51 protein-coding genes and 1 tRNA gene (1 of these 52 cut by a window edge) are annotated in these 56968 nt (G+C 66.6%); 24 read left to right on the top strand and 28 right to left on the bottom strand.

Annotated elements, in window-relative coordinates:
- A protein-coding gene (locus tag DBV10_RS20130; RefSeq protein WP_124515340.1) for a hypothetical protein crosses the window boundary here: on the top strand, window positions 1-377 show its 3' portion. Its footprint begins 349 nt before the window's first position; the window shows 377 of its 726 coding nt (coding positions 350-726); its start codon lies beyond the left edge, outside the window; the stop codon is at window positions 375-377.
- Between the two features lie 203 nt (window positions 378-580).
- Window positions 581-1558, top strand: coding sequence for a GMP reductase (locus DBV10_RS20125; RefSeq protein ID WP_124515339.1), 978 nt, complete (start codon window positions 581-583; stop codon window positions 1556-1558).
- 26 nt (window positions 1559-1584) lie between these two features.
- Here the strand turns inward: DBV10_RS20125 and DBV10_RS20120 are convergent, their stop codons facing one another.
- Window positions 1585-2466, bottom strand: coding sequence for an alpha/beta hydrolase (locus DBV10_RS20120; protein WP_124515338.1), 882 nt, complete (start codon window positions 2464-2466; stop codon window positions 1585-1587).
- A gap of 153 nt (window positions 2467-2619) precedes the next feature.
- Here DBV10_RS20120 and DBV10_RS20115 point away from each other — a divergent pair, with 153 nt between their 5' ends.
- The 11 genes from DBV10_RS20115 to DBV10_RS20065 all read left to right on the top strand — a co-directional run bounded on the left by DBV10_RS20115 (window position 2620) and on the right by DBV10_RS20065 (window position 19830).
- Window positions 2620-3504 (top strand): NAD(P)-dependent oxidoreductase, encoded by an 885-nt coding sequence (locus DBV10_RS20115; RefSeq protein ID WP_124515337.1) that lies wholly within the window; start codon window positions 2620-2622, stop codon window positions 3502-3504.
- Between the two features lie 85 nt (window positions 3505-3589).
- Window positions 3590-3665: transfer RNA gene (locus DBV10_RS20110), tRNA-Lys, on the top strand.
- A 520-nt stretch (window positions 3666-4185) separates the two neighbouring features.
- The gene (gene bcsB, locus DBV10_RS20105; protein WP_233590001.1) at window positions 4186-6534 is read left to right on the top strand and encodes a cellulose biosynthesis cyclic di-GMP-binding regulatory protein BcsB; all 2349 of its coding nucleotides are present in this window, start codon (window positions 4186-4188) and stop codon (window positions 6532-6534) included.
- The gene (gene bcsZ / locus DBV10_RS20100; protein ID WP_124515336.1) at window positions 6527-7684 is read left to right on the top strand and encodes a cellulose synthase complex periplasmic endoglucanase BcsZ; all 1158 of its coding nucleotides are present in this window, start codon (window positions 6527-6529) and stop codon (window positions 7682-7684) included. Before bcsB ends, bcsZ begins: the two co-directional genes overlap by 8 nt.
- On the top strand, window positions 7681-11592 hold the full coding sequence (locus DBV10_RS20095; protein ID WP_158616838.1) for a cellulose synthase subunit BcsC-related outer membrane protein: 3912 nt from the start codon (window positions 7681-7683) through the stop codon (window positions 11590-11592). Before bcsZ ends, DBV10_RS20095 begins: the two co-directional genes overlap by 4 nt.
- A gap of 1 nt (window position 11593) precedes the next feature.
- A complete protein-coding gene (locus DBV10_RS20090) occupies window positions 11594-13405 on the top strand; it encodes a BcsE family c-di-GMP-binding protein (RefSeq protein ID WP_124515334.1) in 1812 nt (603 codons plus the stop codon).
- Window positions 13402-13584 carry a hypothetical protein gene (locus tag DBV10_RS20085; RefSeq protein WP_124515333.1) on the top strand — a complete coding sequence of 61 codons (183 nt, stop codon included), beginning with the start codon at window positions 13402-13404 and terminating at the stop codon, window positions 13582-13584. The genes DBV10_RS20090 and DBV10_RS20085 overlap by 4 nt, the downstream gene beginning before the upstream one ends.
- Window positions 13585-13609: 25 nt before the next feature.
- On the top strand, window positions 13610-14398 hold the full coding sequence (gene bcsQ, locus DBV10_RS20080) for a cellulose biosynthesis protein BcsQ (protein ID WP_158616837.1): 789 nt from the start codon (window positions 13610-13612) through the stop codon (window positions 14396-14398).
- Window positions 14395-16866, top strand: coding sequence for a UDP-forming cellulose synthase catalytic subunit (gene bcsA, locus DBV10_RS20075; RefSeq protein WP_124515331.1), 2472 nt, complete (start codon window positions 14395-14397; stop codon window positions 16864-16866). The genes bcsQ and bcsA overlap by 4 nt, the downstream gene beginning before the upstream one ends.
- Window positions 16866-18443 (top strand): cellulose biosynthesis protein BcsG, encoded by a 1578-nt coding sequence (bcsG, locus tag DBV10_RS20070; RefSeq protein ID WP_124515330.1) that lies wholly within the window; start codon window positions 16866-16868, stop codon window positions 18441-18443. Before bcsA ends, bcsG begins: the two co-directional genes overlap by 1 nt.
- Window positions 18444-18597: 154 nt before the next feature.
- Entirely contained in the window at window positions 18598-19830 is a 1233-nt protein-coding gene (locus DBV10_RS20065; protein WP_124515329.1) for a multidrug effflux MFS transporter, read from the top strand.
- Window positions 19831-19864: 34 nt separating this feature from the next.
- Here DBV10_RS20065 and DBV10_RS20060 read toward each other — a convergent pair whose 3' ends face one another.
- The 3 genes from DBV10_RS20060 to orn all read right to left on the bottom strand — a co-directional run bounded on the left by DBV10_RS20060 (window position 19865) and on the right by orn (window position 24339).
- Window positions 19865-21337, bottom strand: a complete 1473-nt coding sequence (locus DBV10_RS20060) for a GGDEF domain-containing protein (RefSeq protein ID WP_124515328.1) — start codon at window positions 21335-21337, stop codon at window positions 19865-19867.
- A 146-nt stretch (window positions 21338-21483) separates the two neighbouring features.
- Complete coding sequence (locus DBV10_RS20055) at window positions 21484-23349, bottom strand: DEAD/DEAH box helicase (RefSeq protein WP_124515327.1); 1866 nt, start codon at window positions 23347-23349, stop codon at window positions 21484-21486.
- 396 nt (window positions 23350-23745) lie between these two features.
- Window positions 23746-24339, bottom strand: coding sequence for an oligoribonuclease (gene orn, locus DBV10_RS20050; RefSeq protein ID WP_124515326.1), 594 nt, complete (start codon window positions 24337-24339; stop codon window positions 23746-23748).
- A 37-nt stretch (window positions 24340-24376) separates the two neighbouring features.
- On the opposite strand from orn, the gene DBV10_RS20045 reads away from it, so the two are divergent.
- Genes DBV10_RS20045 through rsgA form a run of 3 tightly spaced genes read left to right on the top strand, consistent with a single transcriptional unit; the run spans window position 24377 to window position 27005 of the window.
- Entirely contained in the window at window positions 24377-25687 is a 1311-nt protein-coding gene (locus tag DBV10_RS20045; RefSeq protein WP_124515325.1) for a M48 family metallopeptidase, read from the top strand.
- Window positions 25684-26022, top strand: a complete 339-nt coding sequence (locus tag DBV10_RS20040; protein WP_124515324.1) for a 4a-hydroxytetrahydrobiopterin dehydratase — start codon at window positions 25684-25686, stop codon at window positions 26020-26022. Before DBV10_RS20045 ends, DBV10_RS20040 begins: the two co-directional genes overlap by 4 nt.
- Window positions 26023-26060: 38 nt before the next feature.
- Window positions 26061-27005, top strand: a complete 945-nt coding sequence (gene rsgA, locus DBV10_RS20035; RefSeq protein WP_124515323.1) for a ribosome small subunit-dependent GTPase A — start codon at window positions 26061-26063, stop codon at window positions 27003-27005.
- A gap of 31 nt (window positions 27006-27036) precedes the next feature.
- Here rsgA and DBV10_RS20030 read toward each other — a convergent pair whose 3' ends face one another.
- The 6 genes from DBV10_RS20030 to rpsP all read right to left on the bottom strand — a co-directional run bounded on the left by DBV10_RS20030 (window position 27037) and on the right by rpsP (window position 31116).
- Window positions 27037-28023, bottom strand: a complete 987-nt coding sequence (locus DBV10_RS20030; protein ID WP_124515322.1) for a CobD/CbiB family protein — start codon at window positions 28021-28023, stop codon at window positions 27037-27039.
- Between the two features lie 55 nt (window positions 28024-28078).
- A complete protein-coding gene (locus DBV10_RS20025; RefSeq protein ID WP_233590000.1) occupies window positions 28079-28801 on the bottom strand; it encodes a CoA pyrophosphatase in 723 nt (240 codons plus the stop codon).
- Between the two features lie 111 nt (window positions 28802-28912).
- Window positions 28913-29299, bottom strand: coding sequence for a 50S ribosomal protein L19 (gene rplS / locus DBV10_RS20020; RefSeq protein WP_099729610.1), 387 nt, complete (start codon window positions 29297-29299; stop codon window positions 28913-28915).
- A gap of 128 nt (window positions 29300-29427) precedes the next feature.
- Window positions 29428-30186: a tRNA (guanosine(37)-N1)-methyltransferase TrmD gene (gene trmD, locus DBV10_RS20015; protein WP_124515321.1), complete on the bottom strand. Its 759-nt coding sequence runs from the start codon at window positions 30184-30186 to the stop codon at window positions 29428-29430.
- 29 nt (window positions 30187-30215) lie between these two features.
- The gene (gene rimM / locus DBV10_RS20010; protein ID WP_124515320.1) at window positions 30216-30788 is read right to left on the bottom strand and encodes a ribosome maturation factor RimM; all 573 of its coding nucleotides are present in this window, start codon (window positions 30786-30788) and stop codon (window positions 30216-30218) included.
- 76 nt (window positions 30789-30864) lie between these two features.
- Entirely contained in the window at window positions 30865-31116 is a 252-nt protein-coding gene (gene rpsP / locus DBV10_RS20005) for a 30S ribosomal protein S16 (protein ID WP_063461301.1), read from the bottom strand.
- 144 nt (window positions 31117-31260) lie between these two features.
- On the opposite strand from rpsP, the gene DBV10_RS20000 reads away from it, so the two are divergent.
- Together DBV10_RS20000 and DBV10_RS19995 are read left to right on the top strand one after the other, a co-directional pair.
- Complete coding sequence (locus DBV10_RS20000; RefSeq protein ID WP_124515319.1) at window positions 31261-31782, top strand: GNAT family N-acetyltransferase; 522 nt, start codon at window positions 31261-31263, stop codon at window positions 31780-31782.
- 8 nt (window positions 31783-31790) lie between these two features.
- Complete coding sequence (locus DBV10_RS19995) at window positions 31791-32237, top strand: TM2 domain-containing protein (RefSeq protein ID WP_124515318.1); 447 nt, start codon at window positions 31791-31793, stop codon at window positions 32235-32237.
- 125 nt (window positions 32238-32362) lie between these two features.
- On the opposite strand, the gene DBV10_RS19990 is transcribed toward DBV10_RS19995, so the two are convergent.
- The 11 genes from DBV10_RS19990 to DBV10_RS19940 all read right to left on the bottom strand — a co-directional run bounded on the left by DBV10_RS19990 (window position 32363) and on the right by DBV10_RS19940 (window position 44133).
- A complete protein-coding gene (locus DBV10_RS19990) occupies window positions 32363-33373 on the bottom strand; it encodes an inorganic phosphate transporter (RefSeq protein ID WP_124515317.1) in 1011 nt (336 codons plus the stop codon).
- A 19-nt stretch (window positions 33374-33392) separates the two neighbouring features.
- A complete protein-coding gene (locus DBV10_RS19985; RefSeq protein WP_015013100.1) occupies window positions 33393-34040 on the bottom strand; it encodes a DUF47 domain-containing protein in 648 nt (215 codons plus the stop codon).
- Between the two features lie 162 nt (window positions 34041-34202).
- A complete protein-coding gene (locus tag DBV10_RS19980) occupies window positions 34203-34565 on the bottom strand; it encodes a DMT family protein (protein ID WP_124515316.1) in 363 nt (120 codons plus the stop codon).
- Window positions 34566-34793: 228 nt separating this feature from the next.
- Window positions 34794-35522 (bottom strand): ABC transporter ATP-binding protein, encoded by a 729-nt coding sequence (locus DBV10_RS19975; RefSeq protein WP_124515315.1) that lies wholly within the window; start codon window positions 35520-35522, stop codon window positions 34794-34796.
- A gap of 2 nt (window positions 35523-35524) precedes the next feature.
- Entirely contained in the window at window positions 35525-36307 is a 783-nt protein-coding gene (locus tag DBV10_RS19970; protein ID WP_124515314.1) for an ABC transporter ATP-binding protein, read from the bottom strand.
- A 25-nt stretch (window positions 36308-36332) separates the two neighbouring features.
- Window positions 36333-37409 carry an ABC transporter ATP-binding protein gene (locus DBV10_RS19965; protein ID WP_124515313.1) on the bottom strand — a complete coding sequence of 359 codons (1077 nt, stop codon included), beginning with the start codon at window positions 37407-37409 and terminating at the stop codon, window positions 36333-36335.
- A gap of 13 nt (window positions 37410-37422) precedes the next feature.
- Window positions 37423-38352: a branched-chain amino acid ABC transporter permease gene (locus tag DBV10_RS19960; RefSeq protein ID WP_124515312.1), complete on the bottom strand. Its 930-nt coding sequence runs from the start codon at window positions 38350-38352 to the stop codon at window positions 37423-37425.
- Window positions 38353-38656: 304 nt separating this feature from the next.
- The gene (locus tag DBV10_RS19955) at window positions 38657-39994 is read right to left on the bottom strand and encodes a replication-associated recombination protein A (RefSeq protein WP_124515311.1); all 1338 of its coding nucleotides are present in this window, start codon (window positions 39992-39994) and stop codon (window positions 38657-38659) included.
- 106 nt (window positions 39995-40100) lie between these two features.
- A complete protein-coding gene (gene lolA, locus DBV10_RS19950; RefSeq protein WP_124515310.1) occupies window positions 40101-40733 on the bottom strand; it encodes an outer membrane lipoprotein chaperone LolA in 633 nt (210 codons plus the stop codon).
- A gap of 43 nt (window positions 40734-40776) precedes the next feature.
- The gene (locus tag DBV10_RS19945) at window positions 40777-43113 is read right to left on the bottom strand and encodes a DNA translocase FtsK (protein WP_124515309.1); all 2337 of its coding nucleotides are present in this window, start codon (window positions 43111-43113) and stop codon (window positions 40777-40779) included.
- Between the two features lie 342 nt (window positions 43114-43455).
- On the bottom strand, window positions 43456-44133 hold the full coding sequence (locus tag DBV10_RS19940) for a Crp/Fnr family transcriptional regulator (RefSeq protein WP_124515308.1): 678 nt from the start codon (window positions 44131-44133) through the stop codon (window positions 43456-43458).
- A gap of 186 nt (window positions 44134-44319) precedes the next feature.
- Here DBV10_RS19940 and trxB point away from each other — a divergent pair, with 186 nt between their 5' ends.
- The 3 genes from trxB (at window position 44320) to rpmG (ending at window position 45952) form a co-directional block, all read left to right on the top strand.
- Entirely contained in the window at window positions 44320-45273 is a 954-nt protein-coding gene (gene trxB / locus DBV10_RS19935) for a thioredoxin-disulfide reductase (protein WP_124515307.1), read from the top strand.
- Window positions 45274-45536: 263 nt separating this feature from the next.
- A complete protein-coding gene (gene rpmB / locus DBV10_RS19930) occupies window positions 45537-45770 on the top strand; it encodes a 50S ribosomal protein L28 (protein WP_015013086.1) in 234 nt (77 codons plus the stop codon).
- An 11-nt stretch (window positions 45771-45781) separates the two neighbouring features.
- A complete protein-coding gene (gene rpmG / locus DBV10_RS19925) occupies window positions 45782-45952 on the top strand; it encodes a 50S ribosomal protein L33 (protein WP_008904999.1) in 171 nt (56 codons plus the stop codon).
- A gap of 88 nt (window positions 45953-46040) precedes the next feature.
- Here the strand turns inward: rpmG and DBV10_RS19920 are convergent, their stop codons facing one another.
- Window positions 46041-47546 (bottom strand): PLP-dependent aminotransferase family protein, encoded by a 1506-nt coding sequence (locus DBV10_RS19920; protein WP_124515306.1) that lies wholly within the window; start codon window positions 47544-47546, stop codon window positions 46041-46043.
- Window positions 47547-47781: 235 nt separating this feature from the next.
- Here DBV10_RS19920 and DBV10_RS19915 point away from each other — a divergent pair, with 235 nt between their 5' ends.
- Window positions 47782-48192 (top strand): hypothetical protein, encoded by a 411-nt coding sequence (locus tag DBV10_RS19915; protein ID WP_124515305.1) that lies wholly within the window; start codon window positions 47782-47784, stop codon window positions 48190-48192.
- 68 nt (window positions 48193-48260) lie between these two features.
- On the opposite strand, the gene DBV10_RS19910 is transcribed toward DBV10_RS19915, so the two are convergent.
- From DBV10_RS19910 to DBV10_RS19900, 3 genes are all read right to left on the bottom strand, one after another.
- Window positions 48261-49475, bottom strand: a complete 1215-nt coding sequence (locus DBV10_RS19910) for a fatty acid desaturase (RefSeq protein ID WP_124515304.1) — start codon at window positions 49473-49475, stop codon at window positions 48261-48263.
- A 185-nt stretch (window positions 49476-49660) separates the two neighbouring features.
- The gene (locus tag DBV10_RS19905) at window positions 49661-50935 is read right to left on the bottom strand and encodes an RsmB/NOP family class I SAM-dependent RNA methyltransferase (RefSeq protein WP_124515303.1); all 1275 of its coding nucleotides are present in this window, start codon (window positions 50933-50935) and stop codon (window positions 49661-49663) included.
- Window positions 50936-51039: 104 nt separating this feature from the next.
- Window positions 51040-52893 (bottom strand): M48 family metallopeptidase, encoded by a 1854-nt coding sequence (locus DBV10_RS19900; protein WP_124515302.1) that lies wholly within the window; start codon window positions 52891-52893, stop codon window positions 51040-51042.
- A gap of 71 nt (window positions 52894-52964) precedes the next feature.
- Here DBV10_RS19900 and DBV10_RS19895 point away from each other — a divergent pair, with 71 nt between their 5' ends.
- Window positions 52965-53219: a DUF1653 domain-containing protein gene (locus DBV10_RS19895; RefSeq protein ID WP_124515301.1), complete on the top strand. Its 255-nt coding sequence runs from the start codon at window positions 52965-52967 to the stop codon at window positions 53217-53219.
- 22 nt (window positions 53220-53241) lie between these two features.
- On the opposite strand, the gene DBV10_RS19890 is transcribed toward DBV10_RS19895, so the two are convergent.
- Window positions 53242-54381 carry an ATP-binding protein gene (locus DBV10_RS19890; RefSeq protein WP_233589999.1) on the bottom strand — a complete coding sequence of 380 codons (1140 nt, stop codon included), beginning with the start codon at window positions 54379-54381 and terminating at the stop codon, window positions 53242-53244.
- Window positions 54369-55097, bottom strand: coding sequence for a response regulator (locus tag DBV10_RS19885; RefSeq protein WP_124515300.1), 729 nt, complete (start codon window positions 55095-55097; stop codon window positions 54369-54371). Before DBV10_RS19885 ends, DBV10_RS19890 begins: the two co-directional genes overlap by 13 nt.
- 243 nt (window positions 55098-55340) lie before the next feature.
- On the opposite strand from DBV10_RS19885, the gene xopAW reads away from it, so the two are divergent.
- Window positions 55341-56372, top strand: coding sequence for a XopAW family type III secretion system calcium-binding effector (gene xopAW / locus DBV10_RS19880; protein ID WP_124515299.1), 1032 nt, complete (start codon window positions 55341-55343; stop codon window positions 56370-56372).
- 249 nt (window positions 56373-56621) lie between these two features.
- On the opposite strand, the gene purN is transcribed toward xopAW, so the two are convergent.
- Window positions 56622-56968 (bottom strand): phosphoribosylglycinamide formyltransferase (gene purN / locus DBV10_RS23210; RefSeq protein WP_233589998.1); only part of this gene is annotated, 347 nt, incomplete at its 5' end.

Genomic DNA, 56968 nt, shown 5'->3' with positions numbered 1-56968 from the left:
CGGCCCGGCTGCGGGTGGCCCATGGCCTGGCATTCAACGACTACCTGGGAACGGCCATCGCCTTCACGCCGCCTGGCCCGCCCCACGGGCAGAACCCCCTGAATGCGCGCTGGACCTACCACCTCCTCCTGGTCGAAACCGTCGCCCCGAACACCGAAGGCACGGCCGTGCCGCGCCAGATCGTGAGAAACATGCTGCAAGGCACATGGGAGCCCCAAGGCAGCCGCCCCCTAGGCAAGGCCCCGGCCGCCTGGAGGGAGACGCGCCCCATGCGCGTTGCCGATGGCGCCAAGACAGAGCACCTGCGGGTGGTGGGCTGGGTGCAGGACGACACCTCGGGCCGCATCGTGGCGGCCGCCCAATCCGTATGCCGGTAATACCTCCACCGTTATAGGGTGGTTTTGGCAGGCGGGTAGAATCAATCACCGGGCCCAAGTTTCTTGTCGCCCGGTTTTTTGTGCCTGTGCAACCAGGGCCCGGTGTTGGCTGTCACGCCCCCACCCACAAAACCGGTCCCAAGCCAAGCGCCCACCGCAGCAAAAATCCCTTTGCTGCGTCCTTTGATGGAGCTTGGAATCTCATGGAAATCTTCGACTACGACAACATTCTCTTGCTGCCGCGCAAATGCCGGGTGGAAAGCCGCTCGGAATGCGATGCCAGCGTGGAGCTGGGCGGCCGCTCGTTCCGGCTGCCGGTGGTGCCGTCCAACATGAAGACGGTGGTGGACGAGAAAATCTGCACCTGGATGGCGAAGAACGGCTACTTCTACGTGATGCACCGCTTCGACCTGGACAACGTCCAGTTCGTGAAGGACATGCACGCGCAAGGCTGCTACGCCTCCATCTCGCTGGGTGTGAAGCAGCCCGACTACGACACCGTGGACCAGCTGGTGGCCCTGGGCCTCACGCCCGAATACATCACCATCGACATTGCCCACGGCCATGCCGACAGCGTGAAGAACATGATCGGCTACCTGAAGGAAAAACTGCCCAAATCCTTCGTGATCGCCGGCAACGTGGCCACGCCCGAGGCCGTGATCGACCTGGAGAACTGGGGTGCAGACGCCACCAAGGTAGGCGTGGGCCCGGGCAAGGTGTGCATCACCAAGCTCAAGACCGGTTTCGGCACGGGTGGCTGGCAGCTGTCGGCCCTGAAGTGGTGCGCGCGCGTGGCCACCAAGCCCATCATTGCCGATGGCGGCATCCGCAGCCATGGCGACATTGCCAAGAGCATCCGCTTTGGCGCGAGCATGGTGATGATCGGATCGCTGTTTGCAGGCCACGAGGAATCGCCCGGCCAGACGGTCGAGGTCGATGGCGAGCTGTTCAAGGAATACTACGGCTCCGCCAGTGACTTCAACAAGGGCGAGTACAAGCATGTCGAGGGCAAGCGCATTCTGGAACCCATCAAGGGCCAACTCGCCAACACCCTGGTGGAGATGGAGCAGGACGTGCAAAGCTCCATCAGCTATGCCGGCGGCAAGAAGCTCATGGACATCCGCAAGGTGAACTACGTGATCCTAGGCGGAGACAACGCGGGCGAGCACCTGCTGATGTGAGCCCGGCGCCTGTTGCGCGCCGCAGGTCAGGCGCGCAGCAGGTTTTGCGCCATGTGGTGCAGGTCATGCCCCGGCCGGGCCAAGGCATCCACGATGCTGAAGTGGTGCAGCCCTGGCAGCATCTGGCTGCGGGGCACGAAATGGCTGCCCCAGGCCGCCTGCATCAGGTGGTTTTGGCGCACGAATTCCGGGCTCTCATCACCGCCAACGGCACAGAAAAGCACGCCTTGCTCGGGCGCCGGCAGCCGCGCCGGGCTGAACTGCAGCACCTGCTGGTCCGTCAGGTGCAGCACCGACTGGTACATGGGCGTGTGCATGATGGGCTCCAGGTCATGCAGCCCCGAGATCGACAGCGCGTTGCGCACCAACCCATCCGGCAGACCCGCACCGATCAACGGCCACACACTGGTCAGCAGCATCGCCGCCAGGTGCCCGCCTGCCGAATGCCCGGCCACCGTGATGCGCCGCGCGTCTCCGCCATGGGCGGCAATGTGGTGCGCCACCCAGGCGAGTGCCTTTTCCATCTGCCGCACGATGTGGGGAATGGCGACCGGCGCCTCGGGTGTACCCGGGCACAACGCATAGTTCACCACCACCACGCAAAAACCGGCCTGGGTAAAGGGAGGAGCGATGAAGGAGTGGTCGGATTTGTCCAGCGAACGCCAATAGCCGCCATGGATGAACACCAGCACCGGGGCCGGCGTCCGCGCTGCCTGCGCCGGAGGGAAAACGTCCAGGGCCTCTCCCACCCCGGCCCCATAGGCCACATCCAGCACACAGGGCACGCGGGCACGGACCTGCGCAGAGTCCTGCGCCCAGCGCTGCAGGTAGTCCATGTGCTCGGGCACCAGTGCGCGGTTGTTGTACATGCGCTCCAGCCAGGCGGGGTCGTTCAAGGGCACGGTCATGGGCAATGTCTCCTGGGGCAGGAAGGCGCCCCTTGGGCATCATCTTTCCATTCGCTCCATGCTGCAAGCTCCGTGACAGACTGGCGCACCAAAAAGGCACATGATGGCAGCAGAGACAGCCCGCTTCCGCATCCCAGCAAAAAGAACCACGCCATGACCACACCACCGCTACGCATCGCCGTTCTCGGCATTGGCATGATGGGGTTGCCCATGGCCCGCCGCCTGAGCGAAGCGGGCCACCAGGTGAGGGCCTGGAACCGCACCCGCGCCAAAGCCGAGCCCCTGGTCCGCTGCGGCATCACCGTGGCCCCCACCCCGGCCGAAGCCGTCCAGGACGCCGACATCGTGATCAGCCTGCTCGAAAACGGCCCCGTGGTCGGCCAGGTGCTGTTCGACCTGGGCACCGCGCGCTCGATGCGCAAAGGCAGCCTGTTCATCGACATGGCCTCCATCCAACCCAGCGAGGCCCGCGACCACGCCGCGCGCCTGGGGGAGCTGGGCGTGGCGCACTTGGATGCCCCCGTATCCGGCGGCACCGTGGGCGCCGAAGCAGGCACCCTGGCCATCATGGTGGGCGGGCGCCCGGAGGATTTCCTGCGGGCCCAGCCCGTGTTTGCCCCCCTGGGCCGCGCCACGCATGTCGGCCCCCATGGCGCCGGGCAGTTGGCCAAGCTGGCCAACCAGATGATTGTCGGCATCACCATCGGCGCCGTGGCCGAAGCACTGCTGTTCGCCGCCAAAGGCGGGGCCGACATGGCCAAGGTCCGCGAGGCCATCAGCGGCGGCTTTGCCGACAGCCGCATCCTGCAACTGCACGGCCAGCGCATGGTGGAACGCGACTTCGCCCCCCGTGGCCGCATGGCCGTACAACTCAAGGACTTGCGCAACGCCATGGCCACGGCCCAGGAGACCGGTTTTGATGCCCCCATCACCGCGCTGTTCGAGGTCCTGTATGCCGACGGCGTCGAGCATGGCCTGGGCGAACTGGACCACAGCGGCCTCTTTGTGGAACTGGCCAGCCGCAACGCAATGCAATAATTTTTTGACGCGACTTGCGCACCGTGTAAAAACTAGTGCATAATTCGAGGCTCTGCAGCAACGCAGACAAATTTTAAAAAGATTTGGGTTCTTAGCTCAGTTGGTAGAGCAGCGGACTCTTAATCCGTAGGTCGAGTGTTCGAGTCACTCAGGACCCACCAAATCTAAGCCGCAAGGCACAGAAAGCCTGCTACCCACAAGTAGCAGGCTTTTTTGTTTTCAGAACGACAGCCCCACTCTCGCAGCCCGCGCACGCATCGCCCTAAAGTCTGCCGATGCAAGCGCTGGCCACCAGGCCCTGCCGTCCTGGCGTCCACCCCGCAAGGTGGCAACGTATCTTGACCGATGCAGCCCCCAACGCCATGCCACCCGGTTGGTTGCCCACGGCCCTTGGCCAAGGCTGCCCCCCCCAGAGGACAGGCTGACGGACTGACAGGTCTTTTGCCAACCCTTGACCCCGCACGCCATCTGGCCGCGACTGCACAGCGGACATGGCGAAAACAAACGCTTGGCAATTGCAAACAAATGTCTTCCTGAGATTTGCCGCACGGGCACATGGCTACACTTTGTCATGTTCATGACGCGCGCGTAACACAGGCCGGAAAGACGGCAATCCCCCAGGCACGAGACACCAAGAACACTGTGAGACTCACAAGAAAAACAATCTGCACGGCTCCCGCTGTGGTCGCATTGATCGCCGCCGGCCTGATCTCCCTGCCCCACCCCACGGCCAACGCACAATCCTCCAAACCGCGCGACGCAACCGCCAGGGAACGGGCCCAGGCCCGGCAGGAGCGCGATGCCGCGCGCAAGCTGGCGGCAGAGGGTTCGGCTGCCAGCGGGCCGGCATCCGAGCCCATCGCTCCACTCCCGCTCCCTTCCCGCCAATGGAAGGTGAGCCTCAAGGACCTGGGCGTGGGACGCCCCCTGTCCCTGCGCGGCGTGGACAGCGAAGCCAGCGTGGGCGTGAGCGTGCGGCGCGACGAGATGGTGGAGGCAGCCAAGCTGCGCCTGACCTTCACGCTCTCGCCCGCCCTGATCCCCACGCTGTCGCACCTCAAGGTGATGCTCAACGACGAGACGCTGCAGACCCTCGTGCTCGACAAAGAGCGCCTGGGCCAGCCGCAGACGGTCGAGCTCAACATCGACCCACGCTACTTCACCGACTACAACCGCTTCCGCTTCCAGTTCATCGGCCACTACGCGATGGAATGTGAGGCGCCCAACCATTCGAGCCTGTGGGCCACCGTCAGCAACGAAAGCCGGCTGGAGCTGTCGCTGCGCCAGATCCCGCTGCGCGACGACCTGGCCTTGCTGCCCGCGCCGTTCTTCGACCCGCGCGACAACCGGCCGGTGACCCTGCCCTTTGTGTTCGGCGACCAGCCCAGCACGGGCACGCTCAAGGCCTCGGGCTCCATTGCCAGCTGGATCGGCATGCTCGCCGGCTACCGGGGCAACCAGTTCCCTGCGTTCGAGAACCAGCTGCCACGCCAGCACGCCGTGGTGCTGGCCACCAACGGCCACCGCCCCAGTTTCCTGAAGGCCCTGCCACCCGCCACAGAGCCCACGCTCTCCATCATTCCCCACCCCGAAGTCCCCGGGGCCAAGCTGCTGCTGGTGCTGGGCCAGGATGACGCCCAGCTGCAGATGGCGGCCGACGCGCTCGCATTGGGCAAGGCCGTGCTGTCGGGCCAGACCATCACCGTCAAGTCGCTCGAATACCCCGCTCTGGCCAAGCCCTATGACGCTCCCCGCTGGATCACCACCCAGCGCCCCGTGAAGCTCGCCGAACTGGTCTCCAGCCCTTCAGAGTTGCAGCTGCGCGGCTCGGTGCTCAACGACACGGTGAACATCTACACGCGCATGGCGCCCGACCTGTTCACCTGGAACGCCAAGGGTGTGCCGCTGGACCTGATCTACCGCTACACCCCCAACAGCGTGTCCGACCACGGCGCACTGAACATCTCGATCAACAACCAGTTCATCCAGTCCTACCCCCTGCAATCGCGCGAAGACCGCACCGTGGGCAAGAGCACGGTGATGCTGCCGCTGTTCGATGATGGCAGCGCCCAGACCCGTTCCGACCTCAAGATCCCAGCCTTCATGATCGGCGGCGACAACCAGCTGCAGTTCGCGTTCCAGATCCCGCCCAACGACCTGGGCCGCTGCAAATCAGCTCCTCCGACGGAGCTGTTTGCCGCCATCGACCCACAGTCCACCATCGACCTCACAGCCTTCCGGCACTACCTGGCCATGCCCAACCTGGCGGCCTATGCCAACAGCGGCTTCCCCTTCACGCGAGTGCCCGACCTGGCGCAAACCTCCATCATCCTGCCCAACCGGCCTACCCCCTCGGACGTGGAAGTGTTCCTCACGGCCGTGGGCCGCATGAGCGCCTCCACCGGCTACCCCGCCACGCGCTTCAAGCTGCTGAGCGCCGCAGAGGCCGACAAGGCGGCCGACACCGACATCCTCGTGATCTCCCAGGGCGACAGCGACGGCCTGCTGCAGAAGTGGCAAAGCCACCTGCCGGCCCTGCTGGCCGCAGGCGCGCGCTCGGTGCAGCCGCTGGAGCGTGCCATGGGCTCGTTCATCGACCTGTTCAACCTCGAGCCCCACCAGCGCCTGTCGGCGTCGGGCGGCCAGGCCGTGCTGCAAGGCAAAGGCCCGCTGGCCGCCGTGACGGGCTTCGAATCCCCCCTGACCGCCGGGCGCAGCGTGGTGGCCCTCACGGCCACCGACGGGGACGCCATGTCCCTGCTGAGCCAGGGCCTGAACGACGCGGGCAAAATCAAGAACCTGCGTGGCGATCTGGGCCTGATGCGCGGCGATGCCATCGAGAGCTTCCGCATCAAGCCCGTGTACTACGTGGGCGACCTGCCCTGGTGGCAGCGCCTGTGGTTCCACCTGCACAGCCATCCGCTGCTGCTGGCCCTGGTGGGCATTGGCACCGGCCTGCTGCTGACCTTCATCATCTACGCCGCGCTGCGCAGCATGGCGCGGCGCCGACTGGCTGCACACCATGACTGAACCCGTTCACCGCCGCACCGCCTTGCAGGCCTGTGCAGGAACCGCCCTGCTGGCTTGCCTGCCAGGTGCACTGGCCCAGCAGGCCGCTGCCGGCGCGGGCCGCGCCGCCTGGCCAGCCTGGGAGGCTTTCAAGGCCCAGTTCATCAACGAAGGCGGCCGCGTGGTCTCCGATGACGATGGGGGCGGCCAGACCTACTCCGAGGGCCAGGCCTACGCACTGTTCTTTGCGCTGGTGGCCAACGACCGGCCCATGTTCGACAAGCTGCTGCGCTGGACCGAAAACAACCTCTGCGACGGCGACATGACGGCGCGCCTGCCCGCGTGGCTCTGGGGCCGCCGCCCCGACGGCAGCTGGGGTGTGATCGACAGCAACGCCGCCTCGGACTCCGACCTGTGGATCGCCTATGCCCTGGGCGAGGCCGGCCGCCTGTGGAACGAGCGCAGCTACCGCGCCCTGTCGGCCCTGCTGGCCGCGCGCGTGCTGCGCGAGGAAACCGCCGACATCCCGGGCCTGGGCCCCACGCTGCTGCCAGCGCCCAAGGGCTTTGTGCAGCCCAATGGCCGCTGGCGCCTGAACCCCAGCTACATGCCCATGCACCTGATGCACTGGCTGGCCGCCAGTGACTACGACCCGCAATGGAAAAAGCTGGTGGACAGCTCGCTCAAGGTCATCCGTGGCGCATCACCCAAGGGCTTCACCCCCGACTGGACGGTGTATGACGCCAAGCAGGGCTTTCTGGTCGATACGGAAGGCAAGGAAAAAGGCCAGGGCACCTACAACGCCATCCGTGTCTACCTGTGGGCCGGCGTGATGCATGCCGACGCGCCCGGGCGCAAGGCGCTGCTCGACACCCTCGCGCCCATGGCCCGCTATGTGCGCGAGCAAGGTTACCCACCCGAATCCATCGACATCCTGACTGCGCAGGCCTCGGGCCCTGCGCCCTCGGGGTTCTCAGCCGCCATGCTGCCCTTCCTGCGTGCAGTGGGGGACGAAAAGGCATTGCAATCGCAGCGCATGCGCCTCGAAGCACGCCCCCTGCGCCCCAAGGCCTATTATGAGCAGGTACTGGCCCTGTTCGGCCAGGGCGCCTTCGACGGGCTGTACCGCTTCACGGCGGCAGGCCAGCTCCTGGTGCGATGGAAGCCGTGAACCGAGCCCCCTGCCGACCTCGCCACTGGCTGCCCTCGCTCACCCTGCTGGCCGCCGCCTGCCTTCCCTCGGCCCAGGGTGTGCACGCCAGCACGCCGGCGGCCGTCGAAGCCGAACTGCTCAGCGGCGCCCGCATGTGGGCCGCCAAGAACCGGCCCGACATGGCCCGCCAGTTGGTAGACAAGGTGCTGGCCATGGACCCGTACTCCCCGCAGGGCCTGGGTGCCATGGGCGACCTGGCGCTGCGCGAAAAGAAGACGGACGAGGCCCGGCGCATTCTCGACACCCTGCGCGCGCGCCATCCCGGCCACCCCGTGACCCAGGAGCTGGAAACCCTGGTGAGGGTGTACGGTAGCGACCGCGAAAAGCTCTCGCAGATGCGCCTCATGGCACGCGCCGGCCGCAAGGCCGAGGCCGCCGATCTGGCGCGCGAGCTGTTTCCACAGGGCCCGCCCACCCTGGGAGGACTCGCGCTCGAATACCACCAGATCGTCGGCTCCAGCACCAAGAGCAACACCGACTCCCAGCGCCAGTTGGCCCGGCTGTACCAGGAAACCGGCGAATCCAGGTACCGGCTGGCGCAGCTCGAAATGCGCATGTACGGCGGAGAGAACCCCACCACGGTGGTCCAGGAGATCGAGGCGCTGTCCAGGCAACCCGACGTGAACGCCCAGCAGTTGCAAGACCTGTGGCGCCGCGCCCTGGACCGGCTGCCCAACACACCTGCCCACCTGCCCCGGGTGCGCGCCTTCCTGCTGCGCTATCCCGGCGACCAGGCCATGGTGGACCGCCTGGCCGCCATGCAGCAGGCCGTGGAACGCGCCGCCCGCGCCGCGCGCGACCCGGCCAACATCGCACGCCATGCCGCGCGCGCCGCGCTGGACCAGGGCCACACCGAACTGGCCGAAGAGCAGCTCCAGGCGGTACTGGCCCTGCGCCCCAGCGATGGCGACAGCCTGGGCAACCTCGGGCTCATCCGCCTGCGCCAGGGCGAGCATGCCCAGGCCCAGGACCTGTTCAGCCAGGCCTACGCCCTGACCCGCCAGGGCAAATGGAAAGAGCTGCAAGAGACCGCCCGGTTCTGGGGTTTCCTGCGCCAGGCAGAAAAGGCCGTCGAGAAGAATGAGTTGTCCACGGCCGCGAACCTGGCCGAGCGGGCGCTGGCCCTGCAACCCACCAGCGCGGAGGCGCTGACCACGCTGGCCAGCATCCGCGACCTGCAGGGCGACCAGGCCCTGGCTGAAAACCTGTACCAAAAGGCGCTGCAGCACGAGGCCAACAGCAGCGCTGCCGTCAAGGGGCTGGCGGGGCTGTATGCCCGCACGGGCCGCTCGGCCAAGGCGCTGGCCCTGCTGACCGAGGCAGCCGCCCGCGACGCGGCCCTGGGCAAAAAACTCGCCGGCACGCAGGCCGACATCCTGCTCGCCCAGGCCGACGAGCACATCGAGGCCCAGCGCCTCAGTGCCGCCCTGCGAACCCTCGAATCCGCCGTGGTGCTGGCCCCCGATGACGCCTGGGTGCGCCATCGCCTGGCACGGTTGTACCTGCGGCTGAACCTGCCCAAGGAGGCCCTGAATGTCATGGACGAAGGCATGGCACGCGCCCCAGCCGCCCCGTCGGGGGCAGCCAGCAGCCCCATGCGGTATGCACGGGCGCTGATCCGCTCGGCCGTGGATGACGACCAAGGGGCTCTGGCCGATCTGGCGCAGATCCCGCCCGGCGAGCGCACCGACGCCATGCAGACGCTGACCCAGCGTGCCACCGTCAAATCGCTGCTGGCGCAGGCCACCACGAGCCGCCTGCCCACCGAGGCACAGGCCTTGCTCGCCCAGGCAGAACAGACCGCAGGCAACGACGCCGAACTGCTCTATGCCGTGGCCAATGCCTGGTTCCGCCGGGCCCAGCCCGCACAGAGCGTGGCCGTCTTCAACCGGCTGGCAGCCCGCAACCCCCACCTCACGCCCGAGGCCCGGCTCGACCACGCCCAGTTGCTCCACCGGGCGCAGGACGATGGCGCACTGGCCGAGCACCTGCCGCGCCTGCTGCAATCGCCGGGCTGGAGCATCGAGCAAGAGACGCGCCTCGTGGCCCTGTATGCTGCCCACCGCGAGCGGCTCATTGAGCAGCAACGCCAGGCCGGCAACACGGGCGAGGCCGCGCGCATGGCACGCCAGCCGCTGCCCTTGCCGGCCACCCCCACAGCAACCCAGCAGCGTGCCCAGACGCAGGCCCGCCTGCTCATGGCCGCAGGCGAATATGCCGACGCCGCCCGGTTGCTCGCGCCGCTGGTCCGGGCCCAGCCCGACAGCCTGGAAGCCCGCATGCTCCTGGCAGACGCGCTGTCGCGCCTGGGCGACGCCCACGGCACCACCGAGCACGCCCTGTGGCTGCAAGACCACCTGCCACCCGCAGACAGTGCCCAGCAGCTCGCGCTGCTGCGCATCTGGCAGCGTGCAGGCCGCATGGAAGAAGCACGCGCCCTGTCGGCGCGGCTGCTGCACACCTTTCCACAGGACAGCGACGTGCTGCTGCATGCCGCCCGGCTGGAGCGCGCCAACCGCAACTACGCGCAAGCGCTGGTGTTCTTCCGTAGCGCACTGATGCTGGAGACCCACGGCGCTGCCCCCGCCACGGCCGAGTCCGCCCCCGCCGAGGCCACGGAGGCCGAGCCCCCGCTGGCGCTGCACAAGAGCTACGCGCTCTCGCTGCCCGTGGACCCGGCCGTGGTCGCCAAGATCCAGGGCGAGATCGACGCCATCGAGGCCCGCCGCCAGGTCTGGATCGAGGCCGCCCACACGGGGCTGCGCAAGCGCGCCACCGACGGCATCTCCAGCCTGCGCGGCTGGGAGCGCCCCCTGGTCGCCTGGATGCCACGCGGCTACGACGGGCATTACTTTCTGCATGTGGACCGCGTCCAGCTCGATGCGGGCGAGTTGCCGGCCGACGGCCCGGACCTGCTGGACTTCGGCCAGATCGCCGCCCTGCCCCCGGGCTCGCCCCTGCCCTACCGCCGCCAGCGCGGCGCGGGCACCAACCTGGGCTTTGGTTTCGTGGGCGACGACATCCAGTGGGACATCGGCGCCACGGGCGTGGGCTTTCCGGTGACCAACCTGGTGGGTGGCGTGGCCAAGACCGGCAACCTGGGCCGCTATGGCTACAAACTCGAAGCCTTCCGCCGGCCCATCACGGGCAGCCTGCTGTCGTATGCCGGCGCGCACGATCCCGCCACCGGCGCGGTCTGGGGCGGCGTGGTGGCCACGGGCGCCGGCGGGCGCCTGTCCACCGACTTCGGCCCCTACAGCAGTTCCGTGAGCCTGAACCTGGCCGCCCTCACCGGCAAGAACGTGGAGGCCAACACCCGCGCCCAGCTGCGCGTGGCCGTGGACCGCGATGTCTGGCGCAGCAACCACAGCGTGGTCAACCTGGGCCTGACGTTCTCGGCCTGGCACTACGGCAAGGACCTGTCGGAATACAGCTTCGGCCATGGCGGCTACTACAGCCCGCGCAGCTACGCGTCCGTGGCGCTGCCCATCGAATGGACGGGCCGCAAGGGCGCGTTCACCTGGCTGGCGCGCGGCTCGGTCTCGGTCTCGCGCAGCAGCAGTGGCGACACCGACTACTTCCCGCAGAGCGCCCTGCTGCAGGCGCTGGCGCGCGCGCGCCTGGCCGAAAGCGGCAACGTGCCGGTGTACCCGGGCAGCTCGGGCTCGGGCTTCGGCCGCTCGTTCCGGGGCGTGCTGGAGTACCAGGTCACGCCCAACCTGTCGCTCGGTGCCCAGCTGGAGTTGGACCGCTCCGCCTACTACGCGCCCACCAACCTCATGGTCTACGGCCGCTACCGCTTCGACCCCGTGCTGGCGCCGCTGGAAAACCGGCCCCGCCCGGTACAGCCCTATTCGAGTTTCTGACATGCCGTCCGCCGCATCCTCCACGCGCAAGGCAACCCCGCCCCCGGGGTTCCTGCACGCCCTTGCCCGGCTCCTGCGGTCTGTGGGCCGCAAGCACGCCACTGCCAACGCCGCGCCCACGCGCATCGGCATCGACGGCCTGCCCGATGGCGTGGGCCAACTGCCCCCGCATGTGCCCGTGTCCCTGGTGGCCGCCGACGACAGCAGCGCGGCGCTGTGGTTTCCCGCCCTGCTGGAGGATGCCCTGGCCGCCGGCCCGGTGGGCCTGGTCGCGTCCAGCACGCTGTGGGTCGATGGCCTGGTGCGCCGCCCCGCGCTGCAGGCGGCCTGCCGCAGCGGCCGCCTGCAGCTGTGGGTGCTCTCGCCCGGCCTGCAGGCCCAGATGCAGCGCCATGGCCTGGATGCCCTGCTGGAAGAGCTGGAGCGCACCGGCCTGCGGGACGAGCACGCGCTCTTCGTTTGCGATGCCCAAGGCCTGCTCAGCGGCCTGGGCGTGGCCGAGCTGGCACGTATGAGCCGCCAGCTCAGCGCCTTGTGCCGCGAGCGCCAGCGCCCCGTGGTGCTGGGCTTCTTCCCGCCGCTGGAGCCGGCAGTGCTGCTGCCCATGCTGCGCAACCTGTGCCAGATGTCCATGCACATCGCCACCTTGCGCACCGATGCCGACCGATGGAGCCTGGGCCTGGAGCGCTGGAACACGGATGCGGGTGCGCTCTTCCAGACCGCCTTCGGCCTGCTGCCCGACGGCGCATCGGGGCGCCTGGCGGCGGATGGCACACGCACCCGCGGCGCGGTGCGCGAACTGGTCGAGGCAGCGGACCAGTCCGAGGTGATCGCCACGCGCGCATCGGTCGACGGCCAGCGCGGCGTGCCCGGCCACTGGCGCATCGTCGAGGGCCTGGCCGACATGGAAGTGGCCGCTACCGCCAGCGTGGCCGCCACGGTGCTCATTGACGCGGGCCAGGCGTCGGACTTCGAGGCGCGCGCGCGCCTGGTGCACCACCTGCGCCTGGCGCGCCCGCGCACCCTCAAGATCGTGGTGCGCGAAAACCTGGGCAAGCTGCGCACGCACAGCGAACAGGCGCTGCTGCAACTGGGCGCGAGCGCCGTGGTCTACAAGGAGGTCGGCTTCTCGCGCCTGCTGCAGCTGCTGCAGGACATCAACGCCCAGAGCCACACCCGCGAGGTCCAGCCCGACTATGCAGCGGCGCTGGACAGCTTCATGCCGGCGCGCGAGCGCGGCTACCAGCCGCCCGCCCAGTTCTGCGCCCTGGTGCGCAACATGCTGGACCGCACCCAAGGCATCGGCCTGCCGCACAGCCTGGTGCGGCTGACCGTGCTGGCGCAGATCCCCCACCTCGACGCCCTACGCGCCTGCCACACGGCGCGCGACGGCGACCTGTTCACGGCCGACCACGAGAGCGTCTACATCTTCCTGTTCGCCTGCCGCGAGCCCGACGTGGGCCTGGCCCTGAACCGCCTGTTTGCCCTGCCACTGACCCAGCTGTTCGCCACCGAAGCCACCGATTGCTCGGACACCGGCATCCGCGCCATGACGGGCCACCTGCAGGAAGCCCTGCGCAAGGGCTTGCCCGACTACAGTGCCTTGCTGGACCAGCGCCCGCCATCCGCTCCTGCAGCCACCAACGCGGCGGCGCCCCTTTTGCCCTTGCAGCCGCCACTGCCCGCGCAACCCGAACAGCCCGCCCTGTCCGCAGATGCCGCCGCAGCGCACATCGCGGCAGGCCCCAGCGTGCAGCACCGCCCGATTGCACGGCGGGCCGTGCCGCACCCTTCCATGAGGTCTGTGGCATGACGCTGCTGCTGTTGCTGCTGCTCTACATCGCGCTGGGCGCCCTGCTGGCCTGGCCCTGCTGGCTGCTGCTGCGCCGCGCGTTGCGCGCCCGCCAGCCGCTGCGCTGCGTGCAGCCCTACCGCCCCCACCTGCCGCAGGCGGATGCCACCGACGCGGCCACGCCGCCCTCCGTGCCATGAACGAACGAATGAACAGAGGCCTTGCATGCGCGTGATTGCCATCGCGTCGCCGCTGGGCGGAACGGGGCGAACCACCCTCACCGCCCACCTGGCCACCCTCCTGGCCCGCCAGGGCCAGCGCAGCCTGGCCGTGGAACTGTGCGCCCAGAACCTGCTGGGTCGGCACCTGGGCATGCAGGAGCCCAGCGCAAAGGGTTGGGCTTCTCTCGCGGCGGCTGGCCAATGGTGGGCCGATGGCAGTTTTGACAACTCGGACGGCGTGGCGGTGCTGCCCTTTGGCGCGGCGTCGATGGACACCCTCGACGCCCTGCACCGGCAACTGCAGGCGCAACCACGCTGGCTGCTCGACCAGATCGAACTGCTGGACATCCCCGCTGACTGCACCGTGCTGCTGGACACGCCCCTGTGGCCCTCGCCGCTGGCACAGGCGGCCCTGCGCTGCGCCGATGCCGTGCTGGTGACGCTGGAGGCCTCGGCCCGCGCATGCGCCGCCCTCGGCAGCGTGCAGGCCCTGCTGCAGACGGCCATGGCAGCCCCCACCGAGCAGGGCGTGCTGGTGACGCGCTTCGACCCGCGCCGCATCTCGCACCGCGAAGCCTTGCAGACCCTGCGCGAGCAATGGGGTGGCCAGCTGGTTCCCTATACCCTGCACGAGGATGAGAACATTGCGCGCGCGCTGGCCCGCGCGATGTGCGTGGGCAGCTTCGCGCCCCAGGCACAGTCCGCCCACGACCTGCAGGGCGTGTGCAATTGGCTCGCAGGCCAGCGCGCTGCGCCCCCATCGATGCTCCTGGCCGGAGCCGCCCCGCAATGAGCGGCCAGCCCGATACCGGGATGGGGCCACACCGGGCTGTCCGTTGGCTGGCGTGCCAGCTGGAAGTAGAGCCCGGTGCCGCATGGTGGATGTGGCTGTGGCGCTGCTTCGTGCTGCCCGCCACGCCAGAACGCGCCTTGCTGCCCTGGCTGCTGCGGCCTCTGCCCTGGCTGTCTGCCGGGCTGGGCCTGCTGCTGCGCGGGGGCTGGAAGGGTCTGGCGCTGCTGCTGAACGCCGTGTTCTGGCCCATTCGCCTGTTCCTGCGCGCCATGGACCGGCTGGCCACCCACGTCAACGTGGAAAAAGGCATGCGCCTGGCCGACCAGGTGCTCACCCCCATCATGGAAATCCCCGGCCTGCGCTGGGCCGTGCTCGCCGTCGGCCTGCTGGCCGGGCTGGTGGTGGTGACCACGCCCTTCAACTGGCTGGGGCAGACCCTGTTCATGCTGCTGTGCTGGGGCTTGTCGCTGGTGCTGCGCCGCCTGCCAGGCCGCTACCCTTCGCTGGCGCTGGCGGCCATCAGCCTGCTGGCCATGGGGCGCTATGCCTGGTGGCGCGTGACCTCGTCCATCGAGTTCGACTCGGTGATCGAGTCCTTCCTGGGCTATGGCCTGCTGGCGGCCGAGGCCTACACCTGGCTGGTGGTGGTGCTGGGCTTCATCCAGACCGCCTGGCCGCTGCACCGCCGGCCGGCCGATCTGCAGGGCACGCCGGCCTCATGGCCCACCGTGGATGTCTACATCCCAACCTACAACGAGCCCCTGAGCGTGGTGCGCACCACCGTCCTGGCCTCGATGGCGCTAGACTGGCCCGAGGGCAAGGTGAAGGTCTACATCCTGGACGACGGCCGGCGCGAGGAGTTCCGCGAGTTCGCCGAATCCATGGGCGTGGGCTACATCGTGCGGCCCGACAACAACCACGCCAAGGCCGGCAACCTGAACCATGCCCTCACCAAGACGGATGGCGAGCTGATCGCCATCTTCGACTGCGACCACATCCCCACGCGCTCCTTCCTGACCACGGCCGTGGGCTGGTTCCAGCGCGACCCGAAGTGCGCGATGCTGCAGACGCCGCACCACTTCTTCTCGCCCGACCCGTTCGAGCGCAACCTGGGCACCTTCCGCCGCGTGCCCAACGAGGGCGCGCTGTTCTACGGCCTGATCCAGGACGGCAACGATTTCTGGAACGCCACCTTCTTCTGTGGCTCCTGCGCCGTGATCCGGCGCGGCCCCTTGCTGGAGGTGGGCGGCATTGCCGTGGAGACGGTGACCGAGGACGCGCACACCGCCCTCAAGCTGCACCGGCGCGGCTACACCACGGCCTACATCAACGAGACCCAGGCTGCGGGCCTGGCCACCGAAAGCCTGTCGGCCCACGTGGGCCAGCGCATCCGCTGGGCGCGCGGCATGGCGCAGATCTTCCGCGTGGACAACCCCTTCCTGGGCAAGGGCCTCACGCTGTGGCAGCGCATCTGCTATGCCAACGCCATGGTGCACTTCTTCTTCGGCCTGCCCCGGCTGGTGTTCCTCACCGCGCCCATGGCTTTCCTGTTCTTCAACTGGCACATCATCAACGCAGGCGCCATCATGATCGCGCTGTACGTGCTGCCCTACATCCTGCAGTCCAACATCGCCAACGCCCATGTGCAGGGCGAGCACCGGCACACCTTCTGGGCCGAGGTCTACGAAACGGTGCTGGCCTGGTACGTGGCCCTGCCCACCACCGTGGCGCTGATCAACCCGCGCCTGGGCAAATTCAACGTGACGGCCAAGGGCGGCCTGGTGGACGAGCCCTACTTCGACTGGGCCATCTCGCGCCCCTACACCGTGCTGGTGCTGCTGAACATCGCAGCCTTCGGCTGCGGGCTGATGCGCCTGTTCTTCTGGAACACGGACGAAACGGCCACCGTGCTGCTGAACCTGGTGTGGACGGTCTACAGCATTCTGATGCTGGGCGCCGCTTTGGGCGTGGCCTCCGAGGCACGCCAGGTGCGCCGCATGCACCGCGTGGCCACCCGGCTGCAGGCCACGCTGTACCAGGACGACGGCAGCGTGCTGCAGGCGGCGTGCATCGATTTCTCGATGACAGGCCTGGGCCTGGAGCTGCCCGAAGGCACGCGGCTTGCCGTGGGCGAGAGGGTGCAGGTGGGCCTGTGGCGTGGCCCCACCGAGTGCACCTTTCCTGCCACCATCATGCTGCACCGGGGCCAGGGCGCCACGGGCCTGCAGTTCGATCCCATGACCCGCGAACAACAGATCGACCTGGTGCAGTGCACCTTCGCCCGCCCGGACACCTGGCGGCAATGGAACGACAGCCACGACATCGACCGCCCCCTGCACGGCCTGCAAGAGATCGCCCAGCTGGGCGTGGCGGGGTACCGCAAGTTCTGGGGTTCGCTGCGGGAGGCTGCCCGCAGCCGCTGGCCCCGGAGCCGCCCCCACGGACAGCAAGGGCTGGGCGCCCGATGATGAGCTACTGGAACCTGTACTTCCTGGCCAAGGTCGGACTGACCTTCACCGGCTACATCGGCTTCAGCTGGTGGCTGAACCTGCTGCTGTGGCTGGCGCTGCAGCCCCCCATTGGCCACCGGCTGCTGCGGCACACCCGTGCGGTGCTGGCCTGGCCGGCCGCCATTGCGCTGCTCTACGCCGACTCCTACCTGCCCACGCTGGGGCGCGTGCTGTCTCAGCTCAAGGCGCTGGCGGGCTTCAGCGCCGACTACTGGCTGGAGCTGGCCCAGCGGCTGGTGAACCCGGCGGCCCTGGCCATGGCGGTGGCCGGCATCGTCCTGTATGCAGCGCTGGCGCGGCGCGTGCGCTTTGCCACCTTCGCCCTCGCCGGCATCCTGAGTGTGCCGCTGGTGGCGGCGATCCAGGACCACCAGGCCCAGGAGGAAGCCGCCGGGGCGGCATTGGCAGGCCAGGGCGATGGCAGCCCGGCCGGCGGCGCCGATGCGGCGGACCCCGATGCCCTGCTGCAGAAGTTCTACGCCAGCGAAAGCCAGAAGCGCACCCAGTTCACCACGGCCGGCAGCACGCCGCCCTTTGACATCATCCTGCTGCATGTGTGCTCGCTGGCCTGGGACGACATGGAGTTCGTGGGCCAGCGCGACAACCCGCTGCTCAAGCGCTTTGACGTGCTGTTCACCAATTTCAACAGCGCGGCCAGCTACAGCGGCCCCGCCTCGCTGCGCGTACTGCATGGCTCCTGCGGGCAGACGCCGCACACCAAGCTGTACGAGGGCATCGACCCGCAGTGCTATGTGTTCCCCAACCTCGAAAAACTGGGCTACCAGACAGCGGCGCTGCTCAACCATGACGGCCTGTACGAAGAATTCGCCCATGCACTCGAGCAGCGCGGCGGCCTGGCGGGCAAGCTGCAACCCAACCAGAGCGCGCCGGTCCACATGCAGAACTTCGACGGTTCACCCATCTACAACGACCACGCCCTGCTGTCGCAGTGGTGGAAGAAGCGCAGCGCCCAGGGCGGCGCACCCACGGCCCTGTACTACAACACCATCTCGCTGCACGACGGCAACCGCGTGCCGGGCATGAGCTCGCGCAGCAGCCTCGACACCTACAAGCCGCGCCTCGTGCAGCTGATGGCCGACTTCGACCGGTTCATCACCGAGCTGGAAAACGCCGGCCGGCCCGTGGTGGTGGTGCTGGTGCCCGAACATGGCGCATCGCTGCGCGGCGACAAGATCCAGATCTCGGGTATGCGCGAAATCCCGGGCCCGCGCATCACGCTCGTGCCCGCCGGCGTAAAGCTCGTGGGCATGAAGAAGAAAGACCCTGCGGCCGAGCCCGCCGCGCCCCTGGTGATGAACCAGCCCATGAGCTACCTGGGCCTGTTCACCCTGCTGGGCGACCTGCTGAGCGACAGCCCCTATGCCGAATCGGCGCGCCCCCTGGCCGATCGCCTGCAGGCGCCCGAGACGACGCCCTTTGTCTCGGAAAACGCCGACGTGATCGTGATGCGCAACGCGGCTGGCAAGTACCTGATGAAGTCGGGCAATGGGGAATGGATTCCCTACGCCTACTGACCCACCGGGGTAGCCCCATGCCCGTGCAAGGATTGCTCCTGCGCAGCACCTGAGCGGATGGGTTCCCGCATAATGCAGCGAAGCACACCAGCCTGCCTGGTGCGCCTCTCCTGCCCCTTGCGGCGCCCCCACGAACCCCGGCCTCTCTCCCCACATGCACCCACAAGCCCACCTGCTCTGGAAAGCGCCCCGCTGGGCTTTGGCGGTGCTGCTGGCGGTGCTGGGGATGTTGGGGCCGTTCTCCATCGACACCTACATCCCCGCCTTCTCGGGCATTGCCGCGGCGCTGGGCGCCACGCCGGTGGAGATGCAGCAGACGCTGTCGGCCTACCTGTTCGGCTTTGCGTTCATGAGCCTGTTCCACGGCGCGCTGGCCGACAGCTTTGGCCGCAGGCCCGTGATTCTGTGGGGCATCGCGGTGTTCACGCTGGCCTCGGCCGGCTGCGCGCTGTCGCAGACCATCGGGCAGCTGGTGGTGTTCCGTGCGCTGCAGGGCCTGTCCACGGGCGCAGGCATCGTGGTCTCGCGCGCGGTGATCCGCGACATGTTTCCGCCCGCCCAGGCGCAGAAGGTGATGAGCCAGGTCACGATCTACTTCGGCGTGGCCCCGGCGATCGCGCCCATCGTGGGAGGCTGGCTGTTCGTGCACATGGGCTGGCACAGCATCTTCTGGTTCCTGGCCCTGGTCGGTGTGGCGCTGTGGACGGCCAACTACCGCCTGCTGCCGGAGACGCTGCACATGGACCAGCGCCAGCCCTTCAACATGCGCCACCTGGTGCGCGGCTACGTGCAGCTGGGATCAAGCGCGCGCTTTGTGCTGCTGGCCCTGGCGAGTGGCGTGCCGTTCAATGGCATGTTCCTGTATGTGCTGTCGGCGCCTGCCTTTCTGGGCGAGCACCTGGGTCTGGCGCCCACGCAGTTCTTCTGGTTCTTCGTCCTGACCATCTCGGGCATCATGGGCGGCGCCTGGCTCAGCGGGCGTCTGGCCGGGCGCATTCCGCCCAAGCGGCAGATCCGCCATGGCTTTCTGATCATGTGCTGCGTGGCGATGCTCAACCTGGCGGCCAACCTGCTGTTTCCGCCCCATGCCGGGTGGGCGCTGCTGCCCATCGCGGTGTTTGCGTTTGGCTGGGCCCTCATGGTGCCTGTGGTAACCCTGCTGGTGCTGGACCTGCACCCCGAGCGCCGGGGCATGGCCTCCTCCATGCAGGCCTTCGTGGGCTCCACGGCCAATGGGCTGGTGGCGGGCATCATTGCGCCGCTGGTCATGCACTCCACCGTGCTGCTGGCACTGGCTTCGCTGCTGATGATGGGCATTGGCCTGGTGGCCTGGGTCTACCTGCACCACCGCTGGCCGGACATCGGGCGCACGCCCGTACACCACTGAAGGGCCTGCAAAGCAGGCCCCCCACTCGGGAGCATCAGGTACCGGACGGGTGCCGGCGGTCCACGTTCTTTTGCTGGTAGTACCGGTTTTTCTCTGCGTACATGGCCTGGTCGGCCCGGTTGATCGCCGCCTCCACCGCATCGCCGGACTGGCAGCTGGCGATGCCCATGGCCAGGCTCAGGTGCTGGCCCGGGTAGAACTGGTTGTTCAACTCCAGCATGGAGATGATGCGCTCCTGCAGCGCGTGGGCGCCACGCTCGTCGGTTCCCGGCAACAGCACGGTGAACTCGTCGCCGCCGATGCGGGCCGCGCAGGCGGGCGCATCCACAGCCTTGGCCAGCACTTCACCCACGCGGCGCAGCATCGAATCACCCGCCGCATGGCCCTGCTCGTCATTGACCACCTTCAGGCCGTTGAGATCAATCGCGATGACGGACAACGGCCAGGGCCCCTTGCGCGTGAGCCGGTTCAGCTCTTCGGCATAGAAGGCACGGTTGCGCAACTGGGTGAGCACATCGTGTTTGCCCAGGTATTCAAGGTAGGCCTCGGCCTTCTTGCGGGCCGTGATGTCCACCAGGGACAAAAGCACCAGACCCCAGTCGTGCAGGTGGCTGTCGAGCACGGCAAACTGCATGTGGATGTTCACCGCATCGCCTGAAAGCGAATAGTTGACCACCTCGCGCTGCTGGAAGGTCTTGCCATCCCACAGGTCCTGCAGCTGTTCGGCGAAGGACTCGTGCATCTCGCCACGGAACACGCGGCCAATGTTGTTGAGCAGCATGTCCTTGCTGGCGGCACCGAACATGCGCAGCGTTTGCTGGTTCACGTCAATGACGCGGATCTCCTGCATGCAGCGCCCGACGAAGTCCGGGTGCACTTTGAGGAAGGTCTTGAAGTCGCCAATGCCCTGGGCGCGCACGCCGTCGAGCAGGCTCTTGACCACGCTGAAATCCTCGACCCAGAGCGATACCGGCGAATGCTCGAACAGGCCCCGTGCGTACTGCTCGCTGCGCTGGATCTGCCGCGCACCGTTGTACTGCTGGGTGTTGTCTTCCAGAGAAACGAGCACGCGGCTCCAATCGTCCTCATGGCCCGGCAGGATGCGGGCGCGGACCAGCACATCCAGGCGCCGGCCATCGAGTGCGTAGTTCACCGTCTGGTTGGAGAACTCCAGCTGCCCGTCCCACAACTGCGCCAGCTCATGCGTAGCGGTATCGTGCCGGTCGTCGCGGAAGACCTTGTCCAGGTTGGCCTCCAGGTGCTGCTGGCTGTCGGCCGAGAACAGCTCCAGTGTGCGGCGGTTGACCTGCAGCACGCGCAGCGACGCGCTGCACTGGCGCAGGCGGGCCGGGTCTTCGGCCAGGTGGGAGCGTATGTCGGTCACGCCCTGTGCGCGCCAGCCATCGAACAGACGCTTGAGCTCGCTGAAATCTTCCAGCCAAAGCGACACGGGCGCCAGCTCGAACATGTGCTCGTAATCGGACCCCGAGGAGAGAGAAGACACCACAACAAATTCCTCCGTGGGCAATTATTGACGACATGCCCCCCAGAAACGCCCACCCTTGCCACGCGCACGCAAAAAAGGGCTGGCACCTTGCGGCGCCAGCCCTTGATCTGCCGGAGCATTCAACACGCTCCGTCTCTGTCCATCAATCAGCGCGCGGGGCGTGCAGGACGCTTGCGTGCGTCGTGGGCCACAAAAGGCTTGCCACCACCGCCCGCAGGCTTGGAGAACGCGGGCTTGCGCGGCGCGAAGTCGCCACGCGGTGCACCCGCATCGCCACGGGGGGCAAAACCGCCACGGCCTGCATCGCCAAAGCCTGGCTTGCGGCCATAGCCTTCGCCATCGCGGCGAGGCGCAAAACCACGGTCACCACCACGGTCGTCACGGTCACGACCACCGAAACCGCCGCCTTCACCACGGGCAGGGGCAGGGGCGCCACGGCCAGCGAAGCCGCCGCCAAAACCGCCGCCGAAGCCGCCACGGTCATGGCCGCCACGGGCCGGACCACCAAACTTGCGGTCACGGCTGTCACGGTCGTAGCCACCCGAACGGCCACGGCCACCAAAATCACCGCCGCGGGGCGCCTGGGGTGCGCGTTGGCTGGGCTCCATGCCGGGGACCACCTCGGCCTTGAACTGCTGGCGGCTGTACGACTCAATGTCGTAGATCTTGCGGCGGTCGCGGAACTCGGCAAAGGTGACGGCCAGGCCGTCGCGGCCCGCACGGCCGGTGCGGCCGATGCGGTGGGTGTAGTCCTCGGCCTTCATGGGCAAACCGAAGTTGAACACGTGCGTGATCGTGGGCACGTCGATGCCACGCGCGGCCACGTCGGTGGCCACCAGGATCTGCACCTGGCCTTGGCGCAGCGCCATCAGGCGGCGGTTGCGCAGGCCCTGGCTCAGCGCACCGTGCAGGGCCACGGCCGAGAAGCCGTCTTGCTGCAGGTCGTTGGCCAGACCGTCGCACTCCACCTGGGTGCTGGCGAACACGATGGCCTGGTTGATGGTGGTGTCACGCAGCCAGTGGTCCAGCAGCTTGCGCTTGTGCTGGGCGTTGTCGGCCCAGTACAGCACCTGCTTGATGTTGGAGTGCTTCTCTTGTGGGGAGTCGATGGTCACCTTCTGCACCGACGAGCCGCCATCGTGCATCACGCGCATGGCGAGCTGCTGGATACGGGGCGCGAAGGTGGCGCTGAACATCATGGTCTGCTTGCGCTGCGCGGTCAGTTGGTTCAGCTCGGCCAGATCGTCCGAGAAGCCCAGGTCGAGCATGCGGTCGGCTTCGTCCACGACCAGGAACTGCACCTTGTCGAGCTTGATCTGCATCGAGCGCTGCAGGTCCAGCAGGCGGCCGGGCGTGGCCACCACGAGGTCGGCGTTCTGCAGCTTGGCGATCTGCAGCTGGTAGGGCATGCCGCCCACCACGTTGGCCACGCGCAGGCCACGGCAGTGCTTGACCAGGTCGATGGCGTCGTGCGCCACCTGCTGGGCCAGTTCACGCGTGGGGCACAGGATCAGGGCGCCGGGGGTGGCGGCCTTGAAGTTGCGCGAGCTGGTGGGGTCCTTGCGCTTGGCGCGCTTGGGGGCAGGCTCGCCACGGGCGGCGGCTTCGGCCACGGCGCGCTCGAACGCAGCGCGCTCTTCGGCTTCGGCCACGGCCTGCTGCTGGATCAGCGTGTGCAGCACAGGCAGCAGGAAGGCGGCAGTCTTGCCGCTGCCCGTCTGGCTGGAGACCATCAGGTCGATGAACTTGGAGGCATCGCTGCCCATGGCCAGAGGAATGGCCTTGCGCTGCACGCTGGTGGGCTGGGTGTAGCCCAGGTCGGCCACGGCTTGCACGAGTTCAGGGGCCAGGCCCAGCTCGACGAAGCCATTGGGCTCGGGCGTCACAGCAACGTCGCCTTCAGCGGCCACGGCCAATGCGGCGTCGAGAGGAGAAGACTGCACGGAAACGTCGGCAGCAAAGGAAGTATCGGCAGGCGCGAATTCGCCCTGCACCAAGGAGGTGTCGGTCATGATTTTTCTCTCACGAAGACGGTCGCGGGCGCTGCCCACGATTGGCTTCGTCAAATGGTTAAAAAACATCAACCATCAAACGAAACCTGCGCTGGCTCTGGAGGGTCAGGCCGATGCGGGTGGGCTGTTATTCGCCAGTCCTGCACTGCCGGCTTACATTTGCATGTTGGCAGTGGGCTGGCAAGCCCGGTGTGTGAGGGGAGATGCACAAACTGCGAGGCGGATTTCCTGCGCAGCCTGCGATTATGACACGGTTAAGGGTTTCCCCGCAATACCCTTCAAATGTGCAGCCTGTCAAAGGAGTGCCCCGGGCCTACTCCCTCGCCCACTGGCCACCCCACTGCAGGGGCGACCTATACCGCGCATGCACCGAGGGCGCTCCTGGCGCCAAGCGACTCAGGGGGCTTTCACTTCCACGGACAACAGGTGCTGGCGGTAGTGCGCCAGCTCGTCGATGGACTCGTGCACATCGGCCAATGCCGTGTGCTTCTGGGCCTTCTTGAAACTGGTGTAGGCCTCGGGCTTCCATCGCTTGGCCAGCTCCTTGAGCGTGCTCACGTCCACATTGCGGTAGTGGAAGAATTTCTCCAGCTTGGGCATGTAGCGCACCAGAAAACGGCGGTCCTGCCCGATGCTGTTGCCGCACATGGGGGCCGTGCCCTTGGGCACGTACTGCCCCAGAAACGCGATGATCTGCCGCTCGGCCTCCTCCTCGGTCACCGTCGAGGCCTTCACCTTGTCGATCAGGCCGCTGCGGCCGTGGGTTCCCTTGTTCCAGGCATCCATCTTGTTCAGCAATTCATCCGGCTGGTGGATGGCAAACACCGGGCCTTCGACGCGGGGCTCCAGGCCTGGGCCGGTCACGACCACAGCGATCTCCAGCAGGCGGTCGGTATCAGGCTCCAGGCCGGTCATTTCACAATCGAGCCAGACCAGGTTCTGGTCGGATTTGGCAAGCGTGGCAGGGGTGGGGTTGTTGGCTTCTGACATGGTGCGCATTGTCGCCGATGGCCTAAACTCGCCGCACATGCCCATCCCCGACGACCTCTCCCCCTCCATGCTGCTCACGCTGGCCTTTGCGGCTGCGCTGGTTCTGGGCCTGGCGCTCAAGTTCTGGCTGGCCACCCGCCAGGTGCGGCATGTGGCCCGCCACCGCTTTGCGGTGCCCGCGCCGTTTGCCGAACGCATCTCCCTGGCCGCCCACCAGAAAGCCGCCGACTACACCATCACCAAGGCCCGCCTGGGGCTGCTGGAGATGGCCCTGGGCTGCGTGGTGCTGCTCGGCTGGACCTTGCTCGGCGGCCTGGATGCGCTGAACCGCACCCTGCTCGATGCCATGGGGCCCGGCATGGGGCAGCAGCTGGTGCTGCTGGTGGCATTTGCCGCCATTGGTGGCCTGATCGACCTGCCCCTGTCGCTGTACCAGACCTTCGTGATCGAAGAGCGTTTCGGCTTCAACAAGATGACCTGGCGCCTGTGGCTGGCCGACGCCGCCAAGGGCCTGCTGGTCGGCGCCATCATCGGCCTGCCGATTGCCGCGCTGATTCTGTGGCTTATGGGCGCTGCAGGCCCGCTGTGGTGGCTGTGGGCCTGGTGCTTCTGGATGGGCTTCAATCTGCTGCTGATGGTGATCTACCCCACCTTCATTGCCCCCTTGTTCAACAAATTCCAGCCGCTCGAAGACGAATCCCTCAAGGCCCGCGTCACGGCCCTGATGCAGCGCTGCGGCTTCTCGGCCAAAGGCCTGTTCGTGATGGACGGTAGCCGCCGCAGCGCCCATGCCAATGCCTATTTCACGGGTTTTGGCGCGGCCAAGCGCGTGGTCTTCTACGACACCTTGCTGAAGCAGCTGGCCCCGGGCGAGGTCGAAGCCGTGCTGGCGCATGAGCTGGGCCACTTCAAGCACCGCCACATCGTCCAACGCATCGTGGTCATGTTTGGCCTCAGCCTGGCCGGTTTTGCGCTGCTGGGCTGGCTCTCCACCCAGGTGTGGTTCTACACCGGACTGGGCGTGCGCCCCAACATCTCGCTGGACCCCGCCCTGGCGGCCGCCCCCAACGACGCCCTGGCGCTGCTGCTGTTCATGCTGGTGGTGCCCGTGTTCACCTTTTTCATCTCGCCGCTGTTCTCGCAGCAATCGCGCCGCCACGAGTTCCAGGCCGATGCCTATGCCGTGGCCCAGGCCAACGGTGCCGACCTGTCGTCGGCCCTGCTCAAGCTGTACGAAGACAATGCCTCCACGCTCACGCCCGACCCGGTGTACGTGAAGTTCTACTACTCGCACCCGCCCGCCACCGAACGGCTGGCGCGCATGCACAACACCCCCGCCCATCCATGACCACCACCATGTTGAAGAAAAAAGACTGGTCCGCGCTTGCCCGCCGTGCGCTGACAGCTACTGAAGTTGTAGCAAACCTCGCCCAGCTCGAAGGCTGGAGCCTGAGCGGCGACGGCGCAAACGTCGCCATCGAGAAGACCTACCACTTCGCCAACTACTACGAGACCATCTCGTTCGTGAACGCACTGGCCTTCATCGCCAATGCGCAGGACCACCACCCCGACCTGTCGGTGCACTACAACCGCTGCGTGGTGCGCCTGAACACCCACGATGTGAGCGGCATCTCGTCCACGGACTTCGAGTGCGCGACCCAGTTCGATGCGCTCGTGGCCTGACCGCAGGCGTCGCCGCATGACCTTTTACCCGCACCCCCATGGCTGAACGCAGCGCCCTCATGGAAGGCACCGTGGTGGCCAGCCATGGGCGCCACTGCATGGTTGAAACCGCCGACGGAGAACGCCGCATCTGCCACCCCCGGGGCAAGAAGAGCCAGGCCGTGGTGGGCGACCGGGTGCTGTGGCAAGCGCCCCCGCCCGGCCAAGGGGACGAAGGCACCATCGAGAAGGTGCTCCCGCGGCGCAACCTCTTCTACCGCCAGGACGAGATCCGCACCAAGTCGTTTGCGGCCAATCTGGACCAGGTGCTGATCCTGATCGCAGCGGAACCTGTGTTCTCCGAAAGCCAGCTCTCCCGCGCCCTGATCGCGGCCGAAGCCGAGGGCATCAAACCCATCATTGCGCTCAATAAAAGCGACCTGGTGGAACCCTTCGCCCGCGCCTGGGAACGGCTGCTGCCGTACCGGCACATGGGTGCCGGCAAGCACTACGGTGTGCTGCCGCTGTCACTGGCGCTCTCCAGCGACGTGGACCGCGCGCTGCTGATGGAACACCTGCAAGGCAAGACCACGCTGGTGCTGGGCCCTTCAGGCTCCGGCAAGAGCACGCTGATCAACCTGCTGGTGCCAGGCGCCACCGTGCTGACCGGCGAAATATCCCAGGCGCTGAACTCCGGCAAGCACACCACGACCAGCACCCACTGGTACTGGACGGACGCGGCGCGCACCACGGCGCTGATCGATTCGCCGGGCTTTCAGGAATTCGGCCTGCACCACATCGCCCCCATGCAACTGGCCGCCTGCATGCCCGACATTGCAGAACACGCCACCGACTGCAAGTTCTACAACTGCACCCACCTGCACGAGCCCGGCTGTGGCGTGCTGGATGCTGTAAAAAAAGGCTCTAGCACAGGCGGAATAAGCGCCACACGCTACAAAATTTATAGTGATTTATTTGACGAACTGAGCCACACACGTTACTGACCCGGGGCCTGCGCCAGGGAGGCGCCCCACCTTACCCCAGCAGGCGAGCCAGCGTGAGCAGCGCCAGCAGCAGCATCCAGACCACCACCGAGCGCCACACCAGCCCCACCACGCTGCGCAGGTGGCCCACCTCGGGCTCACGGCCGGGGGTGGAATCGCTGTCACCCAAGTCGGCATCGATCTCCAGCCCCTGGGGGGCCTGCATTTCGGTGCGGGACTTCAGGGCCTCTCCACCCAGGCGCACATTGATCGCACCGGCCGTGGCAGCCAGCACCACGCCATCGTTGTCGTTGGGGAAGCGCTGTGCATGAAAGCGCCAGCCCTCGATCGCTTCCTCGAAGCTGCCCACCACCGCAAAGCTCAGTGCGGTAAGCCGCGCCGGCAGCCAATCCACCAGAGTCCAGGCCTGGGCACAGGCCTGCTGCAGGGAGGCACTGGCGGGCTGCGTGCCCGCGCGCTGCTTGTAGTGCCAGTAGCGCGAAACAAATTCGGCCAGGCGGTACAACACCGCCCCCGTGGGCCCCAGGCCCAGTGCAGCCAGCACCGAGAACCAGGCCAGCACCCCAAACACATGGCGGTGCGCAGCCAACACCGAATACTCGATCACATGGCGCACGATCTCGCTGCGGGGCAAGGCCCCCACATCCACCTGCTGCCAATGGGCCAGACGTTCACGGGCCGCGTCTTCATCCCCCTCTTCGAGCGCATCGCGGATGCCCGTGAAATGGTGGCTGAACTGGCGGAACCCCAGCGTGACATACAGCACCGCCACGCTCCACAACACGGCAAACGGCCAGCCCAGGCCCCACAACAGCGCCCAATGGATGGCCAGGGTGATCAAGGCCGGGAACAGCACCGCGAGGCTCCAGGCCACCCAGCCATGGTGGGGCTTGCCCGCATCGAAATTGCGGCTCACGGACAGCGCCCACGCCCGCAGCCCCGCATGGATGGGGTTGCTGCGTGCCAGGGGGCGGGCCTGCTCGATCAGCAGAGCGAACAGGATGGCGAAGAAACTCATGGGGGGCAATGATACTGGGGCTTCGCCCCCATGCACCCTTTATGTGCAAGCGCGATCAGGCCCGCATGAAGCGGTAGAAATTGCGCAGCATGCCCGCCGTCGCACCCCAGATGAAGTGGTTCTTGTGGCCGTCCTGGTAGGGCATGGAAAACCACTCGCGGTGCACGCCGTCCCGGTCGAACACATGGCGCCGGTGGTTCGCGGGGTCCAGCAGAAACGCCAGCGGCACCTCGAACAGGTCCGCCACCTCGTAAGGGTTGGGCTGCAGCACACAATCCGGCCGCACCAGCGCCACCACCGGTGTGATGATGAAGGACGAGCCGGTGACATAGGTCGGCAAGGTGCCCAGCACCTCAACGAATTCGGGTGCCAGCCCCACCTCTTCCTGCGCCTCGCGCAAGGCGGTGTCGGCGGCCGTGGCGTCGCCCGGGTCTGCCCGCCCGCCCGGGAAAGCCACCTGCCCCGAGTGGGTGGACAGGTGGGCGGTGCGCTCGGTCAGCAACACCGTGGGCTGCTCGCGCAGCATGATCGCCAGCAGCACGGACGCGTGGGCTGGCTCGCGGTTCATGAACTTCTTCTCCAGCAGCACCTCGGGCTCCCACCGGGGCGGGTGCGCAAACCGCGCGCGCAGCGCCTCGGGCGTCTGCGCCGCCGCAGGCACAGCGGGCAGGTGCGCGTCCACACCCACCACCGGCACCAGGCGGGGGTCGAAATCAGGCAGGCTGGACAGCGGAGCTACGACGGATGAAACGGCGGGGAAAGGAGGAGATGCGTTCACTCAAAAGTTTCTGTTCAGGTTCAGGTTCGGATTCAACAAGCCAAAAAACAAAAAGCCGCTACAGGCAGATGCTGTAGCGGCTTGTCAGGGCAGGCCCTCGCCTTGCTTGGATTAAGCGGCGGTGGCAGCTGCAACCTTGACGCGTTGTGGCAGCTTTTCCTTGATACGTGCCGACTTGCCGCTGCGGTCACGCAGGTAGTACAGCTTGGCACGGCGCACGTCGCCGCGGCGCTTGACTTCGATGCCGGCGATCAGCGGGCTGTAGGTCTGGAACGTACGTTCCACGCCTTCGCCGCTGGAGATCTTGCGCACGGTGAAGCCGCTGTTCAGGCCGCGATTGCGCTTGGCAATCACCACGCCTTCGTAAGCCTGCACGCGCTTGCGGGTACCTTCCACCACGTTCACGCTCACGATGACGGTGTCACCAGGGGCGAATTCGGGGATGGTCTTGTTCAAGCGGGCGATTTCTTCCGCTTCCAGGGTCTGGATCAGGTTCATGTTTGATATCCAACGATCTTGTCCGCGCCAAAAATGGCTGCGTCGGGATTGACGGTTCAGTGTTTTGCGGGAGAAATCCCTGTCAAAACGGCCGGCCAGAGGATCGAAAAGCCTTTGATTATAACAATTCAGGCGAGCTTGGCCAATACCGCCTCATCTGCCGGGGCCAGGCGCCCGGCCTGGCGCGCCGCGTCGATGAGATCGGGGCGGTGGCGGGCCGTGATGGTCAGGCGCTGGTCGCGCCGCCAGCGCTCGATCTGCGCATGGTGCCCGGACATCAGCGGCGCTGGCACCTGCTGCCCCGCCCACACCTCTGGCCGCGTGTAGTGCGGACAGTCGAGCAGGCCGTCGAGCGCCGGGTTGAAACTGTCGAGCTGGTGGCTGCCTTCGTCGTTGAGCACGCCGGGCTGCAGGCGTGCCACGGCATCCAGCAAGGCCATGGCGGCGATCTCACCGCCCGAGAGCACAAAGTCCCCCAGGCTCATCTGCACATCCACATGCGCGTCGATGAATCGTTGGTCAATGCCTTCGTAGCGGCCACACAGCAGCACGGCGCCCGCACTGGCAGACCAGCGCTCCACGGCGGTATGGTTGAGCGATGCCCCGATGGGCGAAAAAAGCACCAGCGGCGCCCGGCCCTCTTCCGGCTCCGCCCGCTCCACACGGATGGCCGCAAGGCACCGCAGCAGCGGCTCGGCCATCATCACCATGCCAGGGCCGCCGCCAAACGGGCGGTCGTCCACCCGGCGGTAGTTGCCCTCGGCATGGTCGCGCGGGTTCCACAGGCGCACATCGACCTGGCCGCTGGCATAGGCGCGGCGCGTCACGCCGCTCGCCAGGAAGGGCGCGAACAGCTCGGGAAACAGGGTGATGATGTCAAAGCGCATGGTGCGCGGCGTGAGGGAGCGAAGCCCGATCAGTAGTCCGGCTGCCAATCGACCGTGATGCGCTTTTCGGGCAGCTCCACCTTGTCCACAAACGCCGAGACAAAAGGAATCATGCGCTCTTGCGCCTTGCCATCCTGCTCGTAGGCAAGCACCAACACGGTCTGGGGGCCGGTGGACATCAGCTCCTGCACCTGCCCGAGCGCCACGCCTTCGCGATTGACAACCGACAGGCCGATCAGATCGACCCAGTAGAACTCGTCTTCCGAGGTGGAAGGGAAACTCGACCGGGGCACAAAAATGCGCGCGCCGCGCAAGGCCTCAGCGGCATTGCGGTCATCAATGCCCTGCGCCCAGGCCACCACGGTGTCGGAATGGTCCTTGGCCTGGCGGATGGACAGCAGCACCGTGCCGGCAAATGCCTTGGCACCCCGCTCGGATGGCTGCAGGTACCAGCGCTTGGACGCGAACAGCGCCTCGGGGCTGCTGCTGTGGGACAACACCTTGAACCAGCCCTTGACGCCCCAGGCATCGGCAATGCGCCCCACCTCTACAGCATCGGGTGGCAGTTCTGCGGGTTCGAGGGTCAGGGGAATGGTGGCCATGGCAGGGGGATTCCAGAATAGGAAAAGGGCGGGTTCCGCCAGGCAAGCCGACGGAACCCGCCCTTTTCAGGGAGCTTTAAGCAGCCTTCTTGGCGGCTTGCTTGATCAGGCGGTCCACCGTGGGGGAGGACTGAGCGCCCACACCCACCCAGTACGCCAGACGGTCTTGCACAATGCGCAGGCCTTCTTCGGTTTCCTTGGCGGTGGGGTTGTAGAAGCCGATGCGCTCGATGAAGCGGCCATCACGGCGCACGCGCTTGTCAGCAACGACGATGTTGAAGAAAGGACGGCCCTTGGAGCCGCCGCGGGAGAGTCGAATGACGACCATGATTTATCCTTCGGGTGGTGAACTCCGGCAACATTTGCCGAAAGCCACAGTGTTCGCAACCATATTCGCAACGCTTGAGACACGCGACATGGCCACCCGGCCAGCGACACGCTGCAAAGCCCGCGATTATATCCATTTGTTCCAATGCCCACCATCCGCCCCAGCACCGACCGCGATATCCCCGCCATTACCGCCATTTACCAACACCATGTGCTCCACGGCACGGGCACCTTCGAGATCGATCCGCCCTCCGAAGCCGACATGGCAGGCCGCCGCGCCGACGTGCTGGCGCGTGGCCTGCCCTGGCTGGTGGCCGAACAGGACGGACAGGTGCTGGGCTTTGCCTACGCCAACTGGTTCAAGCCGCGCCCGGCTTACCGCTTCTCGGCCGAGGATTCGATCTACGTGGCCGACAGTGCCCGTGGCATGGGCCTGGGCCGCCAGCTGCTGGCCGAGTTGGCCACGCAGGCCGAAGCGGCGGGCGTGCGCAAGCTGCTGGCCGTGATTGGCGACTCGGCCAACGCGGGCTCCATCGGCGTGCACCGGGCGCTCGGGTTCACCGATGTGGGCACCATGCGCTCGGTGGGCTGGAAGTTCGGCGCCTGGCGCGACATCGTGCTCATGGAAAAGACCCTGGGCGCAGGCGACACCACATCACCCGAATGACACCCCGCATGAAAAACAAGACTGTGGCGGCCTGGCTCGCCTTCGTGGGGGGGCCATTGGGCCTGCACCGCTTCTACCTGCACGGCCTCTCCGACATGCTGGGCTGGCTGCTCCCCATCCCGACCGCCCTGGGCATCTACGGCATACAGCGGGTGCAGCAGTTGGGGCAGGACGACCACACCAGCTGGATGCTGATACCCCTGTTGGGCTTCACCATCGCCGGCTGCGCGCTGCGCGCCATCCTGTATGCACTGACCACGCCGGAGGTCTGGAACGCCCGCTACAACCCCGGCGCCCCCGCAGATGCCGCGCCCGGACAGACCCGGTGGATCACCATCGGCGCCATCGTGGTGTCGCTGCTGATCGGCACCACAGTGCTGATGGCCAGCCTCGCGTTCAGCTTTCAGCGGTATTTCGAATACCAGATCGAGGAAGCACGCAAGATCTCGCAGTAAGAGCAGGCCCCGCCCCCAAACACCAAGGCCCCGGCAGATGCGCATCTGCCGGGGCCTTGGTTGTTTTCAAGCGGGCGGTCGCCAGTTGATGCCAGCGGCCAGCCTTGAGAGCACGCGAGCCGTCCTCAGAAGAGCTGCAGGCTGATCCAGTACGCCACGGCGGCCACAAAAGCGCTGGCGGGAATGGTCAGAATCCAGGCCCAGATGATGTTGCCCGCCACGCCCCAGCGCACGGCGCTGGCACGCTGGGTCGAGCCCACGCCCACAATGGCACCGGTGATGGTGTGGGTGGTCGAGACCGGAATGCCCAGTGTGGTCGCCAGGAACAGCGTGAGCGCCCCGCCCGTCTCGGCGCAGAAGCCGCCCACGGGCTTGAGCTTGGTGATCTTCTGACCCATGGTCTTCACGATGCGCCAGCCACCGAACATGGTCCCGAGGCCGATGGCCACGTAGCAGCTCACGATGGTCCAGGTGGGCGGCGAGGCATCGGACGCCGACGCATACCCGGTGGCGATCAGCAGCAGCCAGATGATGCCGATGGTCTTTTGCGCATCGTTGCCGCCGTGGCCCAGGCTGTAGGCGCCCGCAGACAACAGCTGCAGCCGCCGGAACCACTTGTCCACCTTGCTGGGCCGGGTGCGCCGGAAGATCCAGGCCACCGCCACCATCATGAGCGACCCCAGCGCAAAGCCCAGCAGCGGCGAGACAAAGATGAAGGCCACGGTCTTGAGGATGCCCGCCGAGATCAGCGCACTGGCGCCTGCCTTGGCGATCACCGCGCCCACGATGCCGCCGATCAGCGCATGCGAGGAGCTGCTGGGGATGCCGTAGTACCAGGTGATCACGTTCCAGGTGATGGCACCCACCAGGGCACCGAACACCACGTGGGTATCGACCACCCCGGGCTGGACGATGCCCTTGCCCACGGTGGCCGCCACGCTCAGGTGGAAGATGAAGATCGCCACGAAGTTGAAGAACGCCGCGAACAGCACCGCCTGCGCGGGCTTGAGCACGCCGGTGGAGACCACCGTGGCAATCGAATTGGCGGCGTCGTGGAACCCGTTCATGAAATCGAACAGGATCGCGAGCGCCACGAGCAGGACCACAACCCAGAGGGCCGTCTGTACGGTTTCCATGCTGGTCAGCCTGTGCGGATCAGGAGTTTTCGAGGACGATGCCCTCGATGCAGTTGGCCACGTCCTCGCACTTGTCGGTGATCGTCTCCAGCAACTCGTAGATGGCCTTGAGCTTGATGACCTCGCGCACATCGGGCTCCTCGCGGAACAGCTTGCTCATGGCACTGCGCATTACGCGGTCGGCATCGGATTCGAGCTTGTCGATCTCTTCGCAGGTCTTGAGTGCGGCTTCAGCCACGGCTGGATCCGCAATCTTTTCGAGCAGCTTCACGGCATCGCGCAGGCGCTCGCAGCATTTGAGGCTCAGGTCGGTCAGGCGCGTGATCTCTTCCGTCATATGGCGCACGTCGTACAGCGCCATGGTCTCGGCCGAGTCCTGGATCAGGTCGGCCACGTCGTCCATGGTGTTGATCAGCGTGTGGATCTGCTCGCGGTCGATGGGGGTGATGAAGGTCTTGTGGATGGCCTTGTTCACCTCGTGCGTCACACGGTCGGCGGCGCGTTCGGCGTTGTCCACATCCTGGTTGTATTTGTCCCGCAGGTGCGGGTCACTGTAGTTCGCTACCAGCTGCGAGAAGGCCCGGGCGGCCTCGACGATGCGGTCCGCATGCTGGTTGAACATTTCGAAAAAATTGCCTTCGCGTGGCAACAGCTTGGCAAACAGCATGGGAACTCCTGGAACGGGATCGAATTTTAAAAGAGGGCCAAGTCATGACAAAACCATGACTGCTTCGTGACCCGGGGAGTTTAACCGTCCGCCCCGCACCGGCCGATGCCTGCACGTCATGCGGTCATGCACCCGGGCAGGGCCCCGGTGCGCGCCCACGGCTCAGGCGCTACGAAAAATGAAGTACACCGCCCCCACCAGGCACAGCCCGGCCCAGAGATAGTCCCACTTCAGAGGCTGCCCCATGTAGAACACCGCAAACGGCACGAACACGGCCAGCGTGATCACCTCCTGCATGATCTTGAGCTGCCCCACGTTGAACTGGGTGAAGCCGATCCGGTTGGCAGGCACCTGCAGCAGGTACTCGAACAGGGCAATACCCCAGCTGACCAGCGCCGCCGTGTACCAGGGCGAGGACGCCAGGTTTTTCAGGTGTCCGTACCAGGCAAAGGTCATGAAGACATTGCTGGCGACCAGCAGCAGCACGGTTTGCAGCGAGATAGGCAAGGATTGGAGCGCGTTCATGGCAAGGGGTCGGGGCCCGGGCAAAACCTGGATTATCGACAAAACTGCCTTGCCGCGCCTTGAGACCTGCGCAAGCAGCTATTAAATAGATAGCAAATCAGGCGGCAAAAAAATCCCACAGCCCCCCCTCCGTCACCCGGGAGCGGGCGCAAAAAAAGCACTGCCCTTGGACAGTGCTTGGATTTGGAGCGCCCCAGTACAGAACGCTGCCGAAGGAGTGAGCGCCGGTTACTCGCCCAGGTAGGCGGCACGCACCTTGGGGTCGTTCAGCAGTTGCTGGCCGGGGCCGGTCATGGTGATCAGGCCAGACTCCATCACATAGCCACGGTCGGCAATCGCCAGCGCGCGGCTGGCGTTCTGCTCCACCAGCACGATGGTCACGCCCAGGGCGTACACATCGCGCACCACTTCAAAGATCTTGTCCACCATGATGGGCGACAGGCCCATGGAAGGCTCGTCCAGCAGCAGCACCTTGGGCTGGCTCATCAGCGCGCGGCCCATGGCCAGCATCTGCTGCTCGCCACCCGACATGGTGCCGGCCAGCTGGTCCTTGCGCTCGCGCAGGCGCGGGAAGATGGTGAACATCTTCTCGATGTCAGCCAGGATGCCGGCTTTGTCCTTGCGGATGTAGGCGCCCATCTGCAGGTTCTCGGTGATGGTCATGCGCGCGAACACGCCACGGCCTTCCGGCACCATCACCAGGCCTTCCTTGACCAGATCCCAGGCGCCCTTGCCCTTGATGCTCTTGCCCAGGTATTCGATGTCGCCATCGTTCATGGCCAGTGTGCCGGTGATGGCCTTCATGGTGGTCGTCTTGCCGGCGCCGTTGGAGCCGATCAGCGAGACCAGCTCACCCTCGCGCACTTCGAAGTCCACGCCCTTGACGGCCTGGATACCGCCGTAGGCCACCTTCAGGCCCTTGACCTGCAGCAGTACCTTGTTGGATTTTTCGGCCATTCTCAATGTCCTCCGGTGCCCAGATAGGCCTCAATCACTTTTTCGTTCTTCTGCACTTCGGCAGGGTTGCCTTCGGCGATCTGCTTGCCGTAGTCGAGCACCGTCACGCGATCGCACAGGCCCATCACCAGCTTCACATCGTGCTCGATGAGCAGGATGGTGCGGTTGTCGTTGCGGATGCGGTCGATCAGCTCGCGCAGCTGCACCTTCTCGGTGGCGTTCATGCCGGCGGCGGGTTCGTCCAGGGCGATCAGCTGCGGGTCGGTGGCAAGCGCCCGGGCAATCTCCAGGCGGCGCTGGTCGCCGTAGCTCAGCGTGCGCGCCTTGTAGTCGGCAAACTTGCCGATGCCCACGTAGTCCAGCAATTCCTGCGCGCGCTTGGCAATCGCAGCCTCTTCTTCCTTGAAACCCTTGGTGCGCAGCACAGCGCCCAGCAGGCCCGACTTGGTCCGGATGTGGCGGCCCACCATCACGTTCTCGAGCGCCGTCATTTCGGCAAACAGGCGGATGTTCTGGAAGGTGCGGGCGATGCCAGCCTTGGCCACTTCGTGCACGGCCGTGGGTTCATAGGGCTTGCCCGCCAGCTCGAACGTGCCGGCGTCTGGGGTGTACAGGCCGGTGATCACGTTGAAGAACGTGGTCTTGCCAGCACCGTTGGGGCCGATCAGACCATAGACCTGGCCGCGCTTGATGGTGATGCCCACGTCGGACAGGGCCTGCAGGCCGCCGAAGCGCTTGGAAATACCGGCGACCTTCAGCACCACTTCATTGGATTTCTCTGTCATTGCTAACTTTCAGTGGTGTTCGTCTTCAGCTCTTCTGCGTCAGGCTCTTGCCATGCTCGGGCGATGGCCACAGGCCGCGGGGGCGCATCAGCATGATGACGATCATGGCCAGCGCGATCAGCAGCTGGCGCAGGATGGCGGAGTCCAGGCGGCCGTCCGTCATGGCCTGCAGCGGGCCGGCCACATAGCGCAGCACCTCGGGCAGAGCCGACAGCAGCACGGCACCCAGGATCACGCCCGGGATATGGCCGATACCGCCCAGCACCACCATGGCAACGATCATGACCGACTCCATCAGGCTGAAGGATTCGGGCGAGACGAAGCCCTGGAATGCGCCGAACATGGCGCCGGACACGCCACCAAAGGACGCCCCCATGCCGAAGGCCAGCAGCTTCATGTTGCGGGTGTTGATGCCCATGGCCTTGGCGGCGATTTCGTCTTCGCGGATGGCCATCCAGGCGCGGCCGATGCGCGAATCCTGCAAGCGGTAGCAGATGATGACGGACAGCACCACCAGCACCAGGAACAGGTAGTAATACAGCGTGACGGAGCTGATGTCGAAACCGAACACCTCCAGCCGCTTGCCCAGGTCCAGGCCGAAGATCTTGACCGAGTCAATCTGGCCCAGGCCCTTGGGGCCGTTGGTCAGGTTGACGGGGTGGTCCAGGTTGTTCAGGAAGATGCGGACGATTTCGCCAAAGCCCAAGGTCACGATGGCCAGATAGTCACCGCGCAGCTTGAGCGTAGGTGCCCCGAGCAGCGCCCCAAAAAACGCCGCCAATATTGCCGCCGCCGGAATCACCAGCCACAGCGAGGTGTGCAGGCCGTTCGGGAACATGGCCGCAAAGGCCGCAAAGTTGTCCGCCAGGTGGGGCGATGCCATCAGCGCAAACAGATAGGCGCCCACGGCATAGAACGCCACATAGCCCAGGTCGAGCAGGCCGGCATAGCCCACCACGATGTTCAGGCCCAGGGCCAGCAGCACATACAGCAGGGCCAGGTCGGCAATGCGCACCCAGGCGTTGCCGAAGGATTGCAGGATCAGCGGCAGCACCAGCAGCGCCACAGCGCCGAGGATCCAGTTGGTTTTGGTGTTCTTCATGGTGTGAGGCTCCTCAGGCGCGATCCGCCACACGCTCACCCAGCAGGCCCGAGGGGCGCAGCGTCAGGATGATGATGAGCACGATGAACGCAAAGATGTCGGTGTAGTGGCTGCCCAAGAGGCCGCCCGTGAGCGTGCCGATGTAGCCCGAGCCAATCGCTTCGATCAGGCCCAGCAAAATGCCGCCCACCACCGCGCCGGCCAGGTTGCCGATGCCGCCGAACACCGCCGCCGTGAAGGCCTTGAGGCCGGGCAGGAAGCCCATGGTGTGCTGCGCCGTGCCGTAGTTGGACGCGTACATGATGCCGGCGATGGCCGCCAGGATGGCGCCGATGATGAAGGTGGCCGAGATCACCATGTCGGGCTTCACGCCCATCAGGGAGGCCACGCGGGGGTTTTCCGCCGTGGCGCGCATGGCGCGGCCCAGGTTGGTGTGGTTGACCAGATAGACCAGCGAGGCCAGGGCCACCGCCGTCACGCCCAGGATCAGGATCTGCGTGGGGGTGATGAAGGCGCCACCGATCTGGAACGGCGAGCTGGGCAGCAGCGTCGGATAGGGCTTGTAGTTGGGCTTCCAGATGATCATGGCCAGCGTCTGCAGCAGGATCGACATGCCGATGGCGGTGATCAAGGGGGCCAGGCGCGGGCTGCTGCGCAGCGGCCGGTAGGCGATTTTCTCGATCGTGAAATTCAGTGTGGCAGCCACCACGCAGGCAATGATGGTGGCCAGCAGCAGGATCACCCAGCCTGGCGCACCCGGCATGGCCGCCTGCATCATTCCAATACAGCTCCAACTGGTCAGGGCGCCGATCATGAGCACCTCGCCGTGGGCAAAATTGATGAGTTGAATAATGCCGTACACCATCGTGTAGCCCAAGGCTATCAAGGCGTACATGCTGCCGAGAACCAGACCGTTGATGATCTGTTGCAGCAAAATGTCCATAAGAGAAGTCCTTCGTTTGTGACGCACCCACCGCTTAGGCACCGGAATCGGTACAGCCTTGTGGGCCCGACTGCCATCTAGCAAAAAACCCGCCAGGAATGCAGCTGTGCGGGTTTGTGGACGGGATTGTAGCGAGTAGTCTCAACGGCCCCTATCCATGCCGGGCGGGGTTTTCCCTCGGGTTTTCGCCCCATCAGCGCACAACGCACCGCATAAGGAAAAATGATTCACGCAGGATCATTGATGTGCAAACTTATTACCTGCATTATGCAAAATCAGCATAATGCAGCCTCCACCCCCCTGTTCAGACCTCTTCGCCGGGGCCTGCGGAGGCATTGCGATCGCGCAGCGCACGCATCTTCTGTGCAATCTTGATCTCCAGGCCGCGCTCCACCGGCTGGTAGAAGCCAGGCTCGGCCATGCCTTCGGGCAGGTAGTTCTCACCGGCCGCAAAACCGCCCTCTTCGTCATGCGCGTAGCGGTAGCCCTTGCCGTAGTCGAGCTGCTTCATGAGCGCTGTGGGCGCATTGCGCAAATGCAGGGGCACAGGCCGGGTCCCATCCTGCTTGACCCAGGCCCGCGCCGCGTTGTAGGCCTTGTAGACCGCGTTGGATTTGGGCGCCACCGCCAGGTACACCACGCATTCGGCCAGCGCCAACTCGCCTTCGGGGCTGCCCAGGCGCTCGTAGACCTCGGTGGCATCGAGCGCCAGACGCAGCGCGCGCGGGTCGGCCAGGCCGATGTCCTCGCTGGCCATGCGCACCAGGCGGCGCGCCATGTAGCGCGGATCGGCCCCGCCGTCGAGCATGCGCACCAACCAATACAGCGCGGCATCGGGGTCGGAGCCGCGCACCGACTTGTGCAGCGCGCTGATGGTGTCGTAGAACTGCTCGCCGCCCTTGTCGTAGCGGCGCATGCGCTCGCCCAGCACGCGCAGCAGCCACAGGTCGGTGATCTCAGTGAGCTTTTCCTGCGTGGCCGCCATGGCCAGGGTCTCCAGCGTGTTGAGCAGGCGGCGCGCATCGCCGTCGGCATAGGCCACCAGGCGGTCGATTGCTACATCTTCGATAGCTGGCAGCGCTTGCGCCGCCTGCGCCAGGGCCACGATTTTCTTCAAATCTTGCTCGGACAGCGGCTGCAGCACATACACGGCAGCGCGCGACAGCAGCGCGGAGTTGACCTCGAACGAGGGGTTCTCGGTGGTGGCGCCGATGAAGGTGAACAGACCCGATTCGACATGCGGCAAAAAGGCGTCTTGCTGGCTCTTGTTGAAGCGGTGCACCTCGTCCACAAACACGATGGTGCGCTGCTGCATCAGCCCATCGCGCGCGGCCTGGGCCTGCTCCACCGCTTCGCGGATGTCCTTGACCCCGCCCAGCACGGCACTGATGCTGATGAACTGCGCGTCGAACGCATCGGCCATGAGCCGCGCGATGGTGGTCTTGCCCACGCCCGGCGGCCCCCAGAGGATGCAGCTGTGCGGCCGGCCCGATTCAAACGCGAGCCTGAGCGGCATGCCCGGGCCCAGCACATGCTGCTGGCCAATCACCTCGGCAAGCAGGCGGGGCCGCAGGCGTTCGGCCAGGGGCTGGTGGGTGGCCGGGTGTGCCGGAGGCGGGGTGGAGGCACTGCGTGTGGCCATGGTGGAAGGGGTCCTGTCTACATCACGCTTTTCAAGGGCGATTCAAAGCAAAAGTGCCTTTATCGCCCTACCGGCATGCGCTAGCAGCTATCTTTTATAGAGCAATCTATTGCTTCACCACATCCGCCCCGGCAGGCGGCTTGAACTGGAAGCTGCTGGCAGGCAGCGCCGCATTGGCCTGCATGCCGGTAAAGCGGATCAGGGAGCGCTGGCCAAAGCTATCCAGGATGTCGAGCGCCGCCAGCTGCTCGCCGGCAAACCCCACGCGCACGCTCTTGAGCTGGCCGTCCTTGGTCCTGGGGCTGGCCAGCACCCACTGCAACCCGTCCGCATCGGGGGCGGCCTCCAGCGTGAATTCGGCCTTGAGCGCTGACAGGTCGGGCGCCGACGCCAGCAGCGCGGCGGGCGTGCTGCCCAGCGCCTGCACCTGCGAGCGCTGCGTGACCTGGTTCAGGTCCACGTCGTAAAGCCACAGCGTCTGGCCGTCGGCCACGATGGTCTGCTCGAACGGCTTCTTGTAGACAAACTTGAAGCGATTGGGGCGCTGGAACTCGAAGCTGCCGCTGGATGTCTTGGTGCGCGCAGCCTGGCCCTCCTTGGGGGGCGATGTCACGGTCTGCGTGAAATCCGCCTTGCCCGCCTGGGTGCCCTTCATGAAAGCTTCCAGGCTTTTCAGGCCGTCAGCGCTTGCTGCGCTTGCCGCAGCAGCTATCAAAATTGCAGTAGCGATCTTTTTCAACAGAAACTCCTGGGGGGGCGGGCCGGCCCGGCGGCCTGGCCCGTCATTCGCTGCGGTTCGGCACCAGCACTTCGCGCTGGCCGCTGGCCGTGAGGCCGCTGACCAATCCCGCCTTTTCCATGTCTTCGAGCAGGCGCGCCGAGCGGTTGTAGCCAATGCGCAGCTTGCGCTGCACGTACGAGATGCTGGCCTTGCGGTCCTTGAGCACCACTTCCACGGCCTGGTCGTACATGGGGTCCTTCTCGCCCCCTTCGCCGCCAGCGCCGTCCCCTGACAGATCACCGTCGCCGTCCACAGTTCCGCCCTCGAGCACGCCTTCGATGTAGTCCGGCTCCCCTTGTTCCTTGAGGTAGCTGACGACACGGTGGACTTCCTCGTCCGATACAAAGGCGCCGTGCACCCGGATCGGCAGGCCCGTGCCGCTGGCCATGTAGAGCATGTCGCCCATGCCCAAGAGCGCCTCGGCGCCCATCTGGTCGAGGATGGTGCGGCTGTCGATCTTGGAGCCCACCGAGAACGCGATGCGGGTGGGGATGTTGGCCTTGATCAGGCCGGTGATCACATCCACGCTGGGGCGCTGCGTGGCCAAAATCAAATGGATGCCGGCCGCGCGCGCCTTCTGCGCCAGGCGGGCGATCAGCTCTTCGATCTTCTTGCCCACCACCATCATCAGATCGGCCAGCTCGTCGATGATGACCACGATGTGCGGCAGGCGCTGCAGCGGCTCGGGCTCCTCGGGTGTGAGGCTGAAAGGGTTGTAGATGAACTCCTCGCGCGCCTTGGCCTCGTCGATCTTGACGTTGTAGCCTGCCAGGTTGCGCACCCCGAGCTTGGACATCAGCTTGTAGCGGCGCTCCATCTCGGCCACGCACCAGTTCAGGCCGTGGGCCGCCTGCTTCATGTCGGTCACCACCGGCGCCAGCAGGTGCGGGATGCCTTCGTAGACCGACATTTCCAGCATCTTGGGGTCGATCATCAACAGGCGCACATCACGCGCCTCGGCCTTGTACAAGAGCGAGAGGATCATGGCGTTGATCCCCACCGACTTGCCCGAGCCCGTGGTGCCGGCCACCAGCACGTGGGGCATCTTGGCCAGGTCAGCCACCACCGGGTTGCCCACGATGTCCTTGCCCAGGCCCATGGTGAGCATGCTCTTGGCCTCGTGGTAAACCTGCGATCCCAAAATCTCGGACAGGCGGATGGACTGGCGCTTGGCGTTGGGCAGCTCCAGCGCCATGTAGTTCTTGCCGGGGATGGTTTCCACCACACGGATGGACACCAGGCTGAGCGAGCGCGCCAGGTCCTTGGCCAGGCCCACGATCTGCGAGCCCTTCACGCCCGTGGCGGGCTCGATCTCGTAGCGCGTGATCACCGGGCCGGGCATGGCCGCGACCACGCGCACTTCCACGCCGAAGTCCTTGAGTTTTTTCTCGATGAGCCGGCTGGTCATCTCCAGCGTCTCGGGGGCCACGGTTTCCTGGCGCTGCAGCGGGCCGTCGAGCAGGTCTACCAGCGGCAGCTTGCTGTCGGGCATTTCGGTGAACAAGGGCTTCTGGCGCTCTTTCACCACGCGGGTGCTTTGCGGCACCTCCACCAGCACGGGCTCGATGATCTGCACGGGCTGGGGATGGTGCTCCTCGATCTCGGTGCGCTCCTCCAGCACCACGACTTCGCGCTCGCGCGCGGCCTTGCGGCCCACGGCCACATCCTTGGCCACTTCGCGCTTTGCCAGGCGCGACTGCACCAGGGCATCGATGCGGCCGCCCAGAAACTCCGCCACATGGCCCCACGAAAAGCGGAACACCAGCGCGGCGCCCAGCACGGCCAGCACAATGGCCAGCAGCCCCGAGCCCGTGAAGCCCAGCCACTTCACACCGGCAGGCCCCGTGAGATAGCCCAGCACGCCACCGGCATGGCCCGGCAGGAAGGATTCAAAGCGGTACAGCCGCGACCATTCCAGCGCGGTGCTGGCGCCCATCAGCAGCACCAGGCCCAGCCAGAACGTGGCCCGGCGCACCAGCGGACCGGCGGCCCCGGCCACGGCCTCGCCCCCACGCATCCAGCGCGCCAACGACGACAGCCAGGCCCGCACGCCCGCCGCCACACACCACCACACCGAAAAGCCCATCGCAAAATAGCTGCCATCGGCCAGCCAAGCGCCAAAACGCCCGGCCCAGTTCGCCACGGCGCGCGCATCCCGCGCCCCCGACGTGGACCAGGCCGCGTCCTGGGCCGAATAGCTGACCAGCGCCAGCAGCCAGAAAACCAGGGCCAGCAGGCCCACCAGCAGGCCAATCTCATGGCCAAAACGGGCTGCGCCCGTGCGGGGCGGCGACTTGGCCGCAGCCGATGCGTTCAAGGTATTGAGGGAATAGGTCATAAGCGTGCCGGGCGAGCTTACCCCAAGCATCCCGGGGATGTGGGCCAGGGCGTGTCGCCATTCAATGCCCCCACGCGAACGCCATCCAGGCCGCGCAGTGCTAGGCGCCCTGAGTGCCGTGTAGCTTGGCGACACAAGCGAAGGGCAACGACGCAATGCACGGCCTGGATGGCTTTCCCTTCGGGCTGGCTGCGCAATGCGGCGTCTGCTTTGTCGGGCGGCTTGCCAATAGCCCGGCTATTGGCTGCGTCCCCCTTCGCGCATCCATCCGCATTGCGCGGCCAGCGCGTGGGGGAATTGAATGGTGACACGCCCTAATCAGACCGCCGCAAGGCGGTACCGTCAGCCCAGCGCGTTCAGCCGCTCCCGCAGCAGCGTCGCGCCACTGGGCAGCACCTCGATGAAGCCGCGCTCCTCCAGGTCCTTCATCACGCGGCTGACCATTTCGCGCGAGGCGCCCACCATCTTGGCCAGGTCCTGGCGCGAAATCTTGTCCTTGATCACCTGCTGGCCCTGGGCATCGGGCACGGCAAAGTCCAGCAGCGCGTGGGCCACGCGCCCATACACATCCAGTAACGCCAGTGACTCAATCTTGCGATCAGCGTGGCGCAGGCGCTTGACCAGGCCGCGCATCACTACCAGCGACATGGAGGCGTTCTCCGTCAGGCAGCGCGCAAACTCCGCGCGGCCGAGCATGAGCACGTCGGTCTGCACCTCGGCCCGCACGGTGGCTGAGTGGGGTTCGTTGTCGATGATGCTCATCTCGCCCAGGTAGTCGCCCTGCGCCAGGGTGGCCAGGATCACCTCGCGCCCCCGGCTGTCCGAGGTCATTACCCGGGCACGGCCGGTGAGCAAAATGAAGAGGGCATTGGACTTTTGCCCCTGCTCCACCAACGCCTCTCCGCGCTTGAAACGGCGCTTGATGACCGCACCGCTGATCACCTCGGCCTGCGCCACCGTCAGCAGCGAGAACAGGGGCACCCGGCGCAGCAGGTCCAGGTTGGACAACATCGTGGACATGCAGACCTCTCCTTTCAGGGGCGCGACCCACCCGCAGCCGCAACGGGTTATCAATCGCTTCTTACAATCGCCGTGATTGAAAAAGGGGCTGCGCGCAGCCGCAGTTGCCGGTTGATACTCGGCGGCTCCACCCCCAGCTTTCCCAACAGCGCCCCCTGTAGCGGGCGCAAAACACAGGCTTTTACCATGTCCACCACCCAACACGCGAAAGTTCTGATTCTCGGCTCGGGCCCTGCGGGCTACACGGCGGCCGTCTATGCGGCGCGCGCCAACCTGAACCCGGTGCTCATCACCGGCATGGCCCAGGGCGGCCAGCTGATGACTACGACCGAGGTGGACAACTGGCCCGCCGACGTGCATGGCGTGCAGGGCCCCGACCTGATGCAGCGCTTTCTGGAACACGCCGAGCGCTTCAAGACCCAGATCATCTTCGACCACATCAACAAGGTCGATTTCAGCCAGCGCCCGTTCACGCTCACCGGCGACAGCGGCACCTACACCTGCGACGCGCTGATCCTGGCCACGGGCGCATCGGCCAAGTACCTGGGACTGCCTTCGGAAGAGGCCTTCATGGGCAAGGGCGTGTCCGGCTGCGCCACCTGCGACGGCTTCTTCTACCGCGAGCAGGATGTCTGCGTGGTCGGTGGCGGCAACACGGCGGTGGAAGAGGCGCTGTACCTGTCCAACATCGCCCGCAAGGTCACCCTGGTGCACCGCCGCGACAAGTTCAAGGCCGAGCCCATCCTGGTGGACAAGCTCAATGAAAAGGTGGCCGCCGGCAAGATCGAGCTCAAGCTGTTCAACACGCTGGACGAGGTGCTGGGCGACAACACGGGCGTGACCGGTATCCGCATCAAGAGCACCAAGGACGGCAGCACGGAAGACATCAAGCTGCAGGGCTGCTTCATTGCCATCGGCCACGCACCCAACACCGAAATCTTCCAGGGCCAGCTGGAGATGGAGAACGGCTACATCATCACCCAGGGCGGGCTCAAGGGCTTTGCCACGCAGACCAGCGTGCCCGGCGTGTTTGCCGCCGGCGACGTGCAGGACCATGTGTACCGCCAGGCCATCACCAGCGCGGGCACGGGCTGCATGGCCGCGCTCGACGCCCAGCGCTTCCTCGAACAAGAGGCCTGACCCGGCAAAGACCCCCACGCTTCGCCGCCGCACGGGCCGCACCCCTATGGGGGCTTGTGCGTCCTGGGGCGGCCCGGCGACAAAAATCGGGCATCAGGCTATAATCTGCGGCTTTGCTGATTTCGGCCCGTGTTTTGCGGTCTGCCGGAGCAGGCAAATCGGGTTACCGCCACCCTTTCTGGCGAGGTGAGGCCGCAAGCCCTCCCGGGCAAGTCTGTTCCGGGGTTCAGCAAACGGCCGTTAATCAGTATCGGAGTGTCCTCATGGCACGCGTCTGCGACGTAACGGGCAAGAAGCCCATGACGGGGAACAATGTTTCCCACGCCAACAACAAAACCAAGCGCCGGTTCCTGCCGAACCTGCAATACCGCCGTTTCTGGGTCGAGAGCGAAAACCGCTGGGTGCGCCTGCGCGTTTCGAGCGCTGCCCTGCGTTTGATCGACAAGAACGGTATCGACTCGGTGCTCGCAGACCTGCGTGCCCGTGGCCAGGCTTAAGGAGTAGCACCATGGCAAGCAAAGGCGGACGCGACAAGATCAAGCTGGAATCCACTGCAGGTACCGGCCACTTCTACACCACGACCAAGAACAAGAAGACGATGCCCGAGAAGATGCTGATCATGAAATTTGATCCCAAGGCTCGCAAGCACGTCGAGTACAAGGAAATGAAGCTGAAGTAATTCAGCCCATGGCCCTCAAAAAAACCGCCCTGCAAGGGCGGTTTTTTTATGCCTGCCCGGTTGCGATTGCCGGCGGGGCTCGCCGTGCTCATGCGGCTTTGCGGGACATGGGCGCCTCGGCCCGTTGCGCCGCCAGCAAAGCCCCGAGCGTGCGATAGCCCGCTTCCACCTCGGCCGTGAACGGCATGCCGCAGCTCAGGCGCAGAAAGTGCTCATACCGCCCGGTGTTGGAGAACATGGGGCCCGGTGCCACGCGGATGCCCTTGTGCAGCGCCTCGTCGTACAGGCGCGTGGACGACATACCGGTGGGCAGCTCCAGCCACAGGCTCAGCCCGCCCGGCGGCAGGCTCAGGCGCGTGCCCGCCGGAAAATAGCGGGCCACGGCCCGTGCCGCCTGTTCGCGCTGGATGCGCAGCTGCGCCCGCATGCGGCGCAGGTGGCGCTCATAGGCCGGCGAGTCCACGCTGCGGGCCGCCAGCAGCTGCGACCAGGTCTGCATGTTGCGCGTGCGGGCGAACTTGATCATCTGCACCCGTGCCTGCCAACGGCCCGCGCTCATCCAGCCCTGGCGCAGGCCGGGCGCAAAGCTCTTGCTGAGCGACGCGCAATAAATAACCTGGCCCGCATCGCCCGGGCGGTCCCAGGCCTTGGCGGGGCGCAGCACCCGCGGGGATTCGACAAACTCACGGTAGATATCGTCCTCGATGAGGGCCAGGCCATGCTCCACGCACAGCGCTACCAGGCGCTCCTTGTGGGTGTCGGGCATCACGCTGCCCAAGGGCATCTGCAGGTGGGGCACCACCACCACGCCCTTGAGTCGGGGCTCGTTGCGCGCCGCCAGTTCCAGGGCCTCCAGCGACATGCCGGTGTGCGGGCTGCTGGGGATCTCCAGCGCACGCAGGCCGCGCACCTCGATCGCCTGCAGGATGCCAAAAAAAGTGGGGGATTCGACGGCAATCACGTCGCCCGGTTCGGCCACCGCATCCAGGGCCAGGTTCACGGCCTCGGAGTTGCCGTGCGTCGCGCCAATGTCGGCAGGCGCCACGCACACGCCAAAGGTGAGCGCATGGCGCGCCATGGCCTGCTGGAACTCCGGATGGGTGGTCGGCGCCGAAGGGCCGTACACCAGGATGTCCGGCTGCTCCCGCAGCAGGCCGTGGGCCAGCCGGTTGAGCGCGGCCGCATCGAACAGGCTGGGCGCGGGCATGACGCTGCCCAGGTCCAGCGGCAAGGGGCCGGCACGGCGGGCCTTCTCCAGGAAGCCGGAAATGCGCTCGTTGATGCCCGCAAACACCTGCGGGTCATGGGCCAGCGGCTCATGCAACTCGGGCTCGCGCGCCCCGGGCAGCACCACGCCACCCGGCTCCCGCACGAAGTAGCCCACCCGCGCACGCGCCTCCACGCAGCCCTGCGATTCGAGCTGGCGCAGCACCTGCAGCGCCGTCGTCAGGCTCACCTGGTGCCGCTGGCACAGCTCGCGCACCGAGGGCATGCGCATGCCGGGCGCGAGGCTGCCTGCGGCAATCGCCTGTTCATACAAGGCCGCCAGTTGGCGGTAGATCGGGACTTCCCGGGGCTCGGAGGAATGTGACATGGCTCTTGGCTCGGTGTGCCGCCGTGGCGCGGACTCGGCAACAGATCAACGCATCGTGCCCGAACGCCGCTGGCGGGTACAGATACAGGAGGGGACGAACTGGACCATAACAGCATCCCAAAAATCAACGCTGTTCTACCCCTCTGCGCCGGAGCGTGTACCTGTTGAACGGACGCTGCTTTTTCTACGCTCAGACCTTCCCTGCAGCCCTTTGCTCATCCGGAGCCCCCGCACCATGCCCCAGCACAGCACCACCGTCACCACCGCGCCCCCGCCGCCCCGTACCCTGGGTCTGCCCCCCGGCCAGGGCCTCTGGCTTTGCCTGGCACCCGGCAGCACATTGCACACCACCCAGGGAGAAGTGGTCATCCGTTTTTCGCCTTGCGCCTGCGGGCAGACATTGCAGGCACCGCCGCACACCCTGCTGAAGGCGGGGGAACACCTGCCATGGAACGGGCAGGCGCAGGCCGCCTGGATCCAGCTGCACAACCCCCGGCGCGGCCCCGCCGAAGTCCAGCTCGTGGAAGCCGCACCCGCGCCCGGGCTGCGGCAGAAGATCTGGCACGGACTGCGCACAGCCTTCAAAACCCCCAAGAAGGCTGCCAAGGACCCCGGCCAGCGCGGCGCGTTGCACGCCGCGCGATAAGAGAGAACCACAAAAGAAAAAGGCCTTGCCAAACGGCAAGGCCTTGGATGGGGTCAGATCCAACCGCTTCAGGCCTGCGCGGCCCGCAGCCGCAGCGAGAACTCGCGCAACGCAGAAATACCGCTTTCTTCTGCGCGGCGGCACCAGGCTTGCAGGTCGGCCGTGAGCTGTTCACGCGATTGGGAGGTATTGAGCCACAGCTGCCGCAGCTCTTCGCGCATGGTCACCATCTTGTCGAGCGCAGGGTACGCGGCCCGGACCTGCGCCAGCTGGGGCAGCGCCCCTGCCGGTACTTTTTCTGCATCGCGGTGCAGCCAGCGCTTGGCCGTCTTGAGCACCGAAGCGTCCGCCTGGCGGGCCTTGAGCGCCGCAATCTCTTCCTTGCACGCCTGGCGCACGCCACGGGCATAGCCGGCCATGACCTCGTAGCGGTTGGCAATGAGGGCTTCGAGCGTCTTTTCATCGGCCACGGGCTTCACATCGCCCAGTTGCAGCTTGGGCGGAATCTTCTTGACGGTGGCCCAGCCGATCTTCTTCATCAGGCTGATGTAGACCCAGCCGATGTCGAACTCATAGGGCTTGACCGAAAACTTGGCCGACGTGGGGTAGGTGTGGTGGTTGTTGTGCAGCTCTTCGCCACCAATGATGATGCCCCAGGGCGAGAGGTTGGTGCTGGCGTCCTGCGCCTCGAAGTTGCGGTAGCCCCAGTAATGGCCCACGCCATTGACCACACCGGCCGCCCAGAAGGGAATCCAGAGCATCTGCACGGCCCACACGGCGGCCCCCAGGGCGCCGAACAGGGCCAGGTCAAGCACCAGCATGAGGCCCACGCCCTGCCAGCCGAAACGGGTGTAGACGTTGCACTCCATCCAGTCATCGGGCGTGCCGTGGCCGAACTTCTTCATGGTTTCCATGTTCTTGGATTCGGCGCGGTACAGCTCGGCACCGCGCCACATCACGGTATCGAGGCCGCGCGTCTGCGGGCTGTGGGGGTCGTCCACGGTTTCGCACTTGGCGTGGTGCTTGCGATGGATGGCCACCCACTCCTTGGTGACCATGCCCGTGCCGATCCACAGCCAGAAGCGGAAGAAGTGCGAGGGGATGGCATGCAGATCGAGCGCGCGATGGGCCTGGGCACGGTGCAGGAAGATCGTGACCGCCGCAATGGTGATGTGGGTCGTCGCCAGGGTGTAGAGCACGACCTGCCACCAGGCCAGGTTCCACAGCCCATGGCCCAGCCAGTCAATGGCAGCGTTCAGCACAGCCCAATCGGGTAACAGCATATTCAACAAAAGCCTTACTACAAAGAACCCGTTCACCAGCGAACCAGGTATCCGATTTTAAAGTGACACCCCCTTGAAAAACCGGGGGCATCCATAGGATTTACGCTGATTTAAAGCGCGTTCTCAGTCCATCTGTTGCCAACAGGCCTTATCCCCAGTTTGGTGCAGATGGCAAGCACCGCCGGTCAGCGCTTGCGGGTCCAGACCGCGGCGAAAAAGCCGTCCGTCTGGTGCAGATGGGGCCACAGGCGCAAATAACCACTGCCAGATTCGCCCCCACTGCACAGCCCCGGAGCACCTTCGACCTTGAGCTGCGCCAGCAGCTCGCCTGCATCGAGCAGCTCAAAATCCGGGTGCGCGGCGCTGAAGGCTTCGGCAATCGCCTCGTTCTCCTCGGGCAAGATGCTGCAGGTGGCGTACACCAGCCGGCCACCGGGCTTGAGCAGGCGCGCCGCGCTGGCCAGGATGGAGGCCTGCTTGGCCGTCAGCTCCGCCACCGCCTTGGGGCTTTGGCGCCACTTGAGGTCGGGGTTGCGGCGCAAGGTGCCCAGGCCCGAGCAGGGCGCATCCACCAGCACGCGGTCGATCTTGCCGGCCAGGCGCTTGACACGCTCGTCGCGCTCGTGCGCGATCGCGGCCGGGTGCACGTTGGACAGGCCGCTGCGCGCCAGGCGCGGCTTGAGCGCGTCGAGCCGGTGGCCCGACACATCGAACGCATACAGCCGCCCCGTGTTGCGCATGGTCGCGCCAACGGCCAGCGTCTTGCCGCCTGCGCCGGCACAGAAATCCACCACCATCTCGCCGCGCTTGGCATCGAGCAGCAGGGCCAGCAGCTGCGAGCCCTCGTCCTGCACCTCGATGGCACCACGGGTGAACGCATCCAGCTTGGTCAGGGCGGGCTTGTCGTCAATGCGCAGGCCCCAGGGCGAATACGGCGTGGGCAGGGCCTTGATGCCGGCCTTGGCCAGCTCCTTTTGCACGTCGGCGCGCTTGTCCTGGAGGGCGTTGACGCGCAGGTCCAGCGGTGCGCTCTGGGCCAGGCTGCCCACCAGGGGCCAGAAGCCATCGCCCAACTGGTCCTTGAGGGGCTTGACCAGCCATTCGGGCAGGTTGTGGCGGTGGCGCTCCATCAGGTCATCGACCGTGACGGCGTCGCACTGGTCGAGCCAGTTCTTTTCCTGGTCGGTCAGTGCCGCTTTGAGGAAATCGCGCGGGCCGTAGAAGCCCAGGATGGCCAGGCGCCGCTCTTTGGGGCCCGAGCCCGAAGGGGCCATGTGGTCGAACAGCAGCTTCTTGCGCAGCACGGTGTAGACCGTTTCGGCCAGCGTGGCGCGCTCGCGCGGCCCCAGGCCCCGGTTATCGCGGAAAAAACGCGACACCACCGCGTCGGCGGGGTGTTCAAACGTGAGGGTGAGCCTGACCAGTTCGGCGCAGGCGTCGAGAAGAACTTTGGGATGCATCCCCCGATTGTCCCATTCCCCGCCGCGTTGGCTGCCTCCGACATCCCAGCCCGGTGCCCGGCAAGGAGGGAGATAGCAACGCTGCTCTGTGCAGGGCTTTTACGTCAACGGGTGTAGATGGGCTCGAACGCCGAGCGCTCGATCTGCTCCAGCGTGGGCGATTCGCCCGCCCACAGCACCAGTGCGGGGCCGGGCAGGCTCAGGTTGCGCTCCAGTGCGCGGCACAGGTGGTAGCGGCTTTCGTCGCCCATGCCTGGCAGCTCCACAAACACCAGGTAGGCCCGGCGCTGGGGGTGTTCGCGCAGGTTCTTGCGCACCAGCCAGCAGCGCGCCAGGGGGGCACAGCGGGCCAGTTCGGACTGCAGCTCGGCCAGCTCGAAGGCGCTCAGGTCGTTGCGCAGGATCTGGCTGAAACACGAGCCGCCCGACAACTCTTCCCAGGCCCGCTCCTCCGACTCCTGCGCACGCTCCAGCCGCTTGCGCCACTGCTTGAAGGCGGCGGCGTCGTGGTCCAGCCCCAGGCGCGGGGTTTCCAGCTCCGCCAGCGCGGTGCGCGCCGCCCAATAGCGGTCGCTGCTGCCCGCGTCCCACACCCGGTTCAGCAGCTGCAACTTGGCTTCGCGGTCGCCCTCGGGCAGGCAGGGCACCAGCCCGCGCAGGGCGGCCGGGTAATCGGGGCTGCGCTGCAGCGCCAGCTCGTACACCCCGCGCACATCGGCATGCGGGTCCAGGTGGCGCTGGAGGCGCGCCAGCTCCACCAGGTCGGCGGCGCTGCTCTGCGCAGTCGATGCGCCCAAGGCCTGGGCACGCGCGCGCACGCGGCCCAACCAGGCGTGGTGCTGCTTCCACTCGGTCGCGTTGTCCTTGCACCATTGCTTGTCGAAATCCGTCACCCAGCGCTTGGCGTCGGGCCCCAGCAGAGCCAGCGCATTGCCGCGCGACCAGTCGGGCACGGTGGGGGCCACCTCCAATGCCTCGATGCGGTCGCGCAGGCCGGGGTGGGTGTCGTCCACGCTGCTCAGGCGCTTGAGCGCCTGGCGCAGCGCATCGTTGGCAAAGGCGGCGTCCGGGGCCTTGGCCAGCAGGCGGCGCATGCTGCGGTAAGGGCCGACCGGCAATGCGTTGTCGGCCGCCACGCACCAGTGGTTGCCCCAGAACTCGGCCTGCAGCCACGCACCCCGGATCTCGATCTCGGCCAGCGCGGCGGCGGCCACGTCGCGGCCCAGCAGCTTGCCGGCGATGCGGTCGGCCTCGTACTCGTCCTGGCGGGCCAGCGCAAAGGTCTTGGCCGAAAAGCGCGGGAAGTACCAGCGCATGAAGGCCTGCGTGGCCACGGCCACCGGGCCTTCGTCGTCGGCCAGGCTGTGGTTCAGCCGCATCCACGACAGGCGCGTGCGGTAGATCCAGGCGGCAAACCGGCCATGGTCGCCCCGCAGGTGGCCATATTCATGGGCCAGCACGGCCAGAAAACGCGGCCGGTCCAGCGCCATCAGCAGGGGCAGGCCAATACTCAGGTGGTTGACGGCACCGCCCAGCAGGCCAAAACGCGGCAGCTGCTGGATGCTGGCGTTGAACTCGTCGGTGAGGGTGACCTTGTGGATGGGCGGCCCCTTGATCTTGCGGCGGATGCGCGCCAGGGCCTCGAACAGGTCGGGGGCATCCAGCGCCGTGACCTCCACCCCGGCAGGCTCATCAAAACGCACCCACAGGGCCCGCAGGCTGACCCAGAGCAGGCCGCCCGCGCCCAGCAGGGCCCACACCATCGCAAAGCGAAAGCGGCCATGCAGCAACTGCGGCACGACCCACAGCAAAATACCCACGGCCAGCGCCAGACACCCCAGCACCCACGCATAGCCCAGCGCCGCAAACGCCGCCACGCTGCGGCGGTACGCTCGGCTGTTGTCGGCACTGGCATGCTCGCTCATGCGCACCAGATGCACAAAATCTGCCTGATCCACGGACGCCCCCCACTCTTGCTTGATTTTTATCAGCCGCCATCCTAACCACTCACGCCCACGCTCCCACCACCATGACCGACGACGACCTGCCCGCACTCATCCGCACGCCCCCGGGGCTGTACCGCCACTACAAAGGCATGCTGTACGAGGTGATCGACACCGTGCGCCACAGCGAAACCCTGGAGCCGATGACGCTGTACCGCGCGCTCTACGGACAGCACGGCCTGTGGGTGCGCCCCGCTGCCATGTTCGAGGAACAGGTGCTGATCGACGGGGTGTGGCGGCCCCGGTTTGAAAAATGCGAGGGCGACGCGCCCGCGGCCTGAGCAAGGCCGGCATCCAGCGGTATCAAGCGGCTGTGCGCGGCAGCACCGCCGCAGCCACCAGGCCGCCGCCCTCGGCATTGCGCAACACCAGTTGCCCCCCGTGGCGGCGCACGATGTCGCTGGCAATGGTGAGCCCCAGCCCCGCCCCGCCGCTCTGGCGGTTGCGCGAGGCCTCGACGCGGTAGAAGGGTTCCATGACCCGCTCCAGCTCTTCGGGCGGCAGACCGGGGCCGTGGTCGCGCACCTCGATGGTCAGCGCATCGGCCGCATCGCGCAGCGTGACCTCGGCACTGCCGCCATAGCGGACGGCATTGCCCACCAGGTTGTCCAGGCAGCGCCGCAGCGCCACGGCCTGCACCCGCAAGGGGGCCGCCTGCCCCACCACCGTGACCCGGTGGCCCACAGCGAGCTGGTCGTCGGCCATGCTGTCGGCCAGCGCCTGCACATCGAGCAGCACCCAGGCCTCGGCGCCCGCCACGCCGCGCAGGTAGTCCAGCGTGGAGGCGATCATGGCGTCCATCTCGGCAATGTCGCGGCGAAACAGCTGCTGCGCGTGGGCATCGCCCAGGCTTTCGGTGCGCAGGCGCAGGCGGGTCAGGGGCGTGCGCAGGTCGTGCGAGACCGCGGCCACAAACCGGTCGCGCTCGGCCAGTTGCTGGCGGATGTGCGCCTGCATCTGGTTGAACACCCGGCTGGCGTCGCGGCATTCCCGCGTGCCATCTTCGGGCAGCGGGGGGCGGTGGATGTCGCGCCCCAGCTCCTGCGCAGCGGCGGCCAGCCGGTTCATGGGCCGCGACAGCCAGCGCGCCGCCCACCAGGCCACCGCCACCAGCGCGGCCAGGCGCACGCTGATGTCCAGCAGCAGGCCCAGTTGCAACGACGGCGGCGCATCGAGCAGGCCGTGCCGCTCGCCACGGGGCCCCGGACCGGGGGGCGGCGGGGGCCGCAGCCCATCCGCAGACACCGCAGGGGGCGGCGGGCCGGGCGGGCCCGGGGGGTGATCGGGGCGCTGCGGGCGCAGCTCAAACATGAGGGTGAGCGCCAGCACATGGCTCACGATCACCGCCACGATGAGCAGCAGCGCAAGCCGGCCAAACAGGGTGTCGGGCAGCCAGTGCTGACCCGCCGCACGCAGGCGCCGCATGTCCGTCAATGCGGCCACCCCACCTGGCCTTGCAGCGACTGCACGTTCAGCAGGTAGCCCGCGCCCCGCACGGTGCGGATCATGGAGGGCGAGCGCGGGTCGTCCGAGAGCTTGCTGCGCAGGCGCGAGACCAGCAGGTCGATGCTGCGCTCGAACGCGTCCATGGCGCGGCCCCGGGCCTGCTCCATGAGCTGGTCGCGGCTGAAGATGCGCCGTGGCATGCGCAGGAAGGTGCAGAGCAGGCGGAACTCGGCGTTGGACAGCGGCACCACCACGCCCTGCGGGGACACCAGGTGCCGCTCGATGCTGTGCAGCGTCCAGCCGTCAAAGCGCACCAGCTCGTCGGGGCCTTGCCTTGCCGGCGCGCCCTCGCCCGCGATGCGGCGCAGCACGGTCTGGATGCGCGCCACCAGCTCGCGCGGCTCGAAGGGTTTTCCCATGTAGTCGTCGGCCCCCATCTCCAGCCCCAGCACGCAGTCGTAGGGGTTGGCGCGGGCCGTGAGCATGATGATCGGCACCCGGGAGCGTTCGCGCAGCTCGCGCGCCAGGGTAATGCCGTCGGTACCGGGCAGCATCACGTCCAGCACCACCAGGCCGATGGGGTGCGCGGCCATCTGGGCACGCATTGCCGCCGCATCGCAGGCCGCGTGGGCGGCATAGCCAAAGCGGGCAAGGTACTCAGTGAGCAATGTGGTGATTTCGACATCGTCGTCCACCACCAGGATGTGTTGCATGGGCGGGCACAGGCGCAAAAGAACGCCCCAAGTTTAGGGAGTCACCGCATGCCCCGGGTGGCAATCTGGCAGGCATTTGCCCCCCAGTTCGGCCCTTGCTCGCGCCCTTTGTATCGGCCTTGGTACAAAGCGGACAAACCCCAGAGACACGCTCCCCCAAGAATGGGCTCGGGCCATGGCTCTGGGCTTCCGCTGTGGGGGACCAGGCACCGACGACCCACCCTTGGAACGAAAGGAACGACGATGACGACCATCAGTAGCGTCAGCAGTGCCTGGTCCAGTGCAAGTGTGCAGCGGGCATCGCGCCCGGCGCCCTCGCCGGAGCGGCTGCTGTCCAAAATAGACACCGACGGCAGCGGCGGTGTGAGCGATACCGAACTGCAGGGCCTTCTGGACGATGTCGCCAAAAAGACCGGCGTCAGCAACCAGACCAGCGCGGCGGACCTGGTAAAGCAGTACGACGCCAACGGCGACGGCAGCCTCAATGCCGACGAGCTGGGCAAGACGATGCAAAGCGTGCTGCCCCCGCCGCCCTCGACCATGGCATTTGCCCAATCGCGCAGCGGTGACGGCGGCAACGCCACGGCCACCGGCCAGGCCGGCGACGACCTGTTCGGCAAGGTGGACAGCGATGGCGACGGCACCGTGAGCCAAACCGAGCTGCGGGGCCTGCTGGAGGCCATGTCCGGCGGCACGGCCAGCAAGGCGGGGGTGAGCAGTGACGAGGTGTTCAGCCAGCTGGACGCGGACGGCGATGGCAGCCTGAGCGAAGCCGAGTTCGATGCGGGCCGCCCCTCGGGCCCCGGCACGGAAGCCGGCGGCATGCAGGCCATGGGTGGCATGCCGCCGCCTCCCGGCGGGCCCGGCGGTGCGGGTGGCGCATCGGGCAGCAGCTCGGCAACCAGCTACGACCCGCTGGACACCAACGAGGACGGTGTGGTCTCAGCCGCCGAGCGCCTGGCCGGCGGCAGCAGCAGTGTGGAGCAGGACGCGATCACGGCGCTGTTCAACGCCATCGACACCGATGGCGACGCCAGCATCAGTGCCAGCGAATCCAAGGCCTTCATCGACCAGTTGACCAGCCAGGTCCAGTCGGCCACCAGCGCCCAGGCATCGACGCCATCGTCCGACACTGCCGGCACGGCCAGCAACGAATCCGGCCGCCGCAATGACCTGGCGCGGCTGGCGGACTTTGCCCGGCAGCAGTACGCGCTGGCCGCCAATGGCTGGAGCCAGTCGGCCAGCACCACCAGCAGCCTGAGCGCCGTGGCCTGACGCCGCCCCAGGGAAGGATGCCAGGAAGACAAAGCGACCTCCGGTGCGCCCGGCCGGCCGGCTGGCCCCTCCCCTGCCCCGCCCTCTGGCCGCGCAGTGCGATTCGCCCGTCAGTTGACGAGCTGCGCGCGCCAGGGGAAATGGCAAAAATGGCCGCTAGCGCCTACCCATCAAGCGCTACAAGCTACCATTTTGATAGCAAACTCCGGACTTACCCGCGCGGGACGCGGGCCATCCCAAACCAGGGGACTACAGCGCCTGCACCAGTGCCCGCACGGCACGGGGGTAGATCACATGCTCCTGCGTGAGCACCCGGGCCGCCAGCGTCTCGGCCGTATCGCCCGGCAGCACGGGCACCACGGCCTGGTCCAGGATCGGGCCCACATCCAGCTCGGCCGTCACCTGGTGCACCGTCACGCCAGCAAACTTGCAGCCCGCATCGATGGCGCGCTGGTGGGTGTGCAGCCCCGTGAAGGCCGGCAGCAGCGAGGGGTGGATGTTGATGAGCCGCCCGGCGTAGTGCGCCACAAAGCCGGGGGTCAGGATGCGCATGAAACCGGCCAGCACCACCAGCGCGGGCTGGTGGCGGTCGATGG

This window comes from Acidovorax sp. FJL06 (genome assembly GCF_003852545.1).
Lineage (GTDB): Bacteria > Pseudomonadota > Gammaproteobacteria > Burkholderiales > Burkholderiaceae_C > Acidovorax.
This window is presented reverse-complemented; position numbering and strand designations above follow the sequence as displayed.

Excerpts from the sequence above, each read along its gene's own strand:
- rpmG (WP_008904999.1), top strand. The coding sequence starts at position 45,782 with ATGGCAAGCAAAGGCGGACGCGACAAGATCAAGCTGGAATCCACTGCA.
- DBV10_RS19965 (WP_124515313.1), bottom strand. The coding sequence starts at position 37,409 with ATGAAGAACACCAAAACCAACTGGATCCTCGGCGCTGTGGCGCTGCTG.
- DBV10_RS20055 (WP_124515327.1), bottom strand. The coding sequence starts at position 23,349 with ATGACCGACACCTCCTTGGTGCAGGGCGAATTCGCGCCTGCCGATACT.
- rsgA (WP_124515323.1), top strand. The coding sequence starts at position 26,061 with ATGGCTGAACGCAGCGCCCTCATGGAAGGCACCGTGGTGGCCAGCCAT.
- DBV10_RS19910 (WP_124515304.1), bottom strand. The coding sequence starts at position 49,475 with ATGCTGTTACCCGATTGGGCTGTGCTGAACGCTGCCATTGACTGGCTG.
- DBV10_RS19885 (WP_124515300.1), bottom strand. The coding sequence starts at position 55,097 with ATGCAACACATCCTGGTGGTGGACGACGATGTCGAAATCACCACATTG.
- DBV10_RS20030 (WP_124515322.1), bottom strand. The coding sequence starts at position 28,023 with ATGAGTTTCTTCGCCATCCTGTTCGCTCTGCTGATCGAGCAGGCCCGC.
- DBV10_RS19985 (WP_015013100.1), bottom strand. The coding sequence starts at position 34,040 with ATGCTGTTTGCCAAGCTGTTGCCACGCGAAGGCAATTTTTTCGAAATG.
- DBV10_RS19990 (WP_124515317.1), bottom strand. The coding sequence starts at position 33,373 with ATGGAAACCGTACAGACGGCCCTCTGGGTTGTGGTCCTGCTCGTGGCG.
- DBV10_RS19905 (WP_124515303.1), bottom strand. The coding sequence starts at position 50,935 with ATGCATCCCAAAGTTCTTCTCGACGCCTGCGCCGAACTGGTCAGGCTC.
- DBV10_RS20115 (WP_124515337.1), top strand. The coding sequence starts at position 2,620 with ATGACCACACCACCGCTACGCATCGCCGTTCTCGGCATTGGCATGATG.
- DBV10_RS20090 (WP_124515334.1), top strand. The coding sequence starts at position 11,594 with ATGCCGTCCGCCGCATCCTCCACGCGCAAGGCAACCCCGCCCCCGGGG.
- DBV10_RS19980 (WP_124515316.1), bottom strand. The coding sequence starts at position 34,565 with ATGAACGCGCTCCAATCCTTGCCTATCTCGCTGCAAACCGTGCTGCTG.
- DBV10_RS19895 (WP_124515301.1), top strand. The coding sequence starts at position 52,965 with ATGACCGACGACGACCTGCCCGCACTCATCCGCACGCCCCCGGGGCTG.
- DBV10_RS19920 (WP_124515306.1), bottom strand. The coding sequence starts at position 47,546 with ATGTCACATTCCTCCGAGCCCCGGGAAGTCCCGATCTACCGCCAACTG.
- bcsG (WP_124515330.1), top strand. The coding sequence starts at position 16,866 with ATGAGCTACTGGAACCTGTACTTCCTGGCCAAGGTCGGACTGACCTTC.
- DBV10_RS19940 (WP_124515308.1), bottom strand. The coding sequence starts at position 44,133 with ATGTCCACGATGTTGTCCAACCTGGACCTGCTGCGCCGGGTGCCCCTG.
- DBV10_RS20125 (WP_124515339.1), top strand. The coding sequence starts at position 581 with ATGGAAATCTTCGACTACGACAACATTCTCTTGCTGCCGCGCAAATGC.
- rplS (WP_099729610.1), bottom strand. The coding sequence starts at position 29,299 with ATGAACCTGATCCAGACCCTGGAAGCGGAAGAAATCGCCCGCTTGAAC.
- DBV10_RS19960 (WP_124515312.1), bottom strand. The coding sequence starts at position 38,352 with ATGGACATTTTGCTGCAACAGATCATCAACGGTCTGGTTCTCGGCAGC.
- DBV10_RS19955 (WP_124515311.1), bottom strand. The coding sequence starts at position 39,994 with ATGGCCACACGCAGTGCCTCCACCCCGCCTCCGGCACACCCGGCCACC.
- orn (WP_124515326.1), bottom strand. The coding sequence starts at position 24,339 with ATGTCAGAAGCCAACAACCCCACCCCTGCCACGCTTGCCAAATCCGAC.
- rimM (WP_124515320.1), bottom strand. The coding sequence starts at position 30,788 with ATGGCCACCATTCCCCTGACCCTCGAACCCGCAGAACTGCCACCCGAT.
- bcsZ (WP_124515336.1), top strand. The coding sequence starts at position 6,527 with ATGACTGAACCCGTTCACCGCCGCACCGCCTTGCAGGCCTGTGCAGGA.
- DBV10_RS19970 (WP_124515314.1), bottom strand. The coding sequence starts at position 36,307 with ATGACAGAGAAATCCAATGAAGTGGTGCTGAAGGTCGCCGGTATTTCC.
- DBV10_RS19975 (WP_124515315.1), bottom strand. The coding sequence starts at position 35,522 with ATGGCCGAAAAATCCAACAAGGTACTGCTGCAGGTCAAGGGCCTGAAG.
- DBV10_RS20085 (WP_124515333.1), top strand. The coding sequence starts at position 13,402 with ATGACGCTGCTGCTGTTGCTGCTGCTCTACATCGCGCTGGGCGCCCTG.
- bcsQ (WP_158616837.1), top strand. The coding sequence starts at position 13,610 with ATGCGCGTGATTGCCATCGCGTCGCCGCTGGGCGGAACGGGGCGAACC.
- DBV10_RS20120 (WP_124515338.1), bottom strand. The coding sequence starts at position 2,466 with ATGACCGTGCCCTTGAACGACCCCGCCTGGCTGGAGCGCATGTACAAC.
- rpsP (WP_063461301.1), bottom strand. The coding sequence starts at position 31,116 with ATGGTCGTCATTCGACTCTCCCGCGGCGGCTCCAAGGGCCGTCCTTTC.
- DBV10_RS20045 (WP_124515325.1), top strand. The coding sequence starts at position 24,377 with ATGCCCATCCCCGACGACCTCTCCCCCTCCATGCTGCTCACGCTGGCC.
- DBV10_RS20000 (WP_124515319.1), top strand. The coding sequence starts at position 31,261 with ATGCCCACCATCCGCCCCAGCACCGACCGCGATATCCCCGCCATTACC.
- DBV10_RS20040 (WP_124515324.1), top strand. The coding sequence starts at position 25,684 with ATGACCACCACCATGTTGAAGAAAAAAGACTGGTCCGCGCTTGCCCGC.
- bcsA (WP_124515331.1), top strand. The coding sequence starts at position 14,395 with ATGAGCGGCCAGCCCGATACCGGGATGGGGCCACACCGGGCTGTCCGT.
- trmD (WP_124515321.1), bottom strand. The coding sequence starts at position 30,186 with ATGCGCTTTGACATCATCACCCTGTTTCCCGAGCTGTTCGCGCCCTTC.
- trxB (WP_124515307.1), top strand. The coding sequence starts at position 44,320 with ATGTCCACCACCCAACACGCGAAAGTTCTGATTCTCGGCTCGGGCCCT.
- DBV10_RS20065 (WP_124515329.1), top strand. The coding sequence starts at position 18,598 with ATGCACCCACAAGCCCACCTGCTCTGGAAAGCGCCCCGCTGGGCTTTG.
- rpmB (WP_015013086.1), top strand. The coding sequence starts at position 45,537 with ATGGCACGCGTCTGCGACGTAACGGGCAAGAAGCCCATGACGGGGAAC.
- DBV10_RS19915 (WP_124515305.1), top strand. The coding sequence starts at position 47,782 with ATGCCCCAGCACAGCACCACCGTCACCACCGCGCCCCCGCCGCCCCGT.
- DBV10_RS19945 (WP_124515309.1), bottom strand. The coding sequence starts at position 43,113 with ATGACCTATTCCCTCAATACCTTGAACGCATCGGCTGCGGCCAAGTCG.
- DBV10_RS19995 (WP_124515318.1), top strand. The coding sequence starts at position 31,791 with ATGAAAAACAAGACTGTGGCGGCCTGGCTCGCCTTCGTGGGGGGGCCA.
- xopAW (WP_124515299.1), top strand. The coding sequence starts at position 55,341 with ATGACGACCATCAGTAGCGTCAGCAGTGCCTGGTCCAGTGCAAGTGTG.